A 54,628-nucleotide genomic window follows, 5' to 3' on the forward strand; every position below is an offset into this window, starting at 1 on the left:
GCGTTGGTGACGGCGAGGTGCGGGTCGCTGTGGGCGTGGGCGACCAGCCCGATGCGCAGCAGCTTCTGGGCGAGGTCCTGGGCGACGAGGCCGGAGGCGCCGACGCCGTAGATGTCGGTGCGGCGGGCGGCGGCCAGCGCGGTGACGGCGGCGCCGAGCTGGATGGTGTCCAGACCGGCGGCGGTGTCGGCGAGGGTCTGCTGCTCGTCGTGGGCGAGCTTGGCGACGACGTCCGCTATCGGGTCGTCGACCGCGATGTCGGCGGTGACGGCGGGCGCCCGGCCGGACTGCTGCTGGGCCGCGAGCCCGGCGAGGGCGAGACGCAGGTCGCGATAGCCGGGGTAGCCGAGGAGGCGGGCGGTGCGCACGACCGTCGCCTCGCTGGTGCCGGTGAGTTCGGCGAGACCGGTGACCGTGAGGGCGGCGCAGCCGGCCGGGTCGGCGGCGACGGCCTCGGCGACGCGCTGCATGGAGCGGGTCATGGAGGGGGCGAGGGTGCGGACCTTGGCGGCGAGGGCGGCGGGGGCGGCGGGGGCGGGGGCGGCCTCCCCGCCCGGTCTGCCGTTGCTGAAAATTTCCTTCATGTCATTGGTCACACCTGAAAGGTATTTTCAGCCCTGGGGGTCGTCAACCCCTCCGGACCTGGGGTGACAATGGCTCCATGGACGCCGTAGACCCCCTGGAGCAGTCGCTGCACGCCGCGCGGGCGCTGGTCCTCGCCGACCTCATGGCGAGGAACGTCGCCGAGGCGGAGGTCGTGTCGCTCGTGGAGGACGCGGTGACGCACCGCCGCTGGTGGGTCGAGCAGTGGCCGGAAGGGGTCGAGTACGTCGCCGGGCTCGTCGCCCAGGACGTCCAGGACGCGCTGCTGGAGAAGTACGGCCGCTGGCCACTGTGCCCGGTGTGCAGCTCCGGCGACCCGCACGCGCTGGACGTGGAGCCGGAGTTGGGCCCCGACCCGCACTGGGTGTGCGGCAAGGCGGGCGTGGTGGTGGCACGGGTCGGCGGCCTTACGTGACGGTCTACATCGACCCGCCGAACTGGCCGGGCCACGGCCGTATGTGGTCGCACATGGTGAGCGACGTGTCCTACGACGAGCTCCACGCCTTCGCCGCCCGCATCGGCGCCCCGCCCCGCGCGTTCGACGGCGACCACTACGACGTGCCCGTCGAGCGGTACGCGGACGCGGTGGCCGCGGGCGCGGTGGAGGTGGGCTCCAAGGAACTCGTACGCCGGCTCAGGGAGTCGGGCCTGCGGCGCCCGAAGCGACGGCCGGCTCCCTGACGGGCTCCCCCGACCGGCTCACCACCCGGGACGTGGAGGAGTGCACGCGCAGGGCCACGGCGGCCGCCGCGAGGCCGAGGGCCGTCATGGCCGCGCCCGCCCAGGCCGTCGAGGGGAAGCCGAGGCCCGCGTCGATGACCGTTCCGCCCAGCCACGGGCCGCCGGTGTTGCCGAGGTTGAACGCGCCCGTCGTCGTGGCGCCCGCGAGGGTGGGGGCCGCACCGGCGACGTTGAACATACGGGCGTTGAGGGCCGGGGCGGTGAAGAACGCCGAGACGCCCAGGAGGAAGGAGAGGGTCACCGTGGCGACGGGGCTGGACGCGAGGACCGCGAGCGCCACGAGGAACAGCGTCGACGCCGTGATGCCGCTCAGCATCACCCCGAACAAGTGTGCGTCCGCGACCCGGCCGCCGATCGTCGTACCGACCAGCGCGCCGATGCCGAAGAGGGCCAGCACGGTCGGCACCCAACCCGCGTCCAGCCCCGCCACATCGGTGAGCAGCGGCGCCAGGTAGGAGAACGCGCAGAACACGCCGCCCGCGGCGAGCGCCGTGACCGCGACCGCGAGCCAGACCTGCCGGTCGCGGTAGATGGCCAACTCGCGCTTCAGTCGCGGCTTCCGGTCGGGGAGCGGGATGCGGGGGATGAGCGTCACCACGCCCACCAGGGCGATCGCCGAGGCGGCGCCGACCGCCCAGAACGCGGAGCGCCAGCCGAGGTGCTCGCCGAGGAACGCGCCGGCCGGGACACCGAGGACGTTCGCGATCGACAGCCCGCCGATCATCACGGCCATCGCGCGGGCGCGCGATCCGACCGGCACCATCGCGATCGCGACGGCCGCCCCGACGGCCCAGAAGCCGGCGCACGCCAGCGCGCTGACCACGCGGGAGGCGAAGAGGACCCCGTACGAGGGCGCCAGCGCGCCCGCGAGCTGCCCGACGCCGAACGTGCTGATCAGCGCGATGAGCGTGGTCTTGCGCGGCAGCCGCAGGGTGGCGACCGCGAGGAGCGGCGCGCCGATCACCATGCCGATGGCGAAGGCGGATATGAGCAGCCCGGCCTTGGGGATCGAGACGTTCATGTCGTCCGCGATCGGCGGCAGCAGACCGGACAGCATGAACTCGCTCGTGCCGAGCGCGAAGACGGACAGGCCGAGGATGTGGACGGCGAGGGGCATGCGGGTGCGTTCGGCGGATGACGGCATGCCAGGGGTCAACACGCCGGTGATCCCTTACATTCCCGGGGTGCCCGTGGCCAGCAGCTTCAGTTCCGTGGTCAGGTTCTGGCGGGCCCGCTCCTCCCAGGCGCGCGCCCCGTGCGGCGTACGGAACAGGCACGGCAGGCCCAAGAGCTGACGCAGGACCGCCGCGCGTCCCTCCCGGAAGGCGTCGTCCGGCACGAAGCCGTACTCCTCCCGGACGGCGGCGGCGTAGGCGGCGTACGCGTCGGGGGCGGCGGCCAGGACGGCGAGGTCCGCGTCGCACAGCACCTCGCCGTTGCGGTCGCCGTCCGCCGGGTCGTGGGTGACGGTGAGCCGTACCAGGCGGACGACCTCCGCCGTACGGGCCTCGTCGACGCCCAGTTCGGGCAGGGCGCGTTCGGCGAGACGGGCGCTGCGCTCCTCGTTGGTGGACCGCTCGGGCAGGTAGACGGCGTCGTGGAACCAGGCGGCGAGGCGTACGGCGTCGGGGTCGTCCGCGTGGTCCGCGAGCTCGTCGACGCGGTCGAGGACGGCGAGCAGGTGGTCGGTGGTGTGGTACCGCCGCTGCGGTTCGGCCCAGCGGGCGAGGAGGTCGTCGGCGTACCGGTCGGCATGAGGAGCGTCGTGCACGGCCGACGCCCACCGGCGCCGGAGGTCGTCATGGGCGGGGTGAGCGGGAAGGGGCGCCATGCGGCCCATTGTGCCGGGTGCGGACCGTTGCCAGGGCGGGCCGCGGACGGTTGGCTGGGGGCCATGAGTGATCTACGTGACGTAACCGGTGTACGTGATCCCGAACTGCCCGGCCTGCTGCTGCGCGCCGAGCGCGACGCGCTGATCCCCCTCCTGCGCCGGGTGCCGGACGAGGCCTTCGCCGTCCGGACCTGCTGTCCCGGCTGGACGGTGCGGCATGTGCTGGCGCACTGCGCGGCGGCGCTGACGCGGGTCGTGGAGAAGCGTTTCGAGGAGGGCGTCTTCGGTCCCGAGTCCAACGACCGGGACATCGCGGAACGCGCGGAGCGGTCCCACGCGGAGATCGTCGACGAGCTGGAGCGCGGCATGACGGAGGCCGGCCCGGTGATCGCGGCGGTGCCGGACGGGCGGCACGACGGCATCGCGCTGGGCGAGTGGGTGCACGCGGGCGACGTACGGGAGGCCTTCGGCGAGCCCGGCGCCTACGCGGGCCCCGGACTCGACCCGGCGCTCGCCCTCCTCGCCTCGGTCACCCGCGCCCGCGGCACCGTGCCGCTCCACGCCGACCTCGACGACCGCGACGAGCCGCTGCGGCTGGGCGTGATGTCGGGCGAGCGCCCCCCGGCCCGCTACCTGGGCAACGCGCCGACCCTGATCCGCCTGTACGCCGCCCGCCCGCTGACGGGCACGCGCTACGACCTGGCCGGAGCCACGGAGGCGGACCTGGTGCTGTTCGGCTGAGACGCCGCCGGGCGGCCGGTCAGCCCGGGGCGTGGTGCGGCGGGACCGTGGGTGGGGGCTGCCCAGCACGGCCCCGCCCGGTGTCTCGTCCGGGTGCGGCTCGGTTCGCCGACCGCCTACGCCCCGGCGTCGATCGCCGTGCGCCAGGTGCGGACCGCGGTGGGGGAGACCGGGGCGGACCAGCCGGACGGGCGGGCGGCGCCGCCGATGTGGAAGGCGGTGACCCCTCCGGCGAGGAGCGCCGGGACGTGGTCCAGCCGCAGGCCGCCGCCGACGAGGAGCTGCGGCTCGTAGCCGGGCTCACCGCGCCGCGAGGCGGCGGCCTCGGCCAGCAGGGCCGGCAGTCCCTCGTCGACACCGGCTGCGGAACCCGCCGTGAGGTAGGTGTCCAGGCCCGGCAGGTCCGCGAGCTGCTTGCGCGCCGCGTCCCGGTCGACCGCCCGGTCGAGGGCCCGGTGGAACGTCCAGCGGCAGCCCTCCAGCTCGGCGACCAGCCGCTCGACGGCCACCAGGTCGACGTGGCCGTCGGCGTCGAGGAAGCCGAGGACGAACTCGTCGGCGCCTTCCTCGCGCAGCTCCCGCGCCACCCGTACCAGCGCGTCGACGTCGCCCGCGGCGAACCCGTCGGTCAGTCGCAGCATCACGCGCAGCGGGACGTCCACGGCGGCGCGGATCCGGCCGTAGGTCTCGCGGGACGGGGTGAGCCCGTCCGCGGCCATGTCGGTGACCAGTTCGAGGCGGTCCGCTCCTCCGGCCTGTGCGGCGATCGCGTCCTCCGCGTCGAGGGCGATCACCTCCAGGACTGCACGGTTGCTCACTGACGACTCCATTCGATACAGGTCTAGTCCAATGGCCAGCCTAATGCGCGTGCACGGTGAAGGCAGCCGTACGCACCTTCCCGTCGTGCCGGAAGTCCAGGAAGAGCCGGTACGCGCCCGCGCTGGGCGCCGTCACCGAGAACGACACCTCCGGCCCGGCGGGCCCCTCGTGCGGGTGGACGTGCAGGTGGGCGAGGTCGCCGGCGCGCAGTGCGACGAGGTGGCCGTACGCGCCCAGGTACGGCCGCAGGTCCGTCACCGGCCGGCCGGCCCGGCTGATTCCGAATGTCAGCCCGCTCGCCCGTCCCGGCTCGGGCGTGCCGGTGAGCTCGACGCGGTAGCCGTCGACCTCGGCGACCCGGCTCGGTGCGGGCAGCGCCGCCGGGCGGTACGTCCCCGCCACCGCGAGGTCCGCCCCCAGCGTCAGCGCCTTGCCGCCTGCGGGCGTGAAGTCGGCGAACGCCCGGTAGGCACCGGCCTCGGGCGGCTCGACCGGGGTCGACCACGTGCCGTCGGCGCCCCGGACGGGGTGCAGGTGCCGGTACACGGTCAGGTCGCGCGAGGCGAGGACGAGGTGCAGCTCCTTGCCGTGCTCACGCTCGTACGCCGTGACGGCGCGCCCGTGCGCGTCCCTGACGGTGAACCGCAGCTCCCCCGGCCGACCGGCCGTGAGGGCCGCCGGTTCCAGGGCGAGGGTGTGGCCGCCCTCCGCGACCTGGAGCCCGCCGGGGGTGGCGGGGGTGGCGGCCGGTGCGCCGTGCCCGCTGTCCTCGCCGTGCCCGCTGTCCCCGCCGTGCCGTGCGGCCGGGCGTTCCTCCGCCGCGACGACCGGGCCGACGCCCTTGCCCACTCCGTATGCCGTGCCGAAGGTCGCCGCGAGGGCCATCGCGAAGGCGGTGATCTTCACTCCGGTGCCGAGGCCGGTGCCGAGGCCGGTGTTCCTGCCGGTGTTCATGGCGTCTCCCTGACGAGGCGTTGTCCCGATGGGCACACGATACCCCTAGGGGGTATGAGGTCAAGAGGTGTCGATCACTTGCGCCTTATACCCCTGGGGGGTATACATGTTCCCATTCGTAGGGCATACCCTGTCGGGGTATCGATCGGCGAGGAGCAGTACGCATGAGCACCCCCACGACGACGCCACCCGGCTCCGCGGCCGAGGTCGAGCTCGCCATCGGCGGCATGACCTGCGCCTCGTGCGCGGCCCGTGTCGAGAAGAAGCTCAACCGCATGGACGGCGTCACCGCGACGGTCAACTACGCCACCGAGAAGGCGAAGGTGACGTACGCCGACGGCGTGGCCGTGGCCGACCTCATCGCCACCGTCGAGGCGACCGGCTACACGGCCCAGGAGCCGGAGCCCCCCGCCCCCGAGGTCCACGAGGACGAGGAGCGGGCGGACGAGCTGCGGCCGCTGCGGCAGCGCCTGATCACCGCCGTCGCCCTCTCCGTACCCGTCATCGCCATGGCCATGGTCCCGGCGCTCCAGATCGAGTACTGGCAGTGGCTCTCCCTCACCCTCGCCGCGCCGGTCGTCACCTACGCCGCCTGGCCCTTCCACCGCGCCGCCTGGACCAACGCGCGGCACGGCGCCGCGACCATGGACACGCTCATCTCGCTCGGCACGTCGGCGGCGTTCCTGTGGTCGCTGTGGGCGCTGTTCTTCGGCACGGCCGGTGAGCCCGGGATGACCCACCCCTTCGAGCTGACCATCGCCCGCAGCGACGGCGCCGGGACCATCTACCTGGAGGCCGCCGCCGGCGTCACCGCGTTCATCCTGGCCGGGCGCTACTTCGAGGCCCGCTCCAAGCGCAAGGCGGGCGCGGCGCTGAGGGCACTGCTGGAACTGGGCGCCAAGGACGTCACCGTCCTGCGCGGCGGGCGCGAGACCGTCGTCCCGGTGGGGGACCTGCGGGTCGGTGACCGCTTCCTGGCACGGCCGGGCGAGAAGATCGCCACCGACGGCACGGTCGTCGAGGGCAGCTCCGCCGTGGACGCCTCCATGCTCACGGGCGAGTCCGTGCCGGTCGAGGTGGGCGTCGGCGACACCGTCACGGGCGCCACCCTCAACGCCGGAGGCCGACTGGTCGTCGAGGCCACCCGCGTCGGCGCCGACACCCAGCTTGCCCGCATGGCGAAGCTGGTGGAGGACGCGCAGAACGGCAAGGCCGCCGCCCAGCGTCTCGCCGACCGGATCTCCGCCGTCTTCGTGCCCGTCGTCATCGGCCTCGCGCTCGCCACCCTCGGCTTCTGGCTCGGCAACGGCTCCGGCCTCACCGCCGCGTTCACGGCCGCCGTCGCCGTACTGATCATCGCCTGCCCCTGCGCCCTGGGTCTCGCCACCCCGACCGCCCTCATGGTCGGCACCGGCCGCGGCGCGCAGCTCGGCATCCTCATCAAGGGCCCGGAGGTCCTGGAGACGACCCGCGAGGTCGACACCGTCGTCCTCGACAAGACCGGCACCGTCACCACCGGCAGGATGACCCTCCTCGCCGTGCACACCGCCGACGGCACCGACGAGGCCGAGGTGCTGCGTCTGGCGGGCGCCCTGGAGCACGCCTCCGAGCACCCGATCGGCCGCGCGGTGGCCACGGGCGCCACCGAGCGGGTCGGCGCCCTCCCCACCCCCGAGGACTTCACCAGCATCGCGGGCCTCGGCGTCCAGGGCGTCGTGGACGGGCACGCGGTGCTCGTGGGCCGGGAGAAACTGCTGGCCGACTGGGCCATCGCACTGCCGGCCGCGCTGGAGCGCGCCCGGCACGAGGCGGAGGCGGCCGGCCGTACGGCCGTCACCGTCGCCTGGGACGGCGAGGCCCGCGCGGTCCTGGAGGTCGCGGACGCGGTCAAGGACACCAGCGCCGAGGCGATCGCCCGCCTCAGGGCCCTGGGCCTCACGCCGATCCTGCTGACCGGTGACAACCGCGCCGTCGCGGAGGCCGTGGCCGCCGAAGTCGGCATCGACCAGGTCTTCGCGGAGGTCATGCCGGAGGACAAGGTCGACGTCATCAAGCGCCTCCAGACCGAGGGCCGGTCGGTCGCCATGATCGGCGACGGCGTCAACGACGCGGCCGCCCTCGCCCAGGCCGACCTGGGCCTGGCCATGGGCACCGGCACGGACGCCGCCATAGAAGCGGGCGACCTGACGCTGGTACGCGGTGACCTGCGCGCCGCCGCCGACGCCATCCACCTCTCGCGCCGCACCCTGGCCACCATCAAGGGCAACCTCTTCTGGGCCTTCGCCTACAACGTCGCCGCCCTGCCGCTGGCCGCGGCGGGCCTCCTCAACCCCATGATCGCGGGCGCGGCCATGGCGTTCTCGTCGGTGTTCGTGGTCGGCAACAGCCTCCGGCTGCGCGGCTTCAAGCCGGCGGCCTGACGCTCCCGGGGGCGTCCCCGGGAGTGCCGGGAACGCCCCGGGGAGCGGCCGGGCGGGACGTCAGCCGAGCTGCGGCGGCAGCGGAGCCGCGTGCAGGACCGTCAGCCCCGACACCGCCCTCGTCAGGGCCACGTACAGCCGGCGCAGGCCGGTGCGCTCGTCGGGTTCGCCGTCGACGACAGCCGCCGGCTCGTCGAGGACGACGTAGTCGTACTCCAGACCCTTCGCCAGTGACGCCGGGACCAGCGTCAGACGCGACTCGGCCGACGTCTCCTCGCCCGGGGACAGCCAGGGAAGCCCTGCCTCCCGCAGCGCCTCCGCCAGCACCGGAATCCGCGCGTCCGCCGCGATCAGGCCGATGGAGCCCTCGTGCCGGAGCGAGGCGCGGCACGCCGCCACCACCGACGCGCTCAGGTCGTCCACCTGCCGTACCTCCAGCGATCCCGGCGACTCGCGGACCGACCGCACCTCCGCCAGCCCCGGCGACATGTGCGGCAGCAGCCGCGACGCGTACGCGATCACCTCGCGTGGCACACGGAAACCGGCCGTCAGCTCCTCCACCACCGCGTCCGGCTTGCCCAGGTGCGCCAGTGCGTCGGCCCAGCTCGTCGTCGCCCACGGCGTGGTGCCCTGCGCCAGGTCGCCCAGCACCGTGGCCGAACCGGTCGAGCAGCGCCGCCCCACCGCCCGGTACTGCATCGGCGACAGGTCCTGCGCCTCGTCCAGCACCACATGGCCCAGCGACGGCGTACGCTCCACCAGATCGGCCGCCTCGTCGATCAGCACGGCGTCCGCCGCCGACCACTTCGCCGACTTCACCGAGCGCGGCGGTCTGGCCCACAGGATCGCCTTCTGCTCCTCGGTGTCGAGCAGACCCTCGGCGTGCTCCGCCAGGAAGTCACCGTCCGACAGCAGCCGCAGCACCAGTTTCGCCGGGTCGACGGCGGGCCACACCGCCTTGACGGCCGCCTTCACCGCGGCGTTGCGCGCCACCGCGTCCTGCACCCGGTCGTCCGGCGCCTCGCCCGCCTGCTCCATGCGGACGAGGACGGCATGGGCGATGCGCTGCGGCAGGGCCTCGCGCGCCGCCCCGTACCGGATGTCCCGGTCGAGCAACTCCGCGACGATCTCCTCCAGTTCGTACGCGGGCACCCGCCAGCGCCGCGAACCGCGCACCACCATGAGCGGTTCGGTCGGCAGCGTGACGTACGACCGCACGGCCCGCCGCAGCACCTCGGCCATCCGGGCGTCGCCCTTGACCACGGCCGCCGCGGCGTCGTCGGCGCCCCGCACCTCGACGTGCGCGACCAGGTCGTCGACCGTCGCCTGCCGCACCTCCAGCTCACCGAGCGCGGGCAGCACCTGCTCGATGTAGTGGAGGAAGGACCGGTTCGGCCCGATCACCAGCGTGCCGGTGCGGGCCAGCCGCTCCCGGTGCGCGTACAGCAGGTACGCCACCCGGTGCAGGCCCACCGCCGTCTTGCCGGTGCCGGGCCCTCCCTGGACGCAGACCGAGCCGGACAGGCCGCTGCGGACGATCTCGTCCTGCTCGGGCTGGATCGTCGCGACGATGTCCCGCATCGGGCCGACGCGCGGCCGTTCGATCTCCGCCTGGAGCAGCTTGGACGTCTTCTCCGCCTCCGCCGGATCGGACAGGTGCTCGTCCTCGTAGGCGGTCAGCTCCCCGCCGGTGTACCCGAACCGGCGCCGCAGCGCCACGTCCTGCGGGTCCTTCTTCGACGCCCGGTAGAACGGCTGCGACACCGGAGCACGCCAGTCGACGACCATCGGGTCGCCGTCCGCGTCGTGCACGTGCCGCCGGCCGATGTAGAACCGGTGCCCCTCCTGCGTGGTGCGCAGGTAGTCCAGCCGCCCGAAGAACAGCGGGGTGTGGGAGAGGTCGGCGAGCGCCTTGATCCGCTCCTCGATCTGCGACGACAGGACGGCGGCGTTGACCCAGTTCGCGGTGACGTCGCGGATGTCGAGGGCCTGGACGTCCTCGCGCATGGCGCGCAGCGCGGCGCGCGAGGCGGCGAGGTGGGCACGCTCGGACGAGAGCGGATCGGGCACGGCGAAGCCTCCTGGGTCGTACGGGGGGTGATGGCGGGCCGACCGGTTTCCGTCCGGAAGGCGGCGCTCCACGAAGGGGAGGCGGGCAAGGTCGGCGATTCTAGTCACCCGCCGGGGAGCGGACGACCGAATATCCGACCCGTAGGGGATGCCGTATGCCTGGAGTCGTAGGCGGACGGTGCCGGGGTTCGGTCTGCGGACCGATGTCCCGCGCGGTCGCGGAAACCATCATGGAGACATGACCACAGCCACCCTCCACAACGCCCCGGGCGCCACCGCCCTCGGCGCGGCACGGCACCCCGCCCACCGCCTCGGCAACGCCCTGCGCGCGATCAAGGTGTTCGCCGAAGCGGCGTTCGGGGTCGTCGTCCTCGGCGAGTTCGCCGAAGAAGCGGGCGTCAGGCGCCGCTGAGCCGACGCGCCGCTCAGCTCACGCGCCGTTGAGCCGACGCGCCGGTGGGCTCACGCGCCGCTGAGCCGACGCGCCGCTGGGCTCACGCGCCGCTCAGCTCACGCGCCGCTGAGATCCGGATCCGCGTCCTGCGCGAGCAGCTCGTCCGCGTCGACGATCCGGTACGCGTAGCCCTGCTCGGCCAGGAACCGCTGGCGGTGCGCCGCGAAGTCCTGGTCGATCGTGTCCCGTGCGACGACCGAGTAGAAGTGCGCCTGGTGCCCGTCCGCCTTCGGCCGCAGCACCCGGCCCAGGCGCTGTGCCTCCTCCTGACGCGAGCCGAAGGTCCCCGACACCTGGATGGCGACGGTCGCCTCCGGCAGGTCGATCGAGAAGTTCGCCACCTTCGACACCACCAGCACGCTGATCTCACCCTGCCGGAACGCCTCGAAGAGCTTCTCGCGCTGGGCGTTGGGCGTCTCACCCTTGATCACCGGTGCGTCCAGGTGCTCGCCCAGCTCGTCGAGCTGGTCGATGTACTGGCCGATGACCAGGATCTGCTGGCCCGCGAACTTCCGCACCAGCGCCTCCGCGACCTTCTGCTTGGTCGCCGTCGTCGCGCAGAAGCGGTACTTCTCCTCCGTCTCGGCGGTCGCGTAGGCGAGCCGCTCGCTGTCGGTGAGGTTGACCCGCACCTCGACGCAGTCGGCGGGCGCGATGTAGCCCTGCGCCTCGATCTCCTTCCACGGCGCGTCGAACCGCTTCGGCCCGATCAGCGAGAACACGTCCGACTCGCGGCCGTCCTCGCGCACCAGCGTCGCGGTCAGACCGAGGCGCCGCCGCGCCTGGAGGTCGGCGGTGAACTTGAAGACGGGGGCGGGCAGCAGGTGCACCTCGTCGTAGACGATCAGGCCCCAGTCGCGGGAGTCGAACAGCTCCAGGTGCGGGTAGACGCCCTTCCGCTTGGTCGTCAGCACCTGGTAGGTGGCGATGGTGACCGGGCGGATCTCCTTCTTCGTCCCGCTGTACTCGCCGATCTCGTCCTCGGTCAGCGACGTCCGCTTCACCAGCTCGTGCTTCCACTGGCGGGCGGAGACGGTGTTGGTCACCAGGATCAGCGTCGTCGCCTTGGCCTGCGCCATCGCGCCCGCGCCCACCAGCGTCTTCCCGGCGCCGCAGGGCAGGACGACGACGCCCGAGCCGCCGTGCCAGAACCCCTCGACGGCCTGCTTCTGGTACGGGCGCAGCGCCCAGCCGTCCTCGGCGAGGTCGATGCGGTGCGCCTCGCCGTCCACGTAACCGGCGAGGTCCTCGGCAGGCCAGCCCAGCTTGAGCAGTGTCTGCTTGATCTGGCCGCGCTCGGAGGGGTGCACGACCACCGTGTCCGCGTCGATGCGCGCGCCGACCAGCGGCTGCACCTTCTTGGAACGGAGGATCTCCTCCAGGACGGGCCGGTCGGTGGTGGTCAGGACCAGCCCGTGCGTCGGGTGCTTGGACAGCGTGAGCCGCCCGTAGCGGGCCATCGTCTCGGCGACGTCCACCAGCAGGGCGTGCGGCACGGGGTAGCGGGAGAACTCGACCAGCGCGTCGACCACCTGCTCCGCGTCGTGCCCGGCCGCCCGCGCGTTCCACAGGCCCAGCGGGGTCACCCGGTAGGTGTGGATGTGCTCGGGCGCGCGCTCCAGCTCCGCGAAGGGAGCGATGGCCCGCCGGCAGGCGTCGGCCTGCTCGTGGTCGACTTCGAGCAGCAGCGTCTTGTCGCTCTGGACGATCAGGGGTCCGTTCACGCCTCACCCTTTCCTGGCGGCCTCGGTGTGTGGCCAAACATCCAGTGTTACGCATCGGCGGCGTAAGCAGCCGGGTCGCGCTGGATGACCAACCGCACACCGGGCCCGGGAACGGGCGGCCGGCCGGTCAGAGCAGGGGGCTGTTGAACAGCGGGCCCTCGATCTGGAGGTCGGCAAGAGGCCCGCCGATGGGCGGCAGCGGGGACGCGGCGGCGGGGGTGGCGAGGGCGGTGAACAGCAGGGTGGCGCCCGTCAGCAGGAGGGCGAGACGTCGGCTCATGGCGGGTTCCTTATCCGTGGACGGCGCAAGGCGCCGGGCCCGCACCTTCCGTGGTGGTGCGGGCCCGGGGACGGAGGGGGACGGACGGTCAGAATGTGATGCCGCCGGCGAGATCGATGCCCACGGCGGCGGCCTGGGTGGTGAGCGCGGACAGGAACGCGGCGGTGGTCAGCAGGACGGTGGTGACTCGGCGCATGGGACGACCTCTTCCTGTGGTGCCGTTCGGGACGCCCGGTGGCTGCCCGCGCCGCGCCGGGGACATGCGGGAGGTCCCCCCGAGGTGGGGTATCGGTCACTCACGGGCGGTAAATCCGCCGCCCGCGCGCATGATCCGCGTCAGTTCGGGTCGTCGGCGAGTTCCGCCACACCCGTGATGCGGTGCAACGGGTACGTGCGGACCTCGTCCGCCGTGTGGTCGTACGCCGTGACGAAGCCGCCCTCCACCCGGACCGGTGCGATGACGCGCTGGCTGGCGGTGCCCTCGGCGTTGACGTAGCCGATCCAGACGGCGGAGCCGGTCATGGCGGCGGCCTGGACGGTGGCGAGGGTCTCGGCGGCGGAGGTGCGGGGCGGTTCGCCGTTCCCGCCCGTGGCGCCGTCCGGCTCCTCCTTGCGCACCACGGTCGACGCGAGGTCCCCGGCGCGGATCGCCTTCACGGCCGCGCCCAGCAGTGTCGTGTCCGGCTCGGGCGGGCCTTCGGGCACCGGCGCGGGCGCCGTGCGCGCCGGGGTGCGGTACGTGTGCGCCCGGGTGATCACGACGTCGCCCTCCACCGACTCGGCAGCCGGGGCGAAGCCCATGGACCGCAGTCCCTCCAGGAGCGTCGCCGGGTCGGCCTGCGCGGCCAGGACGGTCGGCGCGAGGCGCCGCAGCCGCAGGGCCGCCGACCGCTTGTCGGCGAGGATCTCGCCCAGCACGGCGTCGTCGTCGCAGCGTACGTAGGCGGAGGCGGCGCCCACCCGGAGGTGGCCGTGCCTCCGCGCGACGTCGTCGATGAGGTACGCGAGCGGCTGCGGAACGGGCGTCCGGGAGTGGGCCGCGAGGAAGGCGTGCAGGTCGGCCGCCGCCTGCCCGGCGTCGAGGGCGCGGCGGACGGAGGCGGGCGTGAAGCGGTACACGGTGGCGCCGCCCTTGGACTCCACGTCCGCGACCACCGCCAGCATGTCGGCGAGCGGACGCTTCAGGGGGCCGGGGGCGACGGCGGTGAGGTCCGCCTGGAGCAGGACGTGGTCGACCGGCTCGGGCAGCAGCGGCGCGAGGAGCGCGGCGGCGCCCGCGTGGCCGGCCACCGCGGCGTGGGCGGGGCGGCGGCCGTTGAACGTGTCGGAGGCCCACGCCACCGGGCCGGGGACGGTTCTCTTCAGCGCCTGGTCCGGGACCCGCCCGTGGGGCTCGGCGTCCCGCCCGTCGGGCTGCGGGGCGCGGCTGTCCACCGGGTGGTCCGTGCCGGGGGCCGGGGCGCCCGGCAGCAGGGCCCGGCCGTGGGACGAGAGGGCACCGCGGCCCGTCACGCCCAGCAGCTCCGCCTCCGTCAGCGTCCAGCTCGCCAGCCGGGCGCGCAGGTCCGCGCCCGCCTGCCCGGCGCCCCGCCCCTCCCGCAGCGGGCGCTCCCAGCGCAGCCGGGCCAGCAGCGTCTCGGGGTCCGGGGACGTCCCGGCCGGGAGCCCGGCCAGCAGCGTCAGCACCCGGCGGCGCACCTCGGGCGCGGCGCCCCGGTCGAGGTCGGGCCCGAGCGCGGCCAGCGTGCGGCCCTTGGTGTCCTGGGAGCCCACCAGGCCCGGCGTACGCGTCGCCGCCAGCCATGCCCCGGCGAGCCGCGCCCACCGCTCGGCGGCCGGCAGGCCGAGCCAGTCGTCGAACGCGGGCGTCGGCGCGTACCGTTCGTCGGCCTCCCCGTCCGAGGCGATCAGCCCCGCCGCGTACGCCACCTCCAGCCAGAACGCCGCCATCTGTTCCGTCACGTCCAGCGCCGCCGCCGTGCGCTTCAGGTCCCGTACGGACATGCCGCCCGCGCGCAGCACGGCCGGACCGCCCTCGTTCCACTCCTTCGCGAGCTCCTCGATCGTCGCGAGGGCGGTGTACGCCTGGCCCGCCGCCGTGCTGTCCACAACCTGTGGACGGTATTCGCGCGCGGGCGTGACGGCGGGCGGCACCGGCTCGGGCACCCGGTGCGCGCGCCCGGCACGCAGGTGCAGCGCCGCCTCACGCGGCAGCACCACCGTGCGTGCCGTCGCGGGCAGCAGCAGGCCCCGGTCGCGCAGCCAGCGCACCGGCGGCGCCGGGTTCGGTGTCACCTCGCCGTACGGCGGTCCCCACACCAGCCGGTCCAGCACCCCGAGCGCATCCATCGGCGCGGTGTCCAGCAGGGCGCCCATCCGCTCCCGGTCGGTGAACAGGTCCGTCAACGCGGCGACCGCCGACACCGGATCGTGTGTCGTCGGCAGTCCCGCCGTCGCGATGATCTCCTGGAGCCGGGTCGGCGACATGCCCGCCGTCGCCTCCGCGACGGTCGGGCCGAGCCCGGTGGGGGAGGGGTGCTGCGGCGACGGCGCCAGCAGTTCGCGGGCGGTCCGCACCAGCCGCAGCCGGTCGTCGTCGCCCCACAACAGGGCCTGTTCGCGCAGCACTCCGACCGCGCGCGGCAGCGCCGCCTCGATGTCCGCCTCGCCCTCGTCGCCGGCCATCAGTCCGAGCAGCACGGGATACGGCGCCGGGTCCGGCGCCACCGCGAGCGCCTCCGCGGTCTGGAGCGTGAACCGGTCGAGCCGCTCCAGCGCCCGTACGACGGAGGCGCGGGTCCCGGCCCGGGTGGCGAGCTGGGTCAGGTCGCTCGGCACGGGAACCAGCAGGTCGGGGCGGGCGCGCAGCAGCGCGGCCAGGCCCTCGTCGCCGCGGGCCCGCAGGGCCTCCGCGAGGGTGCGCGGAGCCGCCGTACCGCCCATGTCTTCGGTTCCTGCGGCCACGTGCGCCTCCCGATCGAGCTCACCGGTCCCCATCCGGACCACGTTAGCCCCTGCGCAGGCGCTAACGTCGTGACGGTGGGGATCGAGAGCGACCAGCTGGTGTTCGACTACCTGAGCCGGGTGGGTGACCTGGCCCAGCAACGGCAGCTGTCCTCGCAGACGCGGATGCGGCTCGTGTCGTCGCTGCGCAGCGAGATCGACAGCAGGCGCGCCAAGGACGACAGTCCCGGGGCGGTGCGCGGCATTCTCACCGCCCTCGGCACGCCGGACGAGGTGGTCGGCGCGGCGGCGGGCGGCGGGGCGCCGCCGGGCGCCCGGCCCTCCGTGCCGGTGCAGCGCACGCCCCGCACCCGGTTCCGCCGCCGGTCCGGGGTCCCGGACGCCCCGGAGAGCCCGCGCGCCGACGCGGGCAGCCCGCACCTCGCCGGGATGGGCGAGCTCGGCACCTCGGACGACCCGCCGGACTGGTGGCGTGTCGAGGAGGGCGCGTTCGGCGGGGACATCCTGCCGCCCGGGTTCCAGGGCGGCGTGGAGATCCCGGACATGCTCAAACCGCCGCCGAAACCGGACGAGGCCGCCGCGGACGACCCGAAGGCGGCGAAGTCCCCCGAGACCCCCGAAGCCCCCGAGGCACCCGCCGCCCCGGCGCCGGCGCGCCGCCGCCTGTCCGTGCCCCGGCTCCGGCTCGGCCACCCCATGCTGGTGGCCGCCGCGGTGCTGCTGGTGGTCGGCGTCGTCCTCGGTTCGTGGCTCGCCCTGCTCGGCGGCTGGCTCCTCGCGTACGCGTCGGGGCGCCTCAGCCGCGCGGAGGCGAAACTGGCGGTGTTCGGCCTGCCGGGTGCCGTCGCCGCGGGCACCGCGGTCTGGCTGTGGGGCCGCCTCGACGGCCGCTGGGGCGACCCGATCGCCCCGGGCGGCGACGCCATGGGCGACGCGCTCACCGCCGCCTGGCCCTGGACCCTCCGCGCGGCGGCCCTGGCCTCCGCCCTCTACCTCCTGTGGCGCGCCCGCCGGTCATGAGGCCCGGGCCCCGCCCCGGCCCCGTCCGGACCCGAGTACGCCCGCCCACGCCCACGCCCGGCCGGAACCGGCGCCGGGCACAATGGCCCCCATGCCCTCCCACGCTTCCGCACCGACGGTCGGCTTCGACCTGGACATGACCCTGATCGACTCCCGCCCCGGCATCCACGCCGCCCTCCGGGCGCTGTCCGCCGAAACGGGCGCGTGGATCGACGCCGACCTGGCCGTCACCCGCCTCGGACCGCCCCTCGAACAGGAACTCGCACACTGGTTCCCGGCCGACCGGGTCCTGGAGATGGGTGACCGCTACCGGGCGATGTACCCCACGTACGCCATCGAGCCGACCCTCGCGATGCCGGGTGCGAAGGATGCGATTCAAGCCGTTCGCGCGGCGGGCGGCCGGGCCGTCGTCGTCACCGCCAAGCACGAGCCGAACGCCAAGCTCCACCTCGCGCACCTGGACATGGAGCCCGACGCGGTGATCGGCAGTCTGTGGGCCGAGGCCAAGGCGGAGGCACTGCGCGAACACGGCGCGAGCGTGTACGTCGGCGACCACACCGGCGACGTGCGCGGCGCCCGCACGGCCGGTGCCCTGGCCGTGTCCATACCCACCGGACCGTGCGACGCGGACGAGCTGCGGGCGGCCGGCGCGGACGTCGTGCTGCCCGACCTGACGGCCTTTCCGGCCTGGTGGGACGCCTACAGGGCCGACTTGGCCTGACGGCGCTGGGCCGCGACCGAGCGCAGCACGCCGGCGCCGGCGATCAGGAAGCCGACGCCCATCAGCATGCAGACGGCGTACGCGACGGGCGGGAACGGATCGGTACCCAGGAACAGCGGGGCCACCGTGACGAGAGTGGCCACGGCACCGACGATGAACACGATCCCGCCGGCACGGACGAGACCGTCGCCGGGGGCGGTGCCGCTCGCGGGGGTTTCACTATGCATTCGGCCAGGGTAGTTCCCCGGCCGGAGGAACAGACCGGCGACGTCTTGTCATCAGCCCCTGGACCATTAGCCTTGGTCATGGCGGGCCGTGCGGCCCGCTGTAGTGCTATCCAGAGCCAGTTTTTTTATCGAGTACGAGGACGAGGACAGACGTGCCTACCGGCAAGGTCAAGTGGTTCAACAGCGAGAAGGGCTTCGGCTTTCTCTCCCGCGACGACGGCGGCGACGTCTTCGTGCACTCGTCGGTGCTCCCTGCCGGGGTCGACGCCCTCAAGCCCGGCCAGCGCGTCGAGTTCGGCGTGGTCGCGGGCCAGCGCGGTGACCAGGCGCTTTCGGTGACGGTCCTCGACCCGACCCCGTCGGTCGCGGCGGCGCAGCGGCGCAAGCCGGACGAACTGGCGTCGATCGTCCAGGACCTGACGACGCTGCTGGAGAACATCACCCCGATGCTGGAGCGCGGCCGCTACCCCGACAAGGTCCACGGCAAGAAGATCGCCGGCCTGCTCCGGGCGGTCGCCGACCAGCTCGACGTCTAGCTCTCCCGTCCCGCCTCCGGTCGCCGACCCGAGGCGGGACGCCCACGGAAGGCGGGCGCGCCGGCCGGAGCGGCCTTACGGGAAGGCCAGTGCGCCGGGCTTCAGGGGCGGTACCAGGCCCTCGGCCGCAGCGCGCGTCAGCAGGGCGCGGACCGCCGCGTAGCCGCTTTCGCCGAGGTCGGCCGTGAAGGCGTTGACGTAGAGCCCGATGTGCTGATCGGCCACGGACCGGTCCATCTCCTGGGCGTGTTCCCGTACGTACGGGCGTGAGGCCTCCGGGTCGTCCCAGGCCATACGGACCGAGGCGCGCGCCGACTCGGCGAGCAGCTTCAGCGTGCCGGAGCCCAGGGATCGCTTCGCGATGATCGCCCCCAGCGGGATCGGCAGCCCCGTGGTGGTCTCCCAGTGCTCGCCCATGTCGGCGAGGCGGTGCAGCCCGTACCGCTGGTAGGTGAACCGGGACTCGTGGATGACGAGGCCCGCGTCGACCCTGCCGTCCCGTACGGCCGGCATGATCTCGTGGAACGGCATCACCACGACCTCTCCGACCCCGCCCGGGACGACGTCCGCCGCCCACAGCCGGAACAGCAGGTACGCGGTCGAGCGTTCGCTCGGCACCGCGACCGTACGACCCGTCAGGTCCGTGCCCGCCTCGCGGGTGAGGACCAGCGGGCCGACACCGTGGCCCAGCGCGCCGCCGCACGGCAGCAGGGCGTACTCGTCCAGCACCCACGGCAGCACGGCGTACGACACCTTCAGGACGTCCAGCTCACCCCGCTCGGCCATGCCGTTGGTGAGGTCGATGTCCGCGAACGTCACATCGAGCGCGGGCGCGCCGGGGACGAGGCCGTGCGCCCAGGCGTGGAAGACGAACGTGTCGTTGGGGCACGGGGAGTACGCGATCCGCACAGGGGTCACAGGTCCTCCAGGAAGACGGTGGTGCCGAGCAGCTGGAAGGCGTGTCGCAGGGAGGCCATCGCCTCGCCGATCCGCCAGGCGGCGCGGTCGCGCGGGCCGACGGTGTTGGAGACCGCGCGGAGCTCGACGACGGGTACGCCGTGGGCGGCGGCCGCCTCGGCCACACCGAACCCCTCCATCGCCTCCGCCCCGGCACGGGGATGACGGGCGATCAGCTCGTCGGTACGGGCGGCGGTGCCGGTGACGGTCGACACGGTCAGCACGGGGGCGACGACGTGCCGCTGCCCGCCCTCGTGGAGGGCCTTGGCGATCCGGTCGGTCAGCCCGGGCGGCGGAAGGTGGACGGAACGGCCGAAGCCGAGCTCTTCGACGGTGACGTACCCGTCGGGCGTGTCGGCCCCCAGGTCGGCGGCCACGATCGCGTCGGACACGACGACCGACCCGAGGGGCGCGTGCGGCGCGAAACCGCCGCCGATGCCCGCGGAGACGACCAGGCCGTACGCGTACGGGGCGGCGGCGAGCGCGCTGGTCGCCGCCACGGCCGCGGCGGCGGGCCCGACGCCACCCGCGACCAGGTCCACGACGGCCGCTCCGCCCGTCCGGGGGCCGGCGGATGCGCCGGCGCCCGGCGCGTCGGGCGGCCCGTCCCCGTGCGCCGGGGGCCGGGGCGGGGCGGTCAGGCGGGTCAGGGCGTGGCCCGAGGGCAGGGTGCGCGCGGCGGCGGCCGCGTAGCCGTCGAGGCCGGCGGCCACGGAGTCGGACTCCGCCGCCACCGCCGTCACGACCAGGACGCGCAGGGTCAGGATTCCTTCTTCAGCTCGAAGTGCCAGATGCCCGTGAGCTTCTTGCCGCTCGTCTCGACGATGCTGATCTGCGCCGAGTTCGACGTCTCGCCGGTCTGGCTGGAGAGGAACGCGCTGGCCGGGATCGACCGGTACGTCTTCTTGTAGGGCTCCTGCTCGGCGCGCTGGCCGCCGATGAACAGCGTCCAGCCGTTCTCGGCGATCTCGGGGTCGACGCCGAAGCGGATCCGGTCGTCGGCGGAGACGGTGATGGTCTTCTCCGCCTTCTTGTCCAGGCAGGGCTGGATCTGCGACTCCTTGATCGCTTCGCCGTCGTTGTAGCAGGCCGCTTCGGCGTTGACCGAGTCGGACCCGACCGTCACGGTCGCGAGCGGGGTCGGCTTGTCGCCGCATGCGGAGAGTACGAGGAGTCCGGCGGAGACGGCACCCAGAGCGACACCGGCCCGGCGGGCCTTACCGGAAAAGAACGCAACGGTCATGGGCCGAAGGCTATACGCCGCCCCCTGTCACGCCACGCGGGGGTGCGGCGTGCCGCGCCGCGCGGCCGTCAGCAGGCCCCGTACGGTCACCGCGACGCCCAGCGCCAGGATTCCCGCCGCGACCGACATCCCGAGGGTCCCGTTCAGCGGCAGGGCGATGCCGATCGCGCCACCGACCACCCACGCCATCTGCAGCAGCGTCTCGGACCGGGCGAACGCCGACGTCCGCACCACCTCCGGCACGTCCCGCTGGATCATCGCGTCCAGCGACAGCTTCGACAGGGCCTGGGAGAGCCCCGCCACCGCGCCCAGGACCGCGACCGCGAGCCCGCCGAAGAACACCGCCGCCACGATCGCCGCCGTCATCGCGAGCGTCACCATCGCGGCGACGATCAGCTCCGGCGCCCGCGACCTCAGCAGCGCGCCGAGCGCCGTGCCGCACGCGTTGCCGACACCCGCCGCCACGCCGACGATGCCGAGCGACACGGCCGCGCTCTGCCCGGGCAGGGGGTTCTCGCGCAGCAGGAAGGCGAGGAAGAAGATCAGGAAGCCGGACAGCACCCGGTGCGCGGCGTTCGCCTGGAGGCCGTGCAGGACGGACGGGCCGACCGTCCGCAGGCTCGGTTTCCGCTCGCCGTGGGTCAGCATGTGGGCCTTGCGCTCACCCTTCGCCGAGTCCACCTTGTGCGGCATCGACAGGGCCAGCAGCGTCCCCCCGGTGAACAGCACGCACGCCCCGTACAGCGGCCACTGCGGCCCGATCTGCTGCAATCCCACCCCCACGGGCGCGGCGACGCCCGTCGCCAGCAGCCCGGCGAGAGTCACCCGGGAGTTCGCCTTCACCAGCGAGAAGCCGTGCGGCAGGAGTCTCGGTACGACGGCACTGCGCACCACGCCGTACGCCTTCGACGCGACGAGCACGCCGAGCGCTGCCGGATACAGCTCCAGGTCGCCGGTGGCGACCGCGCCGGACAGGGCGAGGGCGAGCACCACCCGGCTGCCCATCGCGCCCGCCATCGCCGCGCGGCGGCCGTGCGGGAGCCGGTCCAGGAGCGGGCCGATGACGGGGGCGAGAAGCGTGAACGGGGCCATGGTGATGGCGAGGTACAGCGCCACCCGGCCACGGGCCTCGTCGGTCGGTACGGAGAAGAAGACCGTGGAGGCGAGGGCGACGGTGATCATGACGTCGCCGGCGCCGTTCACGGCGTGCAGTTCGATCAGTTTGCCGAGACCCGATTCACCCGCGCCGTGGGCGTGCGTCGCTTTTCGGATACCGCGCGCGGTGCCCGTGAACGGCAGGTGGAGGGCACGGCCCACCCGCCGGCCCGCCCTTCGGAGCGGCCCGGCAACGTCGGACGACCTCACGGTAGCCACCCCGTCATAGTGCCCCAGCAGTCCCTTTGGCGAACCGTGATGAGGGCTACTTGGGGCGGGCAGGTGGGCGGCGGGCTGCGGAGGGGGTAGCGTGCGTAGCGCGCCACCGGCGGAAGTTCTCGGCCGCGCGCCTCTTCGGCATCCCGCAGAATGGATGACGATAGGTGTGCCCGAGACACGTCGGGCGCGGACGTCGATGCGGCCCGTTGGTCCGCTCCGCCCGCCGCCCGTACATCGCGAATCGGCCGGCGCATCTGTGAGACGGCGTAGGAGATGAGCGAGACCTGTGAGTGCTGCGACGACGCGAAGCCGTACTGCGCGTACCCCCGCCCCCGACCGCCTGTGCGCCGAGGCGGTGGACCTCGCGCGGGAGGCGGCCGCGGAGGTGGCCGCCCCCGGGGTGGTGGGCGAGCACACGGGCGTCGTCGCGGAGGGCGACCGGGTCGTCACCCACTTCTTCGAATGCCGTGAGCCCGGCTACCGGGGGTGGCGCTGGGCCGTGACGGTGGCCCGCGCGTCCCGCGCGAAGGCCGTCACCCTCGACGAGACCGTGCTGCTGCCGGGGCCCGACGCGCTGCTGGCCCCGGAATGGGTGCCGTGGAGCGAGCGGCTGCGCCCGGGCGACCTCGGCCCCGGTGACCTGCTGCCCACGGAGCAGGACGACCTCCGCCTGGAGCCCGGGTACACCGGCGAGGACGTGCCGCCGCCGAACTCGCCGGTCTCGGAGGAGATGGCCGAGCTCGTCGACTCCGAGGACGCCGACCTCGTCACCCGGACGCCCTCCCGCGGGTCCATCGCGGCCGTCGCGGAGGAACTGGGCCTGCGCCGGGCGCGGGTGCTGTCGCGGTACGGGCTGCACGTCGCGGCCGACCGGTGGGAGGAGAGCTTCGGCGCGAAGACCCCGATGGCCCAGGCAGCCCCGGCGCCGTGTGTGTCGTGCGGGTTCCTGATGCCGCTGGGCGGATCCCTGAAGCAGGCGTTCGGTGTGTGCGCCAACGAGTTCTCGCCGGCGGACGGGCACGTGGTGTCCCTGACGTACGGCTGCGGCGGCCACTCCGAGGCGGCCGTCATGCCCAAGCCGCCGCGGCCGGCCCCGCCGGTCCTGGACTCGATGGGCGCCGACGAGTTCCCCCTCCGCCCGGCCCGCGACAGCGGATCGGTCCCGCCCGTGTCGCCGGACGCCGCCTCCGAGGACCTGGGCCACAGCTAGGGCGTGTCTTCCGGCGGGTGCCGCCGGGAACACCCCACCGCGCGTCCCCCTACGGGGTGGGCGACGGAACCCGGTCGCCGCCCCAGGGAGTACCTTCGGGCTCCGTAACGACGCGCAGGGCGAGAGAGCGGAGCACGACGTGAGCGTGAGGGCGACGGCGACCGATGGGGCCGACCCGTTCGGGACCGCGCGGCTGCGGCGCGGGGTGCTCGACGCGTGGGGCGCGGGGCCCGCACGGTTCCGGGAGGACGCCAACGCCGAGGAGGACCTCGCTCTCGGCGGGTACCGCGACCGGCTGGTGGTGGAGCTCGCGCAGAACGCCGCCGACGCCGCCGCCCGCGCGGGTGTGCCCGGCCGGCTCCGGCTGACGCTGCACCCTGCGGACGCCGACGGCCCCGCCGTACTCGCCGCAGCCAACACCGGCGCGCCCCTGGACGCGACCGGCGTCGAGTCGCTCAGCACGCTGCGCGCGTCCGCCAAGCGGGAGGGCCACGAGGGCGCGGTCGGCCGGTTCGGCGTCGGGTTCGCCGCGGTGCTGGCGGTCAGTGACGAGCCGGCGATCGTGGGCCGCCACGGGGGCGTGCGGTGGTCGCTGCGCGAGGCCCGGGAGATGGCCGCCGGGGCCGCGCACGGCAGCCCCGGGCTGGGCGACGAGCTGCGCCGCCGTGACGGTCACGTCCCGCTGCTGCGCCTCCCGCTGCCCGCCGAGGGCACCGCCCCGGAGGGGTACGACACGGTGGTGATCCTGCCGCTGCGGGACGCCGCCGCCGTGGACCTGGTCGAGCGGCTGCTCGCCGGGATCGACGACGCCCTGCTGCTGACCCTCGCGGGTCTCACCGAGGTCGTCGTCGAGACGCCCCAGGGCACGCGGACGCTCACGCGCCGGCAGCAGGACGGGTACGTCCACGTCGACGACACCGACGGCGGCACACGGCGCTGGCGGACCGTCACCCACCAGGGCGCCATCGAGCCCGAGCTGCTCAAGGACCGGCCCGTCGAGGAGCGGTTGCGGCCGCACTGGGCCGTGACCTGGGCCGTGCCCGTCGACGGCGACGGCGCCCCGGTGCAGCCGCGTACCGCGCCCGTCGTGCACGCCCCGACGCCCACCGACGAGCCGCTCGGCATCCCCGCTCTGCTGATCGCGACGTTCCCGCTGGACACCACCCGCCGCCACCCGGCGCCCGGCCCGCTCACCGACTTCCTGGTGCGGCGCGCGGCCGACGCGTACGCCGAACTCCTCGCCGCGTGGCGGCCCGTGACGACGGGAACGATCGACCTCGTGCCGGGGCCGCTCGGCAAGGGCGCCCTGGACGGCGAGATCCGGGGTGCGGTCCTGGAGCTGCTGCCGCGCGTGGCGTTCCTGGCCCCGGCCGCACCGCCCGCCGGCGAGGACGAGCCGCACGCGTTGCGCCCGTTCGAGGCGGAGGTCGTCGAGGGCGCGGGCGCCGACACCGTGCGCGTCCTGGCGGAGGTCCTGCCCACGCTGCTGCCCGCCGGTCTGGAGCGCCGCACCGAGCTGCGCGCCCTCGGCGTGGCCCGCCTCTCCCTCGGCGACGCCATCGACCGGCTGGCGGGCACCGAGCGCACCCCCGCGTGGTGGCACCGGCTGTACGAGTCGCTCGCGGGCGTCGATCCCGACCGGCTGACGGGCCTTCCCGTGCCGCTCGTCGGCGGCCGGACCGCGACCGGCCCCCGGCACGTCCTGCTGCCGCTGGCGGACACCCCCACCGACCTGACCAGGCTGGGCCTGAAGGTCGCCCACCCGGACGCCGCTCATCCCATCCTGGAGAAGCTCGGCGCCCTGCCCGCCACCCCGCGCGCGGTGCTCACCACGCCGCAGGTGCGGGCGGCGGTCGCCGGGTCGCTGGACGCGGCGGAGGTGTGGGACGAGGAGGGGCTCGACGCCGAGGAGCTGGCGGACACCGTTCTCGCCCTGGTGCGCGACGCCGGTCTGGAGCCGGGCGACGAGCCGTGGCTGGGGGCGCTCGCGCTGCCCGACGATGAGGGCGAGCTCGCCCCTGCCGGTGAACTGGTGCTGCCGGGCAGCCCGTTCGCCGCCGTCATGCGTGAGGACGAACTGGCGCTGGTGGACGCGGAGCTGGCCGATCGGTGGGGCGAGCAGCCGCTCGCCGCGTGCGGGGTGCTGGCGAACTTCACCCTCCTACGGGCCACGGACGTCGTCCTGGACCCGGACGAACTGGAGCCCCGCGAGGGCGACTTCGCCGAGCCCGACGACGTCGGACTGCTGGACGCCGTCGACGTGTGGTGCGAGGACGTGCTGGACCGGCTGCCCGAGACACCGGTGCCGCCGGTCGCGACCGAGATCGTCGCCGTGCGGGACCTGGACCTGGTCGACGACGACGCCTGGCCCGAGGCGCTGGCGCTGCTCGCCCGGCCGCCGCTGCGCGACGCGCTCACCCAGCCGGTGCGGGTCCTGCTGCCGGACGGCACGACCGGGACGGTCCGCTCGTACACCGCGTGGTGGCTGCGCGACCATCCCGTGCTGGACGGCCGCCGACCGGCCGGGCTGCGGGCCGCCGGAGTGGACCCGCTGCTGGAGGGGCTGTACGACTCGGTCGACATCGCGACCGGCTTCCAGGACCCGCAGGTGCTGCGCGCCCTGGGAGTGCGGACCACCGTCGCCGCGCTGCTGGAGGAGCCGGGTGGCGCGGCCGAGCTGCTGGGGCGGCTCGCCGACCCGGACCGGGAGGTGGGCGCCGCGCAACTGCACGGCCTGTACACCGCGCTCGCCGACCTGGATCCCGAGCAGGTCACCCTCCCCGACGAGCTGCGCGCGGTCGTCGACGGCGAGGTGCGGGTGGTGGACGCGGCCGACGCGCTGATCGCCGACGCGCCCGACCTGCTGCCGCTCACCGGGGGCCGCGCGCTGCTGCCGGTGGCCCCGGCACGGGCGGCGGACCTGGCGGAGCTGTTCCAGGTGCCGAGGCTGAGCGAGGAGGTCGAGGCGGAGGTCACCACGGCCGGCGAGGAACACGACGTACCGGAGTCGGTGCACGCCCTGCTCGGTCCCGCCACCCCCGCGACGTACGTCGAGCACGAGGAGCTGCGCGCGGGAGGTGTCGAGCTGGACTGGCGCCGCACCCCGGACGGCACGGTCCACGCTGCCACCCTGGAGGGCGTCGCGGCGGGCCTGGCCTGGGCGGCGGGCCAGTGGCCGCGCCGCTTCGAGGTGGCGGCGCTGCTGGAGGACCCGTCCCGCACGGCGGAGCTGGCCCGGGACCGCTGGTTCGACTGACCCGGATCGGCGCGGTGCGGGACCGCTGGTTCGGCTGACTCAGGCCCGGCGGCGGTCCGGGGCCGCTGGTTCGGCTGACTCCCGCCCGCCGGCGGCGGGGGACCGCTGGGTTCGGCTGATCCGGATCAGGGCGGTGCGGGACCGCTGGTTCGGCTGATCCCGGCCGGGGCGGTGCGGGACCGCTGGTTCGGCTGGGGCGCGGTCCCGGATCCGGGGCTACGCCGGGAACCTGCGGTCCACCAGCCGCCACGCCAGCTCCACGAGCGCGGCGCCCGCCGCCGCGATGGCGACGGCGGCCCACGGCATCGTCGTGCCCACCAGCCGCAGCGCGAAGAAGTCCTGGAGCCAGGGCACGACGAGCACCAGCACGAACGCCCCGCCCATGACCGCGACCAGCCCGATCCGCCACCACGTGTAGGGCCGGGCGACGATCGCCAGGACCCACATCGACACCAGGAACAGCGTGAGTGTCGCCGCGCTGGTCTCGGCGCTCAGCGCGTCCGGCCCGCTGTAGTGGGCGCGGGCGAGCAGGTATGTCGTGAAGGTGGCCGCGGCGGCCACGATCCCGCCCGGGATCGCGTACCGCATCACCCGGCGGACGAAGCGGGGCCTGGCCCGCTCCTTGTTGGGCGCCAGGGCGAGGAAGAAGGCGGGCGCGCCGATGGTGAGGGTGGACAGCAGGGTGAGGTGGCGGGGCAGGAAGGGGTACTCGATGCCGCTGCACACCACCAGGATCGCCAGCAGCACGGAGTAGACCGTCTTGGTGAGGAAGAGCGTGGCGACGCGCGTGATGTTGCCGATGACGCGGCGGCCCTCGGCGACGACGGAGGGCAGGGTGGAGAAGCTGTTGTTGAGCAGGACGATCTGCGCGACCGCTTTCGTCGCCTCCGAGCCGGAGCCCATGCTGACGCCGATGTCGGCGTCCTTGAGGGCGAGTACGTCGTTGACGCCGTCGCCGGTCATGGCGACCGTGTGCCCGCCGGACTGGAGCGCCCCGACCATGTTCCGCTTCTGCTGCGGGGTGACGCGCCCGAAGACGGCTCCCTCGTCGAGGGCCTTGGCCATCTCGCCCCGCTCGGCGGGCAGCCGGCGGGCGTCGACGGTGTGCTCGGCGCCGGGCAGGCCCAGTTTGCCGGCGACGGCACCGACCGAGACGGCGTTGTCCCCGGAGATGACCTTGGCGGCGACGTTCTGGTCGGCGAAGTAGGCGAGGGTGTCGGCGGCGTCCGGGCGCAGCCGCTGTTCCAGGACGACGAGGGCGGCGGCGCGGGCGGTCGCGGTGACGTCGGGGTCGTCGAGTTCGGCGGTGACCCGCGCGAGGAGCAGTACGCGCAGTCCCTGCTGGTTGAGGTCGTCGATCTCGTCGAGGACGGGGTCGTCGTCGGGGAGGAGGACGTCGGGTGCGCCGAGCAGCCAGGTGCTGGTCTGCCCGTCGTCCTCGCTGAAGCGGGCGCCGCTGTACTTGCGTGCGGAGGAGAACGGCAGCGCCTGGGTGCACCGCCATCGCTCGTTGTCCGGGTAGGCGTCGATGATCGCCCGGAGGGAGGCGTTCGGACGGGGGTCGGACTCCCCGAGCGCGCCGAGGACCGTGCGTACGTACGCCTCGTCCGTCCCGTCCAGGGCGCGCAGCTCGGTGACGTCCATGCCGCCCTCGGTGAGCGTGCCGGTCTTGTCGAGGCACACGACGTCGACGCGGGCGAGCCCTTCGATGGCGGGCAGCTCCTGCACGAGGCACTGTTTGCGGCCGAGCCGGATGACGCCGATGGCGAAGGCGACGGAGGTGAGGAGGACCAGGCCCTCGGGGATCATCGGCACGATGCCGCCGACGGTCCGTGCGACGGAGTCCTTGAAGTCGACGTCCTTGACGACGAGCTGGCTGATGATGAGCCCGATCGCGGTCGGCACCATCATCCACGTGACGTACTTGAGGATCGTGGAGATGCCGTTGCGCAGCTCGGAGTTGACGAGGGTGAAGCGGGACGCCTCTTCGGCGAGCTGCGCCGCGTACGCCTCGCGCCCCACCTTGGTGGCGGTGAACGCCCCGCCGCCCGCGACGACGAAGCTGCCGGACATGATCGGGTCGCCGCGTTTCTTCACTACGGGGTCGGCCTCGCCGGTGAGCAGTGACTCGTCGATCTCCAGGCTGTCGGCCTCGGCGACCTCGCCGTCGACGACGGCCTTGTCGCCGGGCCCGAGTTCGATGCAGTCCCCGAGGACGATCTCCGACATGTGGACCTCGGTGGACACCCCGTCCCGCCGGACGGTGGGCCTGGTCTCGCCGATGACGGCGAGGGAGTCGAGGGTCTTCTTGGCGCGCAGCTCCTGGATGATGCCGATGCCGGTGTTGGCGACGATGACGAACCCGAACAGGCTGTCCTGGATCGGGGCGACGATCAGCATGATCACCCACAGGACGCCGATGAGCGCGTTGAAGCGGGTGAAGACGTTGCCGCGGACGATGTCGGCGGTGGAGCGGGAGCTGCGGACGGGGACGTCGTTGACCTCGCCCCGCGTGACCCGTTCGGTCACCTCGGCGGCGGTCAGACCCTGCGGCCGGTGCCGGACGGGTGGGGGTACGGGGTGGACGGGGTCGAGTTCGGCTCCGGCGTCGATCAGGGGTCGTCCCTGAGCGGTGCCGTCGGGGTCCCCTGTCTCGATCTTCGCCCGCTGCGTCATGTTTCCGACGGTACGGCCGTCCTCGCGCCCGCACACCGCGAGCGGCGGGAAGATCCGCCCCTGGTACGACGGGATTGGTGCCCGGGCCGTACGCCGGGGTCAGTCCGTGTCGCCGGACCGCGGCCCGGCCGCCGCCGCCCGCTTGAGGGCGGCGTCGCGCCTGCGGACGTACCAGATGCCGATCAGTCCGAGCCCGGCGCCCGCGAGGCAGGTCCACACCCACCAGGTGAGGTCGCGGTCGGCGAACCAGCCGTAGAAGGGGACCTGCACCAGGAAGAGGACGAACCAGATGATCGTGCCGCCGGTGATGGTGGCGACGACGGGCCCCTCCAGGGGCTCGGGTGCCTCGTGCTTGGGGGTCCACTTCGCCATGCGCACAGTGTAGGCGGGGGTTCGGGGGCGGCTCTCGGCCCTTGCGCGGGCGGGCTCTACGCGCGGAGATACCGATCTTCGCATGATGCGTTCATACTGAAACAGCTTGTGTCTGACTGGTTTTCTTAGTGTGAATGACCAAATACGACCGGTCATGACCCCACCCCCGCCCCCGCATCATGAGGTTTCCGCATGCCCTCCTCGGCCACCGCGCTGGCGGACGCCGGCGCCCAGCCGCCGTCGCCCCAGCAGCCGACCAGCGGCCGCCTGGACCGCTTCTTCAAGATCTCGGAGCGCGGCTCCACGGTCGCCCGGGAGGTACGCGGCGGTTTCGCGACCTTCTTCGCGATGGCCTACATCATCGTGCTGAACCCGATCATCCTCGGCAGCGCCAAGGACATGTACGGGCACCAGCTCGACAGCGGCCAGCTCGTGACGGCCACCGTGCTGACCGCCGCGTTCTCGACGCTGCTCATGGGCGTCATCGGCAACGTGCCGATCGCGCTCGCGGCGGGTCTCGGCGTCAATACGGTCGTCGCCCTCCAGCTCGCGCCCCGCATGTCGTGGGCGGACGCCATGGGCATGGTCGTGCTGGCCGGCGTCGTGGTGATGCTGCTGGTGGCGACGGGCCTGCGCGAGCGGGTGATGAACGCGGTGCCGATCGGGCTGCGCAAGGGCATCGCCATCGGCATCGGCCTGTTCATCATGCTGATCGGCCTCGTCGACTCCGGCTTCGTCTCCCGCATCCCGGACGCCGCCCACACCACCGTGCCGCTCCAGCTCGGCGCCGACGGTCACCTCGGCGGCTGGCCGGTCCTGGTCTTCGTCCTGGGCACGCTGCTGACGCTGGCGCTGATCATCCGCAAGGTGCCGGGCGCGATCCTCATCTCGATCGTCGTCATGACGATCGTCGCCATGGTCATCAACGCGGTGGCGACCATCCCCTCCTGGGGCCTGACCACGCCCAAGTGGCCCGGCAACCCGGTCGCCACCCCCGACTTCGGGCTCGTCGGAGAGGTCAGCCTGTTCGGCGGCTTCGAGAAGGTCGGCCTGCTGACCGGCTCCCTGTTCGTCTTCACCGTGCTGCTGTCCTGCTTCTTCGACGCGATGGGCACGATCCTGGGCGTCGGCGACGAGGCCAAGCTGATGGACAAGGACGGCAACTTCCCCGGCATCAACAAGGTGCTCCTGGTCGACGGCCTGGCCGTCGCCTCCGGCGGCGCCACCTCCTCCTCGGCCACCACCTGCTTCGTCGAGTCCACGGCGGGCGTCGGCGAGGGCGCGCGCACCGGCCTCGCGTCGGTCGTCACGGGCGGCCTTTTCTCGGTGGCCCTCTTCCTCACTCCGCTCGCCACGATGGTCCCCTCCCAGGCCGCCACGCCCGCGCTCCTGGCGGTGGGCTTCCTGATCCTGGCCGGGTCGGTGAAGGACATCGACTGGAGCGACTTCACCATCGCGGTGCCCGCGTTCCTGGCGATGGTGATGATGCCGTTCACGTACTCGATCACCAACGGCATCGGTATCGGCTTCATCGCCTTCAGCGTCCTGCGCCTGGCGGCCGGGCGCGGCCGTGAGGTCCCGGCGGCGATGTACGTCGTCTCGGCGGTCTTCGCCTTCTCTTACGTGATGCCGTCGCTGGGCCTGACGTAATGCCCCCGGGGCACCGCCCCGCCCCCCGGTAGGCCCGGCCCGTGACCCCCACGGCCGGGCCGCCCGCTTTCCCGGGCGGCCGTCACGCGCCGCGTGGGCCGTAGAAGCGGTTCGTGCGGTCGACCGCCGTTTCGAGACGTTCGTCGAAGTCGTCGCGGATGAGCGTCCGGACGACGTAGTCCTGGACGCTCATGCCGCTTCGGGCGGCATGACGCCGGACCCTGTCGAGCAGCTCTCCGTCTATCCGCAGGCTGAGCACCGTCGATCCCATGCCGCCCAGACTCGCCGCCCCTTCCCGCCCTGCGCGTCACTTTTCGGCCTGCTCTCACTCGTACGGGTGACACGTACCACTCCCTGCCTACCGGGTGGTATTTAGCCTGGGTAATGAGTTACGCTAAATACATGCCTGACCTCTCCCACGGCGACCCCGCGGACGCGGCCGCCGTGAACGCCCTGCGCTCCGCCGTCATGCGGCTGGGCCGACGCCTCAAGCACCAGCGCGTCGACGAATCGCTGAGCCCCACCGAGATGTCGGTGCTCGGCACCCTCGCCCGCTGCGGTTCCGCCACCCCCGGTGAGCTGGCCCGCAAGGAGCACGTCCAGCCGCCGTCGATGACGCGCATCGTGGCGCTGCTCGAAGCAAAGGGACTGGTCCGGCTGGAGCCGCACCCCGACGACCGCCGGCAGAAGGTCGTCAGCCAGACCGAGACGGCCGAGGCCATGCTCGAGGAGTCCCGCCGCAAGCGGAACGCCTGGCTGGCCACCCTCGCCGAAGGTTTGGACGAGGACGAGTGGGCAAAGCTGCGTGCTGCCGCACCCGTGCTGGAGAAGCTCGCGCATCTGTAGACCGACGCACCAAGGAGGCGACCTCTTTTGAGTACGGGACCCGGAGCACTCTCCGCACCCGCACACAACCCCAACGACGACACGAAGACCCGCAACGGGACCTTCTCCTCGCTCAAGGTCCGCAACTACCGGCTTTTCTTCACCGGGGCCATCGTCTCCAACACCGGTACCTGGATGGCCCGTATCACCCAGGACTGGCTGGTCCTCAGCCTCACGGGCTCCGCCGCCGCCGTCGGCATCACGACGGCGCTGCAGTTCCTGCCGATGCTGCTGTTCGGCCTGTACGGCGGCGTGATCGCCGACCGCTACCCCAAGCGCACCCTGCTGATGCTCAGCCAGGGCGCCCTCGGCCTGTGCGGTCTCGCCCTCGCCGTCCTCACCCTCTCCGGCCACGTCCAGGTCTGGCACGTCTACCTGATCGCGTTCCTGCTCGGCATGGTCACGGTCGTGGACAACCCGGCCCGCCAGTCCTTCTACTCCGAGCTGGTCGGCCCGGCCCACGTCCGCAACGCCGTCAGTCTGAACTCGGCCAACTTCCAGTCGGCCCGACTCGTCGGCCCCGCCGTCGCGGGCGCGCTCATCGCGTCGGTCGGCAGCGGCTACGCCTTCCTGGTCAACGGCCTGTCCTTCCTCGCCCCGCTCACCTCCCTCCTCCTCATGCGCGGCAGCGAGCTGCACCAGGTGGAGCGGGCCCCGCGCGGCAAGGGGCAACTGCGCGAAGGGCTCCGGTACGTCGCCGGCCGCCCCGAGCTGATCTGGCCGATCGCCCTGGTGGGCTTCGTCGGCACCTTCGGGTTCAACTTCCCGATCTGGCTGACCGCGTTCTCCGACGACGTCTTCCACGCCGGAGCGGGGACGTACGGCTTCCTCAACACGATCATGGCCGTCGGCTCCCTCATCGGTGCCCTGCTGGCCGCCCGGCGCGGTACCTCCCGGCTGCGGCTGCTGGTCGGCGGCGCCGTCGCCTTCGGCGTGCTGGAGATCGCCGCCGCGCTCTCCCCGTCCTTCTGGCTGTTCGCCCTGCTGCTGGTCCCGATCGGCATGTTCGGCCTGACGGTCAACGTCACCGCCAACTCCTCGGTCCAGCTCGCGACCGACCCCGTGATGCGGGGCCGGGTGATGAGCCTCTACATGATGGTGTTCGTCGGCGGTACGCCGGTGGGCGCGCCCCTGCTGGGCTGGGTCACCGACACCTACGGCGCCCGCGCCGGCTTCGCCACGGGCGGCGCCGTCTCCCTGGTCGCCGCCGTGGTCATCGGGCTGGTGCTGGCCCGTGTGGGCGGGCTGCGCCTGAAGGTCGAGATGCACGGCCGCCACCCGCATGTGCGGTTCGTCCCGCGCGAGCGGCTGGCGACGGCGGCGTAACGGCGAGAAGGGGCCCGGACCCGGGCGTCCGGGCGCCCCTCGTCACACCCGCCGCGCCAGCACCTGTCCCGGCCAGTCGCCGACCGTGTAGGCCTCCGTGGGCGTGAAGCCGTTGCGTACGTAGTAGTCGACGAGCCGCCCCCCGCCGCCCGCGAAGCAGTCCACCCGCAGCAGCGAGACGCCCCGCCGCCGGGCCTCCCGGACCGCGTGCGCCAGCAGCGCGCTGCCCACGCCCCGCCCGTGGAACCGGCCGGCGGTGGCCAGGAAGCGTACGTACAGCTCCGGCTCGTCGGCCGGGGCGACATCGGGGCCGGGGTACGGCGTCAGCGTGAGCGCTCCGGCCGGTACGCCGTCGATCTCGGCGATCCACGGCGAGCCCTCGGTGACCGTCTCGTGCAGGCGCCGCACGGCCCGGGGCCTGGACGACCACGGCTCGGTGCCCCACTGGTCGCTGATGCCACGCTCGTTCAGCCAGACGACCGCGTCGTCCAGCATGGCGAGTATCGCGGGGATGTCGTCCGCCCCGCCCTCTCTGATCTCCGTCGTGTTCACAGGGTCCACAGGCCGAGAATACGGGGCGATACGTGGCGTGGATCATGCCAGACTCGCGGTATGAGGCTTTTCGCTGCCGTGCTGCCGAGCCAGGTGGCCGTGGACGAACTGGCGGACGAGATCCACCGGTTGAGGGCTCTGCCCGGCGCCGGCCACCTCCGCTGGACGGGGCGTGAGGGCTGGCACTTCACGCTCGCGTTCATGGGGGAGGTGGACGAGCGGCTGGTGCCGGAACTGCGGACCCGGCTCGCCCGCGCCGCGCACCGCACCGAGCCCTTCCCGCTGCGGTTCCACGGGGGCGGCCGGTTCGGCCGGCGCGTCCTGTGGGCGGGGGCGGCGGGGGGACTGGACGAGATGCGACTGCTCGCCGAACGCGCGGACGCGGCCGCCCGGCGCTCAGGCGTCCCGATGGACGAGCACCGTCGCTACACGGCCCACCTGACGGTGGCCCGCAGCCGTGACGACGCCACCGACCTGCGCCCGTTCGTCGAGCGGCTCCAGCCCTTCGATGGCTCCCGCTGGGACGTGACCGAGCTCGCCCTCGTACGCAGCCACCTCCCTGGCGGCGGCGAAGCGGGCCGGGGACCGCGTTACGAGACGGTCGGGTCCTGGTCCCTCGGAGGGGCCGGTTAACCTCGAAGGGTGGACCCGAAGACGCGAAACCGGATCATGGCCGGTGTGCTTGTACTGATGTTCGTGATGATCGCCGCGGCGGCCGCGCTCGGCTGACCGAGCGACGGCCGCGCGGCCGCGTCCGTGGACGGGTCACCAGGCGAAGGCCTCCGGGGACGGCCCGGGACCCGGGAAGATCGCGTCCAGCTCCGCCAGGACCTCGTCCGACAGCTCCAGCTCCACGGCCCGCAGCGCGGACTCGAGCTGCTCGGCGGTACGCGGGCCGACGATCGGCCCCGTCACCCCCGGCCGGGACAGCAGCCAGGCCAGGGCCACCTCGCCCGGCTTGAGGCCGTGCTTGTCGAGGAGGTCCTCGTACGCCTGGATCTGGAGGCGCACGTCCGTGTTGGCGAGCGCGTCCGCCGAACGGCCGCTGGTGCGGCGCGCACCCTCGGTGTCCTTCTTGATCACCCCGCCGAGCAGTCCGCCGTGCAGCGGCGACCAGGGGATGATGCCGACGCCGTAGTCCCGCGCGGCCGGGATGACCTCCATCTCGGCGCGGCGCTCGGCCAGGTTGTACAGGCACTGCTCGCTGACCAGCCCGACCATGCCGCGCCGGTCGGCGATCTCATTGGCCTGGGCGATCTTGTAGCCGGGGAAGTTCGAGGATCCCGCGTAGAGGATCTTGCCCTGCTGGATCAGGACGTCGATGGCCTGCCAGATCTCCTCGAACGGCGTGTGCCGGTCGATGTGGTGGAACTGGTAGAGGTCGATGTAGTCGGTGTTGAGCCGCTTGAGGCTGCCGTCGACGGCGCGCCGGATGTTCACGGCGGAGAGCTTGTCGTGGTTGGGCCAGACCCGTCCGTCGGTGCCCATGTTCCCGTACACCTTGGTGGCGAGCACGACCTTGTCCCGGTCGCCGCCCCGGGCGAACCAGGAGCCGATGATCTCCTCCGTGCGGCCCTTGTTCTCGCCCCAGCCGTACACGTTGGCGGTGTCGAAGAAGTTGATGCCGGCGTCGATCGCGGCGTTCATGATGGCGTGACTGCCGGCCTCGTCGGTCTGGGGCCCGAAGTTCATCGTGCCGAGGACGAGTCGGCTGACCTTGAGTCCGGTGCGTCCGAGCTGCGTGTACTTCATGGTCGTACAGCCAACGCCTTCGAGAGCGCTCGAAGCAAGGGGGCGCTGCGGGGCGGCGCGGTCGCGCGTCAGTCGCGGGGGAGCCGGAGGTGTCGAGGACGAGCCCGACGGGGGTGTCAGTGAGGTCGATGGGCTCGCCGAAGTCGAACCGAGCGTCCGCGGTGTACTCCTCGCCCTTCGGATTGGTGTGGAGGACGCCCCTGCCGGTGTAGGGGTCGACGATGAGGTACACGGGCACCTTGGCGGCGGCGTAGGCGGTCTTCTTGGGCCCGTAGTCGTTCATGCCGGTGTTGCGGGAGACGACCTCGGCGACGAACTCGACATCCTCGTGCCGCCACAGCCCTTTGTCGGTCATCGCCGCATCTTCGGCGAGCAGGGTCACATCAGAGGCAAGGCCGTTGAGGTACCCCGGGTAGTCGATGCGGACGTCGGACTTGAGTCGCTGCCTGGGGTGCTCCGTCCGTGGCTGGTTGAGGTGCGCGGCTGCATGCGATCACGCGGCCGACCCGCCGGTGGCGACAACTTGCCGATTGCGGAGGTCACGCCCCGCCCAGCCACCCCGCCGCGTCGAGCCGGAAGGCGTCGGCGGGGACCACGGTCCGCAGCGCGTCCTCCATGTCCCGGACCCGCTCCGCCCCGAGGGTGCCGGCCCATTCGCGGTGCAGCTCGTCGAAGATCGCGGCCGAGCGGGTGAGGGCGTCCAGCCCGTGCGGGGTGAGCCGGACGAGCTTGCGGCGGGCGTCGGCGGGGTCGTCGGCGCGCTCGGCGTACCCGAGGGTGACGAGCCGGTCCACGGTCTTGCCGGCCGCCTGCTTGGACACCCCGAGCCGCCGCCCCACTTCGCTGGCGGTCGCCCCGGTCACGCCGATGGCCTGCATGGCGAACCCGTACGCGGGGCGCACGTCCGGGTGGCCCTGGCGGGCGAGTTCGGCGTGGAGCTGGTCGATGAGGGTGCGGAAGCCGGCGAAGAGGAGCAGGGGCAGCTCGTACCCCTGGCCGTTGCCCTTGACCGAATCGACAACCTGATTTACCTTCTTGTCGTCAACCATGTTGTCCATCTTAGGAGCGGCCATGTTCGTCGACCACACCCTCGAGTCCGCCCCGTCCGCCGCCCGCCCCGTGATGGAAGCCGTCGCCCACCGCATGGGCGGCCACCTCCCGCCGGCCGTCGCCCGCATGGCGGCCTCGCCCGAACTGCTGGAGGGCTTCATGACCCTCACGGCCATGTTCGACCGCACCACCCTCGACCCGGTGGCCCGCGAGACGGTCATCATGACCGTCGCCACCCGCAACGGCTGCCAGGTCTGCGTCGACCTCCACACCCGCAAGCTCCGCACCCTGGGCGCCGACCCGGCCGCCGTCACCGCCCTCCGGGACGGCACCCCCCTGCCCGACGAACGCCTCGAAGCCGTACGGCGGTTCGTCGAGACGGTGTACGCCACGACGGGCGAGGTCGCCGACGAGGACCTGGCCGCCTTCCTCGCCCACGGCTACACGGAACGCAACGCCCTGGAGGTGGTCATGGGCATCGGTACGTACACCATGTCGACGTTCGCGAACCGGCTCACGCGGGCGTAGCGGGGGGTGGAGTCAGGCCGGGCTCGAACGTGGACCTGAGGTAGATGCGCGTCATGCCGGGCTTGTACTCATGAGAGAACGTCTCGATACAGCCCCCGTCCACGCTCCCGTCCGATGCCGTGCTCTCCGCCGGGCAGACGTCTCCCCTCAGGAGCCCCTCGACCAGCGTTTCAGGCTCTGACAGTCCCAGGTGAGCGAACCCGTCGGCCGGTTTGTAGTCCTTGCCCTCGGGATGGAAGTTCCGGACCAGCCGGGTGCCCTTGGGAGTGAGTGGCGCCAGATACGCCTTGGCTTCGGGGGAAGGCAGACTGAAACTCAAGAGCCCCGAGTCGTACCGCGCGCCCACCTTGTACCCGGCGCGCACATCGCCGGCTCCCTCCGGCACGGAGATGCCCATCTGTTCACTCATCCAGGCGGGCGTCGCCCCGTCCTCCCAGCAGCATTCTGTCTCCTGTTTCGCGGACTCGGTCAGCCACCTGTCGGCGAGCAGCGCGAAAACGCCGACACCGACGACGGCGAGCCCCAGCGCCACGGCCATCAGAAGCAGCAGCGGGCGCCGGACGGACGACCGCTTGCCGGCCTCCTCGCCACCATGCGTCATCGGCTGGTCCCTCCCCGGCCCTCGCGAGACTCCCGGCCGGTGTCCGCTCGCCCGCCCTCACGGCCGGGTTCGTCCGGGTCGGGGAGCGGGGCGGGGTTCGAAGTGGCCGAACCCAGGTCGTAGTGCTTGACCGAGCTGCTGCCCGACATGTCGAACTCCTGCGCCAGGCCGGTGTTGTGCAGCCTGGCCATCTGGCCATCCGGAATCTGGACACCGACGACGTCCACGCCCTTGTTCTCGTCCCAGTTGTAGCGGTCCCAGGCGTTGACCTGATAGTCGAGCCCGACCTTGGGCCGGCCATCGGCGCCAGGAATGACCGTGACGACACCGGTTACGTTCGCCCTGGTGGAGCCGACGGCGTAGAACCAGTTCTGGTCGTTGTCCTGGCGGAACTCGTAGTCCCGTAGGTTGCGCGTCTCCACAGGGATGGCTACGGGGCGGCCACCATTGGCCTCGTATGCAGCCAGCGCCATTTCGCGCCACTCATCCTGTTGCCGTCTGATGTGGCCTTCCATGTGGACCCTGAAGCCCTCGTTGTCGGAGAGCATTTTGTCGACGGGCATATCCATGTGCTCGCCGTTGTCGTCCAAGTAGTGATCCATGTTCCGAGCGGCGTCGACAAGCCCCCCGGTGTCGGCCCCCTCGGTGATCACCTTCATCTTCAGGCGGGTCGCCCACTCCTCCGCACCCGGGTCCTCGACGTCATAAGGTCCGGAGCCCTTGTCCGGGGCGATCCTCTTCACCGTCGGGGTCAGCAGCCCGGCCGCCAGGAGGTTGTCCTTCTGGTCCTTCCACAGCTCCGCCCGTGCGTCGGGACTGAGCGACGTCCACAGACGCCGCAGCTCTGCGCGCTGTTTCGGGTCGGCGTCGGCGCCCAGCGAGGCCAGATTCATCGCGCGCGGAAGCTGGTCCTCGTCCAGGGACGTGTACGTGGCGTGTCCGGCGTTGTGCGGGTCACCCCCGTGGCTGCGCTTCAGGGCCCGGGTCGCGGCCGCGTCCACCTCCGCGGCGTGGGCGATGACACCCGTGATCGTGTCGGCGTACCACTGCATCAGGTCCTTGGTGCGCTGTGTGGTGCCCTCGGGAGTGCACATCATTTCCATCACGCGTACGGTGCCGTCGCCCGCGTCAGTCACCAGAAGGCCGGCATCCTTCTCGCTCCCCCTCGCGGCTTCCTCCGTGAGGGCCTTCGCCCGCTTCTGAAGGTTCACCAATTCCGCGTGCGCATCGGCGAGGACGCTGTGAATGCTCGCCGCCTCGGCCCGCAGGTCCGCGAACTCCTTCGTGGCGCTGCGGACGAAGTCCTTGGTGACCGTGGCGTTGACCCCCTGCCAACGCGCCGCTTCGGACTTCTTCAACAGCCCGTCCCTGGCCGCGGTCTCCAGCTTCGCCAGTTCACCGACCATGATTTTCCAGTCGGCGACCGCCGTGCTCAGTTTGCCCAGGTCCATGGTCATCACGTCTGTGTACGTCAGTGTCGCCACCCCTGCTCACCCCCCGTCAGCGCACGAGCTTGGAAATTTCGGACACTGGCACCGCAGAGCCGTCACGGCCCCGGATGGACGCTGCGATGTGCGCGTCCTCCTCCCGGTAGGACTTCTGCGAATAGTCCAGGTGGTTGGAGATGTGCGCGCACATCTGCAGAACGGTCCTGACCTGTGAGGTCCACACCGAGAGCGTCGTCAGGAGCTCGCCGCCCATGGTCATGTGGTGGGAGGACAGTTCCGCGGACGCCCTCGCCGTCGACCCCGAACCGTCCTTGTCGCTGCCGGAGCCGGCGATGTCCGCGCCTTTCCGCAGCATCCCGTGCAGCACGAAGGCCTCGTGGCCCACGGCACCGAGATCGTCTTGTTTCACCACCAGGTCGTGGGGCGAACTCGGCGCTCCACTACCCGGGCCCACGAGCGAGGTCCGCTCACTGTCGAATGCCACCGTTCCCCCGATCCACGGTCGATCACCGTCAAATGTCCACCATAGGCGGCGGGTTGTCCGGCCGCCTCACGCCGACGAGCCGGACCCGACGTTGTCGGCCATGCGGCGCAGGACCTTGAGCGCGGCGACGTACTCGTCGTCGGTGATGCCGTCGTGGATCTGCGCGCGGATGCCGGTGACCAGCTTCTTGATACGGGCCTTCGCGGCGCGGCCCTCGTCGGTGAGGTGCAGGCGCCGCTCGTCGTCCAGGCGCAGCCAGCCCCGGTGGAGCAGGTGGTCCACGGCCCGGGAGGCGTCGTGCGGGGTGTCCGCGACATCGGCGAGCCCGGTGACGACGACCTCGCGGGTGACGTGGTCGTCGCCGTCGACGCGGTTGAGCGTCCACCACTGGGGCTGGGTGACGTCCACGCGGGCCATGGCGTCGCGGATGTGGGTGATGACGGCCTTGTGGACGACGCCGCTCCAGTAGCCGATGGGCTGGGAGGCGAGGTCGGTGTCGGTGGCGGCGGGGTTGGCGGGAGCGGTGACTGTCGGTGTCGTCGTCATGCGGACGACCGTAGGACCTCAACCGCGATCGAGGTCAACTCCCTTATGGGGCGCGTCGGTCCACGGTCGGAGACCGCCGTACGTCCAGGGTGCGATCCGGTTGGGGCCACGGGGGGACGCCCGGAGCGGGGTGTGCTGCCTAGCCTCGCCGGTATGCATCGACTGCCTCGCGGCACGGCCGCCGCTCTCCTCGGTCTGTCCCTCGCCCTGCTCGGTACGGGCGTCGCCCACGCCGCCCCCGGCGCGCCTGTGGCCACCGCCGCCGAATCCGCCCGCGTACGCCTCGAACTACCGGCGCCCACCGGCCCGTACGCGGTGGGCCGCGACACCCTCCACCTCGTCGACAAGAGCCGCCCCGACCCCTGGGTCCCCGAGGCCGGGGCGCGCGAGCTGATGGTGTCGATGTACTACCCCGCCCGCCCCGGGGGCGGCCGGACGGCCCCGTACATGACCAGGGGCGAGGCCCAGGCCTTCATCGACGACCGGGAACTGACCGACAAGGTGCCCGCCGGAACGCTCAGCGGCACCCGCACCAACGCACGCCCCGGCGCCGCGCCCCTGCGCGGGAAGTACCCGCTCGTGGTGCTGTCGCCCGGGTTCACCGTCAACCGCTCCACCCTGACCCTGCTCGCCGAGGAACTGGCGAGTCAGGGGTACGTCGTCGCCGCCGTCGACCACGCCTACGAGTCGGTCGGCACGGCCTTCCCCGGTGGCCGCCTGCTGACCTGCGTCGCCTGCGAGAAGATCCAGCCCGGTGGGTACGGCGTGGTGCCCGAGGGCCGGGCCAAGGACGTGTCGTTCCTCCTCGACCGGCTCCTCGCCGGCAAGCACTCCGCCTGGCGACACGCCCGCATGATCGACGACACCCGGATCGGCATGGCGGGGCACTCCATAGGCGGCGCCTCCGCGATGTCCACCATGGTCCGCGACCAACGAGTGCACGCCGGGGCCAACATGGACGGCTCGTTCATGGAGCCGGTACCGGCAAAGGGCCTGGGCGGCCGTCCCTTCATGATGCTCGGAACCGGCGACGACGACCGCTCCTGGGTACGCGACTGGCCCCTCCTGGACGGCTGGAAGCGCTGGATCAACGTCACGGGATCGGACCACTTCACCTTCACCGACACCCCGGTCCTCGCCGACCAACTCGGTCTGCTGCCCCCGGAGGAGGAGCTGTCGGGCAAGCGGTCGCAGGAGATCACACGCGCCTACGTCACGGCCTTCTTCGACCAGCACCTGAAGGGTGTGGACCGGGAGCTACTGGACGGGCCGACCGCCGAACACCCGGAGGTGGTGTTCCACAAGGCGGGCTGATCGGCCGAACTGACAAATGTCATGCGTTCCTGTGACACCAATCGCCCCCAGGGCTGAGGCACTTGACGTGCCTGGCCCATGAGGATGGTCGACGGCGCACACACCGGTGCGCCGTCGACCGTGCAGGAAGGCCCATGGACCCCACCACTCGCCGTGCCCCCTCCCCGCTCCGCCGCAACATCCACCGCGCCGCGCTCGCCTCCAGCGCCGCCCTGCTCTCGCTCGCCGCCGGTGCGCTTCCGGCCCACGCCTCGGCCACGACGCCCACGGCCGTCACCGCGTCGGCCCCGAGCCACGGCCACGACCACCGTCTCGACCGCAAGGCCCTGCGGGAGTCGCTCGCGGCGATCCACCAGGCGGGCATGTACGGCACGTACTCCACCGTCCGGGACGGCGCGTCGTCATGGCGGGGCGCCGCCGGGACCGCCGACCTGGGCACCGGGCGCCCCGTACGGGCGGACCTCCAGCACCGGGTCGGCTCCATCACCAAGACCTTCACCGCCGTCGCCGTCCTCCAGCAGGTCGCCAAGGGACGCATCGAACTCGACGCGCCCATCGGCCGCTACCTGCCCGAGCTGATACCCGGGGAGCGCGGACAGGCCATCACGGTCCGCATGCTCCTCAACCACACCAGTGGCCTCGGCGACCACATACTCGGTGCCTTCCCCGGTCTCCTGGAGGACCCGGGCAAGGCCCTCGACGCCCGCCGCTTCCACCGTTTCGACCCCGAGGAGCTCGTACGCCTCGGCCTCGCCGCACCCCCGGCCGCACCGCGCGGCACGCACGCGTACTCCAACACCAACTACGTCATCGCCGGTCTGCTGCTGCGCGAGGTGACGGGCCAGGAGCCCGAGCAGTACATCGCCCGCAACGTCATCCGCAAGGCCGGGCTGCGGCACACCTACTTCCCGCGCACACCCTTCCTGACCGGCCGGCACGCGAAGATGTACGAGTCGATGTACGGGATGATCGAGCCCGCCCGCGACTACAGCGTCTACGACATGTCCTGGTGCGGCCCGGCCGGGAACCTGGTGTCGACCATGGACGACCTCAACTCCTTCTACCGGCAGCTCCTGAGCGGCAAGCTGCTCGGCCCCGCCGAGCTGGACGCCATGAAGACCACGGTGCCCGCGCACCAGCCGCCGCCCGGCGGTGAGGTGACGTTCCGCTACGGGCTCGGGCTCTACACGCTGAAGATGCCCGACGGCCGGTGGTACTGGGGCCATGACGGAGGCGTCTTCGGCGCCGGTACGTGGGCACTGTCCACCGAGGACGGCCGCCGCCAGGTCGCGCTCGGCTGGAACCTCATGAAGTACCAGCGCTTCGACGAGCAGGGCCGGATGAAGCCGCACCCCATCGACGCGGCGATGCTCCACCACATGACGGTGGCCCTCGGCGGCACCCCGGCCGCCGCGCGGCCCGCCGCCCGGGCCCAGACCGTGGCGCCGGGCCCGGTGGCGCCGCTCGCCACCGCGACGGCCGACGCCCTGCGCCTGCGGCGCTAGGGCTCCGCGGGGACCTCCGGCCTAACGGAGGTCCCCCAGCCCACGGACGAAGTCCCGTTCGTGGAACGTAACTTGTTGCGTGAGATGGTCGAACGTGCGGTGCGGTGACCGCGCCATCACGCGCTGTGTGCACACATGGAGCGGTCCCCGGCGGTGCGGCAACAGCAATTGGTGAGGCGCTCTCGGCCGTCCTTGTCGTCAGCCGCCCTCATCCGGCGAAGTGCCGCGTCACCTCCCGTGTGAACACCTGCGCGGCCGGTGCGATCCATCGCCGGCTGTTGCGGGCCAGCACGACGGGCACGTCGGCGAAGCCCGGTCCGTGGACCCGTGCCAGCCGGCCCTGACGCAGGTGCTCCTCCACCGTCGTCAGCGGGAGCAGGGCGAGGCCCAGTCCGGCGGCCACGCAGCCACGCGCCGCGTCGACGCTCCCGAACCGGGTCAGCCGCGGCCGGGCCACGGCCACGGCGAGCAGTCGCCGCTCCAGGGCGTCGCTGTAACAGCAGCCCTCCTCCAGCAGGAAGAAGTCCTCCGCCGCGAGCTCCTCCCAGGAGACGGCACGTGTGCGGGCGGCGAGCGGGTGTCCGGGGGAGCAGACGAGGGCGACCGGTTCACGGGCGACCGGCTCGGCCGCCACATCGGGGAAGTCGGCGTCCTCCTCCAGCAGCAGGGCCACGTCCAGACGTCCGGACCGGAGACCCTCGACGCACTCCGCCGTGCCCGCGGCGTGGAGGTGTACGTCGATCTCCGGATGGCGGGTACGCAAGGCCGCCATGACGCCCGGGAGCCGGGTGGAGCACAGCGACTCCGGGGTGCCCACGACCACCCGACCCCTCACGGCCCCGTCATCGTCGCCGCCGGCGGCCCGCAGGCGCGTCACGGCGTCGAGGACGTTCTCGGCCTCCACCAGCAGCCGCCGCCCGGAGTCGGTGAGCAGCGCGCCCGTGGGGAGCCGGTCGAAGAGCCGGGTGCCGAGCTCGTGTTCCAGGGTGCGGATGTGCACGGTGACCGTGGACTGCGCCACGTGCAGCTCCGTGGCGGCGGCGGTGAAGCTGCCGGTCCGGGCGAGGGTCGTGAAGGTCTGCAGAAGCCGGGTGTCCACGAGCCCAGGCTATGTGATGTGCGCATGGACCCGATGCGAAGCGATCGTTGGACGCGATGAGCAGGCGCGCGCCAGCATAGGGCCATGACCACCGAAACCCACGGCTCGCTGACCGAGACCCTCCGTTACTCCGCCTTCACCGACGACCCGAGGGGTGGCAACCCCGCCGGTGTCGTGCTCGACGCCTCCGGGCTGGACGAGGCGGCGATGCTCGCGGTCGCCGCCGACCTCGGCTACTCGGAGACCGCGTTCGTGACGCGCGGGGACGAAGCGGCGCGACGGTTCCAGGTCCGTTACTTCAGCCCGCTCGCCGAAGTGGCGTTCTGCGGACACGCCACCATCGCCCTGACCGTCGCGCTCGCCGAGCGGCTGGGCGTCGGCGACCTCCTCCTCGACACCCCCGTGGGCGAGATTCCTGTGGCCACCGGCCGCGACGGCTCGGGCGCGGTGGTGGCCACGCTGACCAGCGTCCCCACCCGCAGCCGGCCGGCCGCCGACTCGGAGCTGGACGAGGCACTGCGCGCCCTGGGATGGTCCGGCGCCGACCTCGACCCGGCCCTGCCCCCGCACGTGGCCTTCGGCGGCAACGAGCACCTGGTCCTGGCCGCCGCCTCGCGAGCGCGCCTGGCCGACCTGGCCTACGACTTCGACGCCCTGGGGGCGGTGATGCGGGAACACGGGTGGACGACCGTGAACCTGGTCTGGCGGGAGTCGCCGGAGCGGTTCCACGCCCGCAACCCCTTCCCCGTGGGCGGTGTCGTGGAGGACCCGGCGACCGGAGCGGCGGCCGCGGCGCTCGGGGGCTACCTCCGCACGCTGGGCCTGGTCACCCGTCCCACCACGATCGCGATCCGCCAGGGAGAGGACATGGGCCGTCCCAGCGACCTGCTGATCGACGTGTCCCCGCAGGACCCCCGCACGCGGGTGACCGGACGGGCCGTCCCGATCGGCTAGCCGTTCTCCGCGTTGCCTTCGCCGCTCCCCGGTGATCCGGCCGGGTCGTCGGAGGCATGCGAACGCGTATGTGTGAAGCACGGTGGATGTGCGCGGGCCGCCCGCCAGGGCGCCTCTACTTCGACGGTTCAGCCATCGGGATGTCTCAAGTCTGTCCCGGCGGGCCTGACTTCGCTGTTCGCAGCCCTAAAGTCGATCTACGTACTGCGCTGTCGCATCACCCTGCGCAGCCCGATAATCCCGACCCTACGGAAGGCACTGCATGCGCACGCTCAAGCGCTCCACGTCCACGGCTGTCATCATCACCGCGCTCGCGGGCACCGCCGCCATCGCGACCGCGACCCCGGCCGCCGCGGCCGACTACCGGTGCACCACCAGCACCAAGTCCGTGGACGACGCGGCGTACGACGGCCCCTGGGCCGACAACTGGGACTTCAAGGTCAGCCTGTGCGCCAAGCGCTCCGGTTCCACCGTCTACACGTACGCCAGGATCAGCTGGGACGGTCCGGCGTACGGCCAGGTCGACGACAGCACGATATTCGACGGGGCCTACTTCAAGCTGCAGGTCAAGAAGTCGCAGTCCGGCACCGACCCGGTGAAGAAGTCCGCCAACTACTGGGGCATCGAGTCGCGGCTGGAGAACAGCGACTCCAACGCCAACTACAACAACGCGTACACCACGCCCGTGATGAGCTACGCCATCGGCTCCAGCCGCGGCCTGGCCGACGGCGAGCTGTTCCTGGACTGGAACAACGACGGCAAGGGCTTCGGGAAGCACCTGTTCACCGCGTCGCCCTCGGTCTGATCCGGGCTTACCGTCCCGAAGGCGGGGCGTAAGGCCCGCCCAGCCCCCACGCCTGGTGAATCGCCGTCGCGAAGGCGGCGGCGAGCTTGTGCTCGCCCGAGGGGCCGGGGTGGGTGCCGTCGTAGGTGTCGGTGTGGATGTCGTACGTCTCCGGCGGCGACGCCAGCAGCAGGGGCGAGCCGGGTTCGTCGAGGTCGGCGACCGCTTTGGCGAGGAGCTCGTTGAAGCGGGCGCACTCGGCGGCGAAGGGCGGCTCGTCCTCGGCCCGTATGTTGGGGATCACTGGGAGGAGGACGGCCCGGACGCGCGGGTTGGCGGCGCGGGCCGCACCGATGAAGGAGCGGACGTTCTCGGACGTCTGGGCGCTGTTGGTGTAGAAGCCGAGGTCTATGAGGCCCAGGGACACCAGCAGCACGTCCGCCCCGGCCGTGGCGATCGCCTCGCCGATCAGCGGCGCCATGTGCAGCCAGCCCTCGCCCCAGCCGGACAGGTGCCTGCGGGCGCCGGCGGGGAACGCCGGGTCGGCGTACGTGTGGGAGACGGCGGCGCCGGCCGCCGCGTCGTACAGCTCCGTGCGCGGGCCGACGATCGCGTACGGCCCGTCGAAGGCCGCTTCGAGGTGCTGCCACATCCGGTAGCGCCAGGTGTAGTCGCCGGCGCGTCCGATGGTCATGGAGTCGCCGACGAACATGAAACGCATGGGGGTCATCATGGCCGACCCCGCCCGGGAAGTGCGATGTGACCATGGACACTGGGGTCATGCGTTCGTTGCGTACGACCCCCCTGGCGGTGGCCCTCGCCGTGGTGGCGCTCTCCGCCGGCCCGGCCGTTGCCGAGGAGGGCGGGTTCACCATGAAGGACCCTCGGATCACCGAGTCCAGCGGCCTGGCCGCCAGCCGTGCGCACCCGGGCGTCTACTGGACGCACAACGACCAGGACGGGCCACGGGTCTTCGCCGTGGACGGGCGCACCGGCGAGACCGTCGCCACCATCACCCTCCGGGGCGTCGGCACGCCCCGGGACATGGAAGCGGTCTCCGTCGGGCCCGACGGGCACGTGTACGTGGGTGACATCGGCGACAACCTCGACGGCTCCTGGCCGCACGTGTGGATCTACCGCTTCCCCGAGCCGGAGAAGCTGCGCGACCAGTCCGTGGAGGCCACCCAGTACACGGTGACCTACGCCGACGGGCCCCGGAACGCCGAGGCGTTGATGGTGCACCCCTCGACCGGGCGGGTCTACATCGCGTCCAAGAACGAGGACGGCGGCGGACTGTACGAGGGTCCCGCGCGGCTGAGCGCGGGCGGCCCGAACGTCTTCCGGCGGATCGGCGAGGTGCCGTGGGTCACCGACGGGGCGTTCTCGCCGGACGGGCGGGAGCTGGTGCTGCGCGGGTACTTCAGCGCGCGGGCGTACGCCTGGAAGGACGGGCGGCCCGGCGCCGAGAAGCGGGTGAACGCGCCGATCCAGCGGCAGTCGGAGTCGGTGACGTACACGGCGGACGGATCGGCGCTGATGTTCGGCTCGGAGGGGGTGCGCAGCGAGGTCGTGCGTGTGCCGGTGGAGAAGGGTGCGGGGGAGTCCTCGGGGACGCCCGCGCCCGGCGGCGGTTCGTCCGGGAGCGGTGCGCCGGGCGACGGCTCGCCCGGGACGGGTACGGGTGCGGGCGACGGCGGGAACGCCACGCTGGGCGCGCTGGTCCTGGCGGGGTTCGCCGCCGTCGTACTGGGGTGGCGGCGTTTGCGGCGGCCCCGGGGCTGAGGACGTCCGAAGGCCGGTGCCCCGTGGCGGGGTACCGGCCTTCGTGCTGGGTGGTCCGGGGGGCTCAGGCGGCGAGCTCGGGCTCCTTGGCCGCGTCCGGCGCCGGGGTGGCGGCGGCCGGCTTGGTGTCGCGCATCACCAGGGTGGCCAGGAGGGCGGCGGCCAGGACGCCGATCGCGCTGATGGTGAAGGTGGTGGACATCGAGGTGGTGAAGGCGTCCCGGGCGGCCCGCACCAGCCCGGCGTCGCCCTGGGCGGCTGCCAGCGCACCGCCGATGGAGTGCTTCGCGGCCTCGGGGGCGTCGGCGGGCATCTGCCGGGCGAACCCGTTGGCCAGGAGTGAGCCGAGGATCGCGATGCCGAGGGCGGTTCCGGCCTGCTGGATGGTGTCGTTCAGGGCGGAGCCGACGCCGGCCTTCTCCTCGGGGATGGTGCTCATCAGGGCGCCCACGGCGGCCGGCATCGCGAGGCCCGCGCCGAGGCCGAGCAGTCCGAGCGCGACGGCCGGGACGGCGAAGCCGGTGTCGGCGGAGACGGTGGCCAGCAGGCCGAAGGAGGCGGCCATCAGCAGCATTCCGGCCAGGATCAGCGGGCGGTTGCCGGTCTTGGCGGCGAGCCCGCCGCCCAGGCCGTTGCCGATGAGCGCGGCGACGGCGAGCGGTACGAAGGCGAGGCCCGCCTCGATCGCCGAGTAGCCCAGGACGAACTGGAGGTACTGGGTGAGGACCAGCAGCAGGCCGCCGTTGCCGACCTGCACCAGGGTCAGCGAGAGGGAGCCGCCGCTGAAGTTGCGCTGCTTGAACAGGACCAGCGGGACCATCGGGGCGGCGGTGACGTTCTCCCAGACGACGAACCCGGTGAGGGAGACGACGGCGACGGTCAGGGTGACCGCCGAGCGGCCCTCGAAGGCGCCGTGCTGCGGGAGTTCGATGATCCACCAGATCAGCGCGGTCATACCGGCCGCGGACAGCACCGCGCCGAGCGGATCGGGCTTCTGCCAGGGGCCCTTGGACTCGGGCATGAGGGTGAGGGCGGCGAGGATCGCCAGGGCGACGACGGGGACGTTGAGCAGGAAGATCGAGTGCCAGGTGAAGTGGTCGATCAGGACGCCGCCGAGCACGGGGCTGCCGACCAGGCCGAGCATCGACACCGAACCCCAGGCCGCCATCGCCTTGCCGCGCTCGTCCTCGTCGAAAACGGTGATGAGGATCGACAGCGTCGAAGGCATGATCAGCGCGCCGCCGACGCCCATCGCGACCCGTGCGGCGATGACTTCACCGGGGCTGGTGCAGAAGGTGGCGGCCAGTGACGCCGCTCCGAAGAGCAGGAGGCCGACCAGCATCACCTTCCGGCGGCCGAAGCGGTCACCGAGGCTTCCGGAGGTGAGCAGCAGGCCGGCGAAGACCAGGATGTAGGAATCCAGGATCCACTGGGTGTCCTGGGCGCTCGCGCCGAGGTCCTCGGTCAGCGACGGTACGGCGACGGTCAGCGCCATGCTGTCCACCACCAGGACCAGCGAGCTGAGGCACAGCACGACGAGTATCCACCAGCGGCGTGGATTGCGGGATTCCATGGGTTGTCCTTTCGTCGGCTGCGTACGCCGTTCGCTCCGTTGCGAACACTGTACGCATGGCGGAACAGTGTTCGCAACATGCATGCGCTGTACGCTGGGTGCGAACGTTGTACGCCCCCAGTCGTCCTGTCGAGGAGTGCCATGGCCGCCAAGGCGAACCCGATTCCCTCCGTGTGGGCGCGGCAGCGCCGCGAGCCGGATCAGCCCGCGCTCAGCCGGGCCGCGATCGTGCGGGAGGCGATCGTCATGCTGGACGCCGACGGGATCGAGGCGCTCAGCATGCGCAAGCTCGGCGCCCGGCTGAACGCCGGCGCCACGTCCCTCTACCGGCACGTGGCCACCAAGGACGAGTTGATGGAGCTGGCGGTGGACGAGGTGTTCGGCGAGATCGGCGTCCCCGAACCGGGGGGCACCGACTGGCGGGCCGCTGTGGCCGAGGCCGCCGAGTCGTTCCGCGCGACGGCTCTGCGCCACCGCTGGCTGGCCTCGGTGCTCGGCCAGGCGGGCCTCGCCTACCTGGGGCCCAACCTCATGGCCTACTCCGAGCGGCTGGCCGCCCTGTTCACCGCCGCGGGCTTCCCCGAGCCGGACCGGGCGATCGACACCGTCCTGCTGTACGTCATCGGCATGAGCACCACGGAGGCCGCCTGGCTCACCACGGTCGCCCGCTCCGGTGAGACGGAGGCGGCGTTCATCGCCCGCCTCCTGCCCGCCGCCGAACAGGCCGCCGCCGGATACGAGCACCTCGCCGGTCCGTACGTCGCCACCCACGGGACCGACCCCGTGGCGCGTCGCGACGACAAGTTCCGCTACGGCCTGGACGTCGTCCTCGACGGCCTGGCGATGCGGCTGCCGGCCGCCTAGGTCCCGCGCCGGGCGGCGGCCCGGTCGACGGTCGCCGCGAAGCCGTCCACGAGGGCGCGCAGGCCGAACGCGAAGTGGTCGAAGTCGGCGGAGAACGCGTCCGGTGAGAGCGCCGCCATCATGGGGTAGTCGCCGGTGCGCATGGCGCGGTCGAGGAAGGGTGTCTGGCGCGTCCAGAACTCCTCGTCGCTGACGCCGGTCTCCTTCGCCGCCTCGACCGTCTCGGCCTCCATGCGCACGATGCCGGTGACGAAGCTCTGGACGGCGATGATCACCGAGATGAGCTCGGGGTCGGTGAGGCCCATGCTCTTCAGGCCCGTCAGGGCCAGTTCGAGGCCGCGCAGGGCACTGGGGCCGAGGACGGTGCGGGCCTGGTTGACCTTCAGCAGCCAGGGGTGGCGGCGGTAGAGGGCGAGTTCGGCGCGCGCCAGGGCCTCGAGGGCGACGCGCCAGTCGCAGGGCTCGGCCGGCTGGTCGGCCAGCATCAGGCCCCGGACGCGGTCGAGCATCAGGTCCAGCAGTTCGGCCTTGCCGGGGACGTACCGGTACAGCGACATCGTGCCGACGCCCAGGTCCGCGGAGAGCCGCCGCATCGAGACGGCGTCCAGGCCCTCGGCGTCGGCGACCTCCACGGCGGCGGTGACGATCCGGTCCACGGTCAGTCCGCGCTTGGGTCCCCGGGAGGGGGGTTCGCCGGTGCCCCAGAGCAGTTCGAGGCTGCGGGCGATGTCGCCGCTGCCGCTCGTCGCCGTCGTGCCGGTGCCGTCCCTGGTCATGGCGTCAGCGTAAATCACTGGACCAAAACTGAGTACGCTGTACGCTCGCTTGGGTACGGTGTACTCAGTTTCGTTCGGGAGGGTGCTGTGGAGGACTGGGCGGTACGGGCCGAGGGCCTGGAGAAGCGGTACGGGGAGAAGCGGGCGCTGGACGGGTTCGACCTCGCGGTGCGCCCCGGCACGGTCCACGGGCTCCTCGGCCCCAACGGGGCGGGCAAGACGACAGCCGTCCGTGTGCTGGCCACGCTGCGACGCTTCGACGGCGGTCGCGCCGAGGTCGCCGGGGTCGACGTGGCGCGCGACCCCCGCCGCGTCCGCTCCCTGATCGGGCTCACCGGTCAGTACGCCGCCGTGGACGAGATCCTCACGGGCCGGCAGAACCTGGAGATGTTCGGCCGGCTGTTCCACCTCGGCGGGCGCGGGGCCCGCTCCCGCGCCGCCGAGCTGCTGGAGCGGTTCGGGCTGACCGAGGCGGCGGACAAGGGCGTCGAGGAGTACAGCGGCGGCATGCGCCGCCGCCTGGACCTGGCCGCCTCCATGATCCTGGCGCCCCGCGTGCTGTTCCTGGACGAGCCGACCACCGGTCTCGACCCGCGTGGCCGCGGCGAGGTCTGGGACGCGGTACGGGCCCTCGTCGCGGGCGGCACCACCGTCCTGCTGACGACCCAGTACCTGGAGGAGGCCGACAGGCTCGCCTCGCGCATCACCGTCATCGACCGGGGCCGTGCCATCGCCGACGACACCCCCGAGGCGCTGAAGAACCGCGTCGGGGGCGACCGGATCGAGGTCGTCGCCGTCGATCCGGCCGACCTGCCGCGGGTGGCCGGCACCGTGGCACGGGTCTGCAAGGGCGAGCCGCGCGTCGACCGGGCCGAGCGCCGCGTCCACGCGCCCGTCGCCGACCGGGTCATGGCGCTCACCGAGGTCGCCCGGTCCCTCCAGGACGAGGGCGTCCAGGTCGAGGACATCGGGCTGCGCAGGCCGAGCCTCGACGACGTGTTCCTGCGCCTGACCGGTCACGTGACCGAGGAGGACAAGAAAGAGGTGGCCGTATGAGCAGCACCCTTCAGCCCGTCACCGGGCGCGGAAGCGCCTACTGGGCGACCGCCGACTGCTGGAACCTGGTGCGCCGCACGCTGACGATCTACCGGCGCAAGCCCGTCTACATCGCCTGGCAGCTCGGCTTCCCGATCCTGTCGGTCCTGCTGTACGGGTACGTCTTCGGCGGTGCGATGAAGCCGCCCGGCGGCGGCGGGGCGGCGGACTACCGGGACTTCCTGATGCCCGGCATGTTCGTGATGACGATGGCGTTCGGGTTCATCAACACCGCGACGGCCGTGGTCACCGACGCGAACAAGGGCGTCACCGACCGGTTCCGCTCCATGCCCATGGCGCCCTCCGCGGTGGTGGCCGGACGGGGCTTCACCGACGCGATCGTGGCGTCCGCCGAGCTGACCATCCTCGCGACGACGGCGTTCGTGACGGGCTGGCGCTCGGACGGCGGGTTCCTCGGCACCGTGGCGGCCTTCGCGCTGCTGCTCCTGCTGCGCTACTGCCTGACCTGGGTCGGTATCTGGCTCGGGCTGCTGGTCCCGAACCCCGAGGCGGCCGGTGGCCTGTTCGTGGTCGCCTTCCCGCTCACCATGGTCTCCAGCGTCTTCGTCCAGCCGGAGACGATGCCCGGCTGGCTGGGCACCATCGCCGCCTGGAACCCGATCTCCTCCACGGCGGTGGCGACCCGCGAGCTGTTCGGCAACCCGGGGGCGGGGGGCGGGAGCTGGATCGAGCAGCACGCGGTGCTGATGGCGGTGGCGTGGCCGCTGGTGATCACCGCGGTGTTCCTGCCCCTCGCGGTACGGCGCTTCCAGCGCCTGAGCCGGTAGCGGTGCGGCGGAGGGCGGGCCCGCGGAGGGGGCGCGGGCCCGCCCGGTCAGCAGGAAGGGCCTACTTGGGGCACTCCTTCCAGGCCAGCCGGTAGACCGTCTTGATGTCGCCGTCCGTGGAGTCCATGGCGATGAAGCTGTTGGTCTTCGTCGGGTCCGAGGTGCCCGCGCTCACCCGCAGCTCCGTGTTGATGTTGAAGTTCCGCTTCACGCCGCAGGGCGCCCAGACCAGTTGGCCCCAGTCGGTCTGGTCGGTCGCCTGCCAGTTGTTGTCGTAGGGGCCCTTGAAGGGGTGGCTCTTCTGGGCCGTGTCGGGTGAGCCCTGGAAGTAGTACGACGCCTTCTGCATGGCGTTGGCGCCGGGCTCCAGCTTGGCGTAGCCGCGGTAGTCGACGCCGGCGACGGCGTAGGTGAAGCCGCCCGGGACGTGGACGATCAGGTTGAGCTGGCAGTTCTTGCGGAAGTCGGTCGGCTGCGCGCCCACGCCCACCTGGGCGAGGTAGTCGCTGTACGTCACGGTGAAGGCGGTGTTGTCCGGGGCCACGGCGACGGCGGCCGTGCCCTGGGGGCAGCCCGATCCGTTGACGGTCGCCACCTCGATCACGATCTTGTCGGGCGGGGCGACGATGCCCGCCGAGGCGGGGGACGGGGTGAGGACGATCGCCGCGAGGGCCGTGGTGGCGGCCGTGCCGGCGAGCATGGCTCGGGATCTTCTGGACATGGGGCTCCGATCGGTTGCCGGTCGAAGTGGGGGGTCCAACCGTGAATGGCGGGAGCATGTCAAGCGCCCGGCGATGGTGCTGCCGGAGTGCTTGGGATGGTAGAGACCTCCGACGGCCCCCGATAGGGCGGTAATCGGCCGCGTACGGAACGGCGCCCCCCGGACACCTCGGGCGGACGCCCGCGAACGCCGAGGGCCCCGACCCACCGGGGTCGGGGCCCTCACAGGCGTACGGGACCTACAGCATCTCGATCACGTAGTCGACGCACGCCGTCAACGCCTCGACGTCCGACGGCTCGATCGCCGGGAACATCGCGATCCGGAGCTGGTTGCGGCCCAGCTTGCGGTACGGCTCGGTGTCGACGATGCCGTTGGCGCGCAGCACCTTGGCGACCGCCGCCGCGTCGATCTCGTCCGAGAAGTCGATCGTGCCGATCACCTGCGAACGCTTCGCCGGGTCGGAGACGAACGGCGTGGCGTACTTGGACTCCTCCGCCCAGCCGTACAGCGTGCGCGCCGAGGTCGCGGTGCGGCGCACCGACCAGTCGAGACCGCCCTGGCCGTTGATCCACTTGAGCTGCTCGTTGAGCAGGAACAGCGTGGACAGCGCCGGGGTGTTGTACGTCTGGTTCTTCAGCGAGTTGTCGATCGCCGTCGGCAGGGAGAAGAACTCCGGGATGTGCCGGCCGGAGGCGTGGACACGGGCCGCCCGCTCCAGCGCCGCCGGGGAGAACACGCCGATCCACAGGCCGCCCTCGGAGGCGAACGACTTCTGCGGGGCGAAGTAGTAGACGTCCGACTCGGTGATGTCGACCGGCAGGCCGCCCGCGCCGGAGGTCGCGTCCACGAGCACCAGCGCGCCCTCGTCGGCACCCTCGACACGCTTGACGGGAGCGGCGACACCGGTGGACGTCTCGTTGTGCGTGAACGCGTACACGTCGACGCCCGCCTCGGCCGCCGGCTCCGGGTGCGTACCCGGTTCGGAGGAGATCACGGTCGGCTCGGCCAGCCACGGGGCCAGCTTCGACGCCTTCGCGAACTTGGAGGAGAACTCGCCGAAGGTCAGGTGCTGCGACTTGGTCTCGATCAGCCCGTGGGTCGCGATGTCCCAGAAGGCGGTGGAGCCGCCGTTGCCGAGGATCACCTCGTAGCCCTCGGGCAGCGAGAACAGGTCGCGCACGCCCGCGCGGACCTCGCCGACCAGGTTCTTGACCGGGGCCTGGCGGTGCGACGTACCGAGGAGAGAGGTGCCGGTGGCGGCCAGGGCGTCCAGCGCCTCCGTACGCACCTTGGAGGGGCCCGCGCCGAAACGGCCGTCGGCGGGCTTGATGTCGGTGGGAATCTGGATCTCAGCCACG

General features: G+C 72.6%; 53 protein-coding genes and 1 pseudogene (1 of these 54 cut by a window edge). 23 read left to right on the plus strand and 31 right to left on the minus strand.

Translation table 11 applies throughout. The features are described 5' to 3' along the window. Positions 1–596: the 5' portion of a MurR/RpiR family transcriptional regulator gene (locus tag ACZ6C1_RS27710; RefSeq protein ID WP_469244287.1), read on the minus strand. The gene continues 346 nt to the left of window position 1, outside the view; 596 of the gene's 942 nt are visible here — the first part of the coding sequence; its start codon is at positions 594–596; its stop codon lies beyond the left edge, outside the window. A 65-nt stretch (positions 597–661) separates the two neighbouring features. Here ACZ6C1_RS27710 and ACZ6C1_RS27715 point away from each other — a divergent pair, with 65 nt between their 5' ends. Both ACZ6C1_RS27715 and ACZ6C1_RS27720 read left to right on the plus strand, forming a co-directional pair. Further along, positions 662–1,018, plus strand: coding sequence for a hypothetical protein (locus tag ACZ6C1_RS27715; protein ID WP_469244289.1), 357 nt, complete (start codon positions 662–664; stop codon positions 1,016–1,018). Next, positions 1,015–1,284: a DUF4031 domain-containing protein gene (locus ACZ6C1_RS27720; RefSeq protein WP_469244291.1), complete on the plus strand. Its 270-nt coding sequence runs from the start codon at positions 1,015–1,017 to the stop codon at positions 1,282–1,284. Before ACZ6C1_RS27715 ends, ACZ6C1_RS27720 begins: the two co-directional genes overlap by 4 nt. On the opposite strand, the gene ACZ6C1_RS27725 is transcribed toward ACZ6C1_RS27720, so the two are convergent. Both ACZ6C1_RS27725 and ACZ6C1_RS27730 read right to left on the minus strand, forming a co-directional pair. Then, positions 1,238–2,461 carry a Cmx/CmrA family chloramphenicol efflux MFS transporter gene (locus ACZ6C1_RS27725; protein WP_469244404.1) on the minus strand — a complete coding sequence of 408 codons (1,224 nt, stop codon included), beginning with the start codon at positions 2,459–2,461 and terminating at the stop codon, positions 1,238–1,240. The two genes, ACZ6C1_RS27720 and ACZ6C1_RS27725, sit on opposite strands and share 47 nt — an antisense overlap. A 54-nt stretch (positions 2,462–2,515) precedes the next feature. Continuing rightward, positions 2,516–3,175: an HD domain-containing protein gene (locus ACZ6C1_RS27730; RefSeq protein ID WP_469244293.1), complete on the minus strand. Its 660-nt coding sequence runs from the start codon at positions 3,173–3,175 to the stop codon at positions 2,516–2,518. Between the two features lie 63 nt (positions 3,176–3,238). Here ACZ6C1_RS27730 and ACZ6C1_RS27735 point away from each other — a divergent pair, with 63 nt between their 5' ends. Then, positions 3,239–3,916 (plus strand): maleylpyruvate isomerase family mycothiol-dependent enzyme, encoded by a 678-nt coding sequence (locus ACZ6C1_RS27735; RefSeq protein ID WP_469244294.1) that lies wholly within the window; start codon positions 3,239–3,241, stop codon positions 3,914–3,916. Between the two features lie 116 nt (positions 3,917–4,032). On the opposite strand, the gene ACZ6C1_RS27740 is transcribed toward ACZ6C1_RS27735, so the two are convergent. Next, positions 4,033–4,734: a copper homeostasis protein CutC gene (locus tag ACZ6C1_RS27740; protein ID WP_469244296.1), complete on the minus strand. Its 702-nt coding sequence runs from the start codon at positions 4,732–4,734 to the stop codon at positions 4,033–4,035. Between the two features lie 40 nt (positions 4,735–4,774). After that, positions 4,775–5,689, minus strand: coding sequence for a hypothetical protein (locus ACZ6C1_RS27745; protein WP_469244298.1), 915 nt, complete (start codon positions 5,687–5,689; stop codon positions 4,775–4,777). 164 nt (positions 5,690–5,853) lie between these two features. On the opposite strand from ACZ6C1_RS27745, the gene ACZ6C1_RS27750 reads away from it, so the two are divergent. Beyond that, positions 5,854–8,109 (plus strand): heavy metal translocating P-type ATPase, encoded by a 2,256-nt coding sequence (locus ACZ6C1_RS27750; protein ID WP_469244300.1) that lies wholly within the window; start codon positions 5,854–5,856, stop codon positions 8,107–8,109. A gap of 60 nt (positions 8,110–8,169) precedes the next feature. On the opposite strand, the gene ACZ6C1_RS27755 is transcribed toward ACZ6C1_RS27750, so the two are convergent. Continuing rightward, positions 8,170–10,179 (minus strand): HelD family protein, encoded by a 2,010-nt coding sequence (locus tag ACZ6C1_RS27755; protein ID WP_469244302.1) that lies wholly within the window; start codon positions 10,177–10,179, stop codon positions 8,170–8,172. 238 nt (positions 10,180–10,417) lie between these two features. Here ACZ6C1_RS27755 and ACZ6C1_RS27760 point away from each other — a divergent pair, with 238 nt between their 5' ends. Next, the gene (locus ACZ6C1_RS27760; protein ID WP_469244304.1) at positions 10,418–10,591 is read left to right on the plus strand and encodes a hypothetical protein; all 174 of its coding nucleotides are present in this window, start codon (positions 10,418–10,420) and stop codon (positions 10,589–10,591) included. Between the two features lie 98 nt (positions 10,592–10,689). Here the strand turns inward: ACZ6C1_RS27760 and ACZ6C1_RS27765 are convergent, their stop codons facing one another. The 3 genes from ACZ6C1_RS27765 to ACZ6C1_RS27775 all read right to left on the minus strand — a co-directional run bounded on the left by ACZ6C1_RS27765 (position 10,690) and on the right by ACZ6C1_RS27775 (position 15,634). Beyond that, positions 10,690–12,357: a DNA repair helicase XPB gene (locus ACZ6C1_RS27765; protein WP_469244306.1), complete on the minus strand. Its 1,668-nt coding sequence runs from the start codon at positions 12,355–12,357 to the stop codon at positions 10,690–10,692. 127 nt (positions 12,358–12,484) lie between these two features. Beyond that, positions 12,485–12,637, minus strand: coding sequence for a hypothetical protein (locus ACZ6C1_RS27770; protein WP_469244308.1), 153 nt, complete (start codon positions 12,635–12,637; stop codon positions 12,485–12,487). 336 nt (positions 12,638–12,973) lie between these two features. Next, positions 12,974–15,634, minus strand: coding sequence for a helicase-associated domain-containing protein (locus ACZ6C1_RS27775; protein WP_469244309.1), 2,661 nt, complete (start codon positions 15,632–15,634; stop codon positions 12,974–12,976). Positions 15,635–15,676: 42 nt separating this feature from the next. Between ACZ6C1_RS27775 and ACZ6C1_RS27780 the strand changes: the two genes are divergently transcribed. Together ACZ6C1_RS27780 and ACZ6C1_RS27785 are read left to right on the plus strand one after the other, a co-directional pair. Then, positions 15,677–16,621: a hypothetical protein gene (locus ACZ6C1_RS27780; protein ID WP_469244310.1), complete on the plus strand. Its 945-nt coding sequence runs from the start codon at positions 15,677–15,679 to the stop codon at positions 16,619–16,621. An 82-nt stretch (positions 16,622–16,703) separates the two neighbouring features. Further along, the gene (locus ACZ6C1_RS27785; RefSeq protein WP_469244312.1) at positions 16,704–17,342 is read left to right on the plus strand and encodes an HAD family hydrolase; all 639 of its coding nucleotides are present in this window, start codon (positions 16,704–16,706) and stop codon (positions 17,340–17,342) included. Here the strand turns inward: ACZ6C1_RS27785 and ACZ6C1_RS27790 are convergent. After that, positions 17,321–17,569 carry a hypothetical protein gene (locus ACZ6C1_RS27790; protein ID WP_469244314.1) on the minus strand — a complete coding sequence of 83 codons (249 nt, stop codon included), beginning with the start codon at positions 17,567–17,569 and terminating at the stop codon, positions 17,321–17,323. The two genes, ACZ6C1_RS27785 and ACZ6C1_RS27790, sit on opposite strands and share 22 nt — an antisense overlap. A 152-nt stretch (positions 17,570–17,721) precedes the next feature. On the opposite strand from ACZ6C1_RS27790, the gene ACZ6C1_RS27795 reads away from it, so the two are divergent. After that, positions 17,722–18,105 carry a cold-shock protein gene (locus ACZ6C1_RS27795; RefSeq protein WP_031073201.1) on the plus strand — a complete coding sequence of 128 codons (384 nt, stop codon included), beginning with the start codon at positions 17,722–17,724 and terminating at the stop codon, positions 18,103–18,105. Between the two features lie 75 nt (positions 18,106–18,180). Here ACZ6C1_RS27795 and ACZ6C1_RS27800 read toward each other — a convergent pair whose 3' ends face one another. The 4 genes from ACZ6C1_RS27800 to ACZ6C1_RS27815 are packed head-to-tail and all read right to left on the minus strand — an operon-like array spanning position 18,181 to position 21,679. Next, positions 18,181–19,023 (minus strand): 1,4-dihydroxy-6-naphthoate synthase, encoded by an 843-nt coding sequence (locus ACZ6C1_RS27800; RefSeq protein ID WP_469244316.1) that lies wholly within the window; start codon positions 19,021–19,023, stop codon positions 18,181–18,183. Further along, positions 19,020–19,820, minus strand: coding sequence for a futalosine hydrolase (locus tag ACZ6C1_RS27805; protein WP_469244406.1), 801 nt, complete (start codon positions 19,818–19,820; stop codon positions 19,020–19,022). The genes ACZ6C1_RS27800 and ACZ6C1_RS27805 overlap by 4 nt, the downstream gene beginning before the upstream one ends. A 2-nt stretch (positions 19,821–19,822) precedes the next feature. Then, positions 19,823–20,305 (minus strand): DUF2771 domain-containing protein, encoded by a 483-nt coding sequence (locus ACZ6C1_RS27810; RefSeq protein ID WP_469244318.1) that lies wholly within the window; start codon positions 20,303–20,305, stop codon positions 19,823–19,825. Positions 20,306–20,332: 27 nt separating this feature from the next. Beyond that, positions 20,333–21,679: an MFS transporter gene (locus ACZ6C1_RS27815; RefSeq protein WP_469244320.1), complete on the minus strand. Its 1,347-nt coding sequence runs from the start codon at positions 21,677–21,679 to the stop codon at positions 20,333–20,335. A gap of 286 nt (positions 21,680–21,965) precedes the next feature. On the opposite strand from ACZ6C1_RS27815, the gene ACZ6C1_RS27820 reads away from it, so the two are divergent. Together ACZ6C1_RS27820 and ACZ6C1_RS27825 are read left to right on the plus strand one after the other, a co-directional pair. Then, entirely contained in the window at positions 21,966–22,889 is a 924-nt protein-coding gene (locus ACZ6C1_RS27820) for a DUF3027 domain-containing protein (RefSeq protein ID WP_469244322.1), read from the plus strand. Between the two features lie 139 nt (positions 22,890–23,028). Next, entirely contained in the window at positions 23,029–26,145 is a 3,117-nt protein-coding gene (locus ACZ6C1_RS27825; protein ID WP_469244324.1) for a sacsin N-terminal ATP-binding-like domain-containing protein, read from the plus strand. 216 nt (positions 26,146–26,361) lie between these two features. On the opposite strand, the gene ACZ6C1_RS27830 is transcribed toward ACZ6C1_RS27825, so the two are convergent. After that, entirely contained in the window at positions 26,362–28,821 is a 2,460-nt protein-coding gene (locus ACZ6C1_RS27830) for a cation-translocating P-type ATPase (RefSeq protein ID WP_469244325.1), read from the minus strand. A gap of 99 nt (positions 28,822–28,920) precedes the next feature. Beyond that, complete coding sequence (locus ACZ6C1_RS27835; protein ID WP_469244327.1) at positions 28,921–29,193, minus strand: DUF2530 domain-containing protein; 273 nt, start codon at positions 29,191–29,193, stop codon at positions 28,921–28,923. 192 nt (positions 29,194–29,385) lie between these two features. Between ACZ6C1_RS27835 and ACZ6C1_RS27840 the strand changes: the two genes are divergently transcribed. Next, positions 29,386–30,843 carry an NCS2 family permease gene (locus ACZ6C1_RS27840; RefSeq protein WP_469244329.1) on the plus strand — a complete coding sequence of 486 codons (1,458 nt, stop codon included), beginning with the start codon at positions 29,386–29,388 and terminating at the stop codon, positions 30,841–30,843. 82 nt (positions 30,844–30,925) lie between these two features. Here the strand turns inward: ACZ6C1_RS27840 and ACZ6C1_RS27845 are convergent, their stop codons facing one another. Beyond that, complete coding sequence (locus ACZ6C1_RS27845) at positions 30,926–31,114, minus strand: ribbon-helix-helix protein, CopG family (protein ID WP_469244331.1); 189 nt, start codon at positions 31,112–31,114, stop codon at positions 30,926–30,928. A 131-nt stretch (positions 31,115–31,245) separates the two neighbouring features. Here ACZ6C1_RS27845 and ACZ6C1_RS27850 point away from each other — a divergent pair, with 131 nt between their 5' ends. Both ACZ6C1_RS27850 and ACZ6C1_RS27855 read left to right on the plus strand, forming a co-directional pair. Then, the gene (locus ACZ6C1_RS27850) at positions 31,246–31,689 is read left to right on the plus strand and encodes a MarR family winged helix-turn-helix transcriptional regulator (RefSeq protein ID WP_469244333.1); all 444 of its coding nucleotides are present in this window, start codon (positions 31,246–31,248) and stop codon (positions 31,687–31,689) included. 27 nt (positions 31,690–31,716) lie between these two features. Next, positions 31,717–33,054 (plus strand): MFS transporter, encoded by a 1,338-nt coding sequence (locus ACZ6C1_RS27855; RefSeq protein ID WP_469244335.1) that lies wholly within the window; start codon positions 31,717–31,719, stop codon positions 33,052–33,054. 42 nt (positions 33,055–33,096) lie between these two features. On the opposite strand, the gene ACZ6C1_RS27860 is transcribed toward ACZ6C1_RS27855, so the two are convergent. After that, entirely contained in the window at positions 33,097–33,549 is a 453-nt protein-coding gene (locus ACZ6C1_RS27860; RefSeq protein ID WP_469244408.1) for a GNAT family N-acetyltransferase, read from the minus strand. A gap of 117 nt (positions 33,550–33,666) precedes the next feature. Between ACZ6C1_RS27860 and thpR the strand changes: the two genes are divergently transcribed. Next, the gene (gene thpR, locus ACZ6C1_RS27865; protein ID WP_469244336.1) at positions 33,667–34,239 is read left to right on the plus strand and encodes an RNA 2',3'-cyclic phosphodiesterase; all 573 of its coding nucleotides are present in this window, start codon (positions 33,667–33,669) and stop codon (positions 34,237–34,239) included. Positions 34,240–34,371: 132 nt separating this feature from the next. On the opposite strand, the gene ACZ6C1_RS27870 is transcribed toward thpR, so the two are convergent. The 3 genes and pseudogenes from ACZ6C1_RS27870 to ACZ6C1_RS27880 form a co-directional block, all read right to left on the minus strand. Next, positions 34,372–35,358 (minus strand): aldo/keto reductase, encoded by a 987-nt coding sequence (locus tag ACZ6C1_RS27870; protein WP_469244338.1) that lies wholly within the window; start codon positions 35,356–35,358, stop codon positions 34,372–34,374. A gap of 103 nt (positions 35,359–35,461) precedes the next feature. After that, positions 35,462–35,803: pseudogene (locus ACZ6C1_RS27875) on the minus strand (Uma2 family endonuclease); the annotation flags it as partial. A gap of 94 nt (positions 35,804–35,897) precedes the next feature. Beyond that, positions 35,898–36,407: a MarR family winged helix-turn-helix transcriptional regulator gene (locus ACZ6C1_RS27880; RefSeq protein ID WP_469244340.1), complete on the minus strand. Its 510-nt coding sequence runs from the start codon at positions 36,405–36,407 to the stop codon at positions 35,898–35,900. A gap of 22 nt (positions 36,408–36,429) precedes the next feature. On the opposite strand from ACZ6C1_RS27880, the gene ACZ6C1_RS27885 reads away from it, so the two are divergent. After that, positions 36,430–36,936: a carboxymuconolactone decarboxylase family protein gene (locus ACZ6C1_RS27885; protein WP_469244343.1), complete on the plus strand. Its 507-nt coding sequence runs from the start codon at positions 36,430–36,432 to the stop codon at positions 36,934–36,936. Here ACZ6C1_RS27885 and ACZ6C1_RS27890 read toward each other — a convergent pair. The 4 genes from ACZ6C1_RS27890 to ACZ6C1_RS27905 all read right to left on the minus strand — a co-directional run bounded on the left by ACZ6C1_RS27890 (position 36,923) and on the right by ACZ6C1_RS27905 (position 40,015). Further along, on the minus strand, positions 36,923–37,537 hold the full coding sequence (locus ACZ6C1_RS27890) for a hypothetical protein (protein WP_469244345.1): 615 nt from the start codon (positions 37,535–37,537) through the stop codon (positions 36,923–36,925). The genes ACZ6C1_RS27885 and ACZ6C1_RS27890 overlap by 14 nt on opposite strands. Next, a complete protein-coding gene (locus ACZ6C1_RS27895) occupies positions 37,534–38,994 on the minus strand; it encodes a hypothetical protein (RefSeq protein ID WP_469244346.1) in 1,461 nt (486 codons plus the stop codon). The genes ACZ6C1_RS27890 and ACZ6C1_RS27895 overlap by 4 nt, the downstream gene beginning before the upstream one ends. Before the next feature lie 43 nt (positions 38,995–39,037). Further along, on the minus strand, positions 39,038–39,439 hold the full coding sequence (locus tag ACZ6C1_RS27900; protein ID WP_469244410.1) for a hypothetical protein: 402 nt from the start codon (positions 39,437–39,439) through the stop codon (positions 39,038–39,040). 96 nt (positions 39,440–39,535) lie between these two features. Further along, positions 39,536–40,015: a MarR family winged helix-turn-helix transcriptional regulator gene (locus ACZ6C1_RS27905; RefSeq protein WP_469244348.1), complete on the minus strand. Its 480-nt coding sequence runs from the start codon at positions 40,013–40,015 to the stop codon at positions 39,536–39,538. Positions 40,016–40,168: 153 nt separating this feature from the next. On the opposite strand from ACZ6C1_RS27905, the gene ACZ6C1_RS27910 reads away from it, so the two are divergent. Together ACZ6C1_RS27910 and ACZ6C1_RS27915 are read left to right on the plus strand one after the other, a co-directional pair. Next, the gene (locus tag ACZ6C1_RS27910) at positions 40,169–41,329 is read left to right on the plus strand and encodes an alpha/beta hydrolase family protein (RefSeq protein ID WP_469244350.1); all 1,161 of its coding nucleotides are present in this window, start codon (positions 40,169–40,171) and stop codon (positions 41,327–41,329) included. A 134-nt stretch (positions 41,330–41,463) separates the two neighbouring features. Beyond that, positions 41,464–42,834, plus strand: coding sequence for a serine hydrolase domain-containing protein (locus tag ACZ6C1_RS27915; RefSeq protein ID WP_469244352.1), 1,371 nt, complete (start codon positions 41,464–41,466; stop codon positions 42,832–42,834). 208 nt (positions 42,835–43,042) lie between these two features. On the opposite strand, the gene ACZ6C1_RS27920 is transcribed toward ACZ6C1_RS27915, so the two are convergent. Further along, complete coding sequence (locus tag ACZ6C1_RS27920; protein WP_469244354.1) at positions 43,043–43,933, minus strand: LysR family transcriptional regulator; 891 nt, start codon at positions 43,931–43,933, stop codon at positions 43,043–43,045. Between the two features lie 84 nt (positions 43,934–44,017). Between ACZ6C1_RS27920 and ACZ6C1_RS27925 the strand changes: the two genes are divergently transcribed. Beyond that, on the plus strand, positions 44,018–44,887 hold the full coding sequence (locus ACZ6C1_RS27925) for a PhzF family phenazine biosynthesis isomerase (RefSeq protein WP_469244355.1): 870 nt from the start codon (positions 44,018–44,020) through the stop codon (positions 44,885–44,887). 262 nt (positions 44,888–45,149) lie between these two features. After that, a complete protein-coding gene (locus ACZ6C1_RS27930) occupies positions 45,150–45,692 on the plus strand; it encodes a hypothetical protein (RefSeq protein ID WP_469244356.1) in 543 nt (180 codons plus the stop codon). A gap of 7 nt (positions 45,693–45,699) precedes the next feature. On the opposite strand, the gene ACZ6C1_RS27935 is transcribed toward ACZ6C1_RS27930, so the two are convergent. Next, positions 45,700–46,392 (minus strand): GDSL-type esterase/lipase family protein, encoded by a 693-nt coding sequence (locus ACZ6C1_RS27935; protein WP_469244358.1) that lies wholly within the window; start codon positions 46,390–46,392, stop codon positions 45,700–45,702. 59 nt (positions 46,393–46,451) lie between these two features. Here ACZ6C1_RS27935 and ACZ6C1_RS27940 point away from each other — a divergent pair, with 59 nt between their 5' ends. Next, entirely contained in the window at positions 46,452–47,453 is a 1,002-nt protein-coding gene (locus tag ACZ6C1_RS27940; RefSeq protein WP_469244360.1) for an SdiA-regulated/phytase-like domain-containing protein, read from the plus strand. 64 nt (positions 47,454–47,517) lie between these two features. Here the strand turns inward: ACZ6C1_RS27940 and ACZ6C1_RS27945 are convergent, their stop codons facing one another. Continuing rightward, positions 47,518–49,026, minus strand: coding sequence for an MFS transporter (locus tag ACZ6C1_RS27945; protein ID WP_469244362.1), 1,509 nt, complete (start codon positions 49,024–49,026; stop codon positions 47,518–47,520). A gap of 141 nt (positions 49,027–49,167) precedes the next feature. On the opposite strand from ACZ6C1_RS27945, the gene ACZ6C1_RS27950 reads away from it, so the two are divergent. Next, positions 49,168–49,890 carry a TetR/AcrR family transcriptional regulator C-terminal domain-containing protein gene (locus ACZ6C1_RS27950; protein WP_469244364.1) on the plus strand — a complete coding sequence of 241 codons (723 nt, stop codon included), beginning with the start codon at positions 49,168–49,170 and terminating at the stop codon, positions 49,888–49,890. On the opposite strand, the gene ACZ6C1_RS27955 is transcribed toward ACZ6C1_RS27950, so the two are convergent. Then, positions 49,887–50,666: a TetR/AcrR family transcriptional regulator gene (locus ACZ6C1_RS27955; RefSeq protein WP_469244366.1), complete on the minus strand. Its 780-nt coding sequence runs from the start codon at positions 50,664–50,666 to the stop codon at positions 49,887–49,889. The two genes, ACZ6C1_RS27950 and ACZ6C1_RS27955, sit on opposite strands and share 4 nt — an antisense overlap. A gap of 87 nt (positions 50,667–50,753) precedes the next feature. On the opposite strand from ACZ6C1_RS27955, the gene ACZ6C1_RS27960 reads away from it, so the two are divergent. Further along, the gene (locus ACZ6C1_RS27960) at positions 50,754–51,722 is read left to right on the plus strand and encodes an ATP-binding cassette domain-containing protein (RefSeq protein WP_469244367.1); all 969 of its coding nucleotides are present in this window, start codon (positions 50,754–50,756) and stop codon (positions 51,720–51,722) included. Then, positions 51,719–52,549 carry an ABC transporter permease gene (locus ACZ6C1_RS27965; protein ID WP_469244369.1) on the plus strand — a complete coding sequence of 277 codons (831 nt, stop codon included), beginning with the start codon at positions 51,719–51,721 and terminating at the stop codon, positions 52,547–52,549. Before ACZ6C1_RS27960 ends, ACZ6C1_RS27965 begins: the two co-directional genes overlap by 4 nt. A 61-nt stretch (positions 52,550–52,610) precedes the next feature. Here the strand turns inward: ACZ6C1_RS27965 and ACZ6C1_RS27970 are convergent, their stop codons facing one another. Then, on the minus strand, positions 52,611–53,249 hold the full coding sequence (locus ACZ6C1_RS27970; RefSeq protein WP_469244371.1) for a DUF4360 domain-containing protein: 639 nt from the start codon (positions 53,247–53,249) through the stop codon (positions 52,611–52,613). Positions 53,250–53,508: 259 nt separating this feature from the next. After that, positions 53,509–54,627 carry a phosphoserine transaminase gene (gene serC / locus ACZ6C1_RS27975; protein ID WP_469244373.1) on the minus strand — a complete coding sequence of 373 codons (1,119 nt, stop codon included), beginning with the start codon at positions 54,625–54,627 and terminating at the stop codon, positions 53,509–53,511. Position 54,628 lies beyond the last annotated feature (1 nt).

This window comes from Streptomyces sp. NPDC041796 (genome assembly GCF_055590785.1).

Coding starts and splice junctions, on each gene's coding strand:
- ACZ6C1_RS27730 (WP_469244293.1), bottom strand. CDS start 3,175: ATGGCGCCCCTTCCCGCTCACCCCGCCCATGACGACCTCCGGCGCCGG.
- ACZ6C1_RS27810 (WP_469244318.1), bottom strand. CDS start 20,305: ATGACCGTTGCGTTCTTTTCCGGTAAGGCCCGCCGGGCCGGTGTCGCT.
- ACZ6C1_RS27910 (WP_469244350.1), top strand. CDS start 40,169: ATGCATCGACTGCCTCGCGGCACGGCCGCCGCTCTCCTCGGTCTGTCC.
- ACZ6C1_RS27845 (WP_469244331.1), bottom strand. CDS start 31,114: ATGGGATCGACGGTGCTCAGCCTGCGGATAGACGGAGAGCTGCTCGAC.
- ACZ6C1_RS27930 (WP_469244356.1), top strand. CDS start 45,150: ATGCGCACGCTCAAGCGCTCCACGTCCACGGCTGTCATCATCACCGCG.
- ACZ6C1_RS27905 (WP_469244348.1), bottom strand. CDS start 40,015: ATGACGACGACACCGACAGTCACCGCTCCCGCCAACCCCGCCGCCACC.
- ACZ6C1_RS27945 (WP_469244362.1), bottom strand. CDS start 49,026: ATGGAATCCCGCAATCCACGCCGCTGGTGGATACTCGTCGTGCTGTGC.
- ACZ6C1_RS27965 (WP_469244369.1), top strand. CDS start 51,719: ATGAGCAGCACCCTTCAGCCCGTCACCGGGCGCGGAAGCGCCTACTGG.
- ACZ6C1_RS27770 (WP_469244308.1), bottom strand. CDS start 12,637: ATGAGCCGACGTCTCGCCCTCCTGCTGACGGGCGCCACCCTGCTGTTC.
- ACZ6C1_RS27935 (WP_469244358.1), bottom strand. CDS start 46,392: ATGCGTTTCATGTTCGTCGGCGACTCCATGACCATCGGACGCGCCGGC.
- ACZ6C1_RS27915 (WP_469244352.1), top strand. CDS start 41,464: ATGGACCCCACCACTCGCCGTGCCCCCTCCCCGCTCCGCCGCAACATC.
- ACZ6C1_RS27880 (WP_469244340.1), bottom strand. CDS start 36,407: ATGGTTGACGACAAGAAGGTAAATCAGGTTGTCGATTCGGTCAAGGGC.
- ACZ6C1_RS27850 (WP_469244333.1), top strand. CDS start 31,246: ATGCCTGACCTCTCCCACGGCGACCCCGCGGACGCGGCCGCCGTGAAC.
- ACZ6C1_RS27970 (WP_469244371.1), bottom strand. CDS start 53,249: ATGCTCGCCGGCACGGCCGCCACCACGGCCCTCGCGGCGATCGTCCTC.
- ACZ6C1_RS27860 (WP_469244408.1), bottom strand. CDS start 33,549: ATGCTGGACGACGCGGTCGTCTGGCTGAACGAGCGTGGCATCAGCGAC.
- ACZ6C1_RS27750 (WP_469244300.1), top strand. CDS start 5,854: ATGAGCACCCCCACGACGACGCCACCCGGCTCCGCGGCCGAGGTCGAG.
- ACZ6C1_RS27735 (WP_469244294.1), top strand. CDS start 3,239: ATGAGTGATCTACGTGACGTAACCGGTGTACGTGATCCCGAACTGCCC.
- ACZ6C1_RS27925 (WP_469244355.1), top strand. CDS start 44,018: ATGACCACCGAAACCCACGGCTCGCTGACCGAGACCCTCCGTTACTCC.
- ACZ6C1_RS27790 (WP_469244314.1), bottom strand. CDS start 17,569: ATGCATAGTGAAACCCCCGCGAGCGGCACCGCCCCCGGCGACGGTCTC.
- ACZ6C1_RS27840 (WP_469244329.1), top strand. CDS start 29,386: ATGCCCTCCTCGGCCACCGCGCTGGCGGACGCCGGCGCCCAGCCGCCG.
- ACZ6C1_RS27775 (WP_469244309.1), bottom strand. CDS start 15,634: ATGGGGACCGGTGAGCTCGATCGGGAGGCGCACGTGGCCGCAGGAACC.
- ACZ6C1_RS27715 (WP_469244289.1), top strand. CDS start 662: ATGGACGCCGTAGACCCCCTGGAGCAGTCGCTGCACGCCGCGCGGGCG.
- ACZ6C1_RS27955 (WP_469244366.1), bottom strand. CDS start 50,666: ATGACCAGGGACGGCACCGGCACGACGGCGACGAGCGGCAGCGGCGAC.
- ACZ6C1_RS27885 (WP_469244343.1), top strand. CDS start 36,430: ATGTTCGTCGACCACACCCTCGAGTCCGCCCCGTCCGCCGCCCGCCCC.
- ACZ6C1_RS27760 (WP_469244304.1), top strand. CDS start 10,418: ATGACCACAGCCACCCTCCACAACGCCCCGGGCGCCACCGCCCTCGGC.
- ACZ6C1_RS27870 (WP_469244338.1), bottom strand. CDS start 35,358: ATGAAGTACACGCAGCTCGGACGCACCGGACTCAAGGTCAGCCGACTC.
- ACZ6C1_RS27725 (WP_469244404.1), bottom strand. CDS start 2,461: ATGCCCCTCGCCGTCCACATCCTCGGCCTGTCCGTCTTCGCGCTCGGC.
- ACZ6C1_RS27835 (WP_469244327.1), bottom strand. CDS start 29,193: ATGGCGAAGTGGACCCCCAAGCACGAGGCACCCGAGCCCCTGGAGGGG.
- thpR (WP_469244336.1), top strand. CDS start 33,667: ATGAGGCTTTTCGCTGCCGTGCTGCCGAGCCAGGTGGCCGTGGACGAA.
- ACZ6C1_RS27890 (WP_469244345.1), bottom strand. CDS start 37,537: ATGACGCATGGTGGCGAGGAGGCCGGCAAGCGGTCGTCCGTCCGGCGC.
- ACZ6C1_RS27745 (WP_469244298.1), bottom strand. CDS start 5,689: ATGAACACCGGCAGGAACACCGGCCTCGGCACCGGCCTCGGCACCGGA.
- ACZ6C1_RS27940 (WP_469244360.1), top strand. CDS start 46,452: ATGCGTTCGTTGCGTACGACCCCCCTGGCGGTGGCCCTCGCCGTGGTG.
- ACZ6C1_RS27895 (WP_469244346.1), bottom strand. CDS start 38,994: ATGACCATGGACCTGGGCAAACTGAGCACGGCGGTCGCCGACTGGAAA.
- ACZ6C1_RS27830 (WP_469244325.1), bottom strand. CDS start 28,821: ATGACGCAGCGGGCGAAGATCGAGACAGGGGACCCCGACGGCACCGCT.
- ACZ6C1_RS27950 (WP_469244364.1), top strand. CDS start 49,168: ATGGCCGCCAAGGCGAACCCGATTCCCTCCGTGTGGGCGCGGCAGCGC.
- ACZ6C1_RS27785 (WP_469244312.1), top strand. CDS start 16,704: ATGGCCCCCATGCCCTCCCACGCTTCCGCACCGACGGTCGGCTTCGAC.